General features: G+C 63.9%; 56 protein-coding genes (2 of these 56 cut by a window edge). 26 read left to right on the plus strand and 30 right to left on the minus strand.

Annotated features, from left to right (window positions below; all coding sequences use genetic code 11):
* The 6 genes in view from CV102_RS15140 to CV102_RS15165 are tightly spaced (at most 4 nt apart) and all read left to right on the plus strand, a layout consistent with a single transcriptional unit that may run on beyond the window.
* Positions 1-619, plus strand: the final stretch of a protein-coding gene (locus tag CV102_RS15140; protein ID WP_148858852.1) for a type II secretion system F family protein. It extends 1439 nt beyond the left edge of the window; only the last 619 of its 2058 coding nucleotides appear in the window; the start codon falls outside the window, past its left edge; the stop codon is at positions 617-619.
* A 1-nt stretch (position 620) separates the two neighbouring features.
* On the plus strand, positions 621-1193 hold the full coding sequence (locus CV102_RS15145) for a DUF7287 family protein (RefSeq protein ID WP_148858853.1): 573 nt from the start codon (positions 621-623) through the stop codon (positions 1191-1193).
* A gap of 4 nt (positions 1194-1197) precedes the next feature.
* Positions 1198-1869: a DUF7288 family protein gene (locus CV102_RS15150; RefSeq protein ID WP_148858854.1), complete on the plus strand. Its 672-nt coding sequence runs from the start codon at positions 1198-1200 to the stop codon at positions 1867-1869.
* Positions 1863-2771, plus strand: a complete 909-nt coding sequence (locus CV102_RS15155; RefSeq protein ID WP_148858855.1) for a hypothetical protein — start codon at positions 1863-1865, stop codon at positions 2769-2771. The genes CV102_RS15150 and CV102_RS15155 overlap by 7 nt, the downstream gene beginning before the upstream one ends.
* Complete coding sequence (locus CV102_RS15160) at positions 2768-3256, plus strand: DUF7266 family protein (protein WP_148858856.1); 489 nt, start codon at positions 2768-2770, stop codon at positions 3254-3256. The genes CV102_RS15155 and CV102_RS15160 overlap by 4 nt, the downstream gene beginning before the upstream one ends.
* Entirely contained in the window at positions 3256-3987 is a 732-nt protein-coding gene (locus CV102_RS15165; protein ID WP_148858857.1) for a DUF7289 family protein, read from the plus strand. Before CV102_RS15160 ends, CV102_RS15165 begins: the two co-directional genes overlap by 1 nt.
* A 23-nt stretch (positions 3988-4010) precedes the next feature.
* On the opposite strand, the gene CV102_RS15170 is transcribed toward CV102_RS15165, so the two are convergent.
* Complete coding sequence (locus CV102_RS15170) at positions 4011-5174, minus strand: hypothetical protein (protein ID WP_148858858.1); 1164 nt, start codon at positions 5172-5174, stop codon at positions 4011-4013.
* Positions 5175-5303: 129 nt separating this feature from the next.
* On the opposite strand from CV102_RS15170, the gene CV102_RS15175 reads away from it, so the two are divergent.
* Positions 5304-7811: a methyl-accepting chemotaxis protein gene (locus tag CV102_RS15175; protein WP_148858859.1), complete on the plus strand. Its 2508-nt coding sequence runs from the start codon at positions 5304-5306 to the stop codon at positions 7809-7811.
* An 84-nt stretch (positions 7812-7895) separates the two neighbouring features.
* On the opposite strand, the gene CV102_RS15180 is transcribed toward CV102_RS15175, so the two are convergent.
* The 8 genes from CV102_RS15180 to CV102_RS15215 form a co-directional block, all read right to left on the minus strand.
* Positions 7896-8753, minus strand: coding sequence for a CheR family methyltransferase (locus tag CV102_RS15180; RefSeq protein ID WP_148858860.1), 858 nt, complete (start codon positions 8751-8753; stop codon positions 7896-7898).
* Positions 8750-9268, minus strand: coding sequence for a chemotaxis protein CheD (locus CV102_RS15185; RefSeq protein WP_148858861.1), 519 nt, complete (start codon positions 9266-9268; stop codon positions 8750-8752). Before CV102_RS15185 ends, CV102_RS15180 begins: the two co-directional genes overlap by 4 nt.
* Complete coding sequence (locus CV102_RS15190; protein ID WP_148858862.1) at positions 9265-10500, minus strand: chemotaxis protein CheC; 1236 nt, start codon at positions 10498-10500, stop codon at positions 9265-9267. The genes CV102_RS15185 and CV102_RS15190 overlap by 4 nt, the downstream gene beginning before the upstream one ends.
* Positions 10497-11102, minus strand: coding sequence for a chemotaxis protein CheC (locus tag CV102_RS15195; protein WP_148858863.1), 606 nt, complete (start codon positions 11100-11102; stop codon positions 10497-10499). Before CV102_RS15195 ends, CV102_RS15190 begins: the two co-directional genes overlap by 4 nt.
* 28 nt (positions 11103-11130) lie before the next feature.
* A complete protein-coding gene (locus tag CV102_RS15200) occupies positions 11131-14967 on the minus strand; it encodes a chemotaxis protein CheA (protein WP_148858864.1) in 3837 nt (1278 codons plus the stop codon).
* Positions 14960-16186, minus strand: a complete 1227-nt coding sequence (gene cheB, locus CV102_RS15205) for a chemotaxis-specific protein-glutamate methyltransferase CheB (protein ID WP_148858865.1) — start codon at positions 16184-16186, stop codon at positions 14960-14962. Before cheB ends, CV102_RS15200 begins: the two co-directional genes overlap by 8 nt.
* A complete protein-coding gene (locus tag CV102_RS15210; RefSeq protein ID WP_148858866.1) occupies positions 16183-16545 on the minus strand; it encodes a response regulator in 363 nt (120 codons plus the stop codon). The genes cheB and CV102_RS15210 overlap by 4 nt, the downstream gene beginning before the upstream one ends.
* Positions 16546-16679: 134 nt before the next feature.
* Positions 16680-17414: a chemotaxis protein CheW gene (locus CV102_RS15215; protein WP_148858867.1), complete on the minus strand. Its 735-nt coding sequence runs from the start codon at positions 17412-17414 to the stop codon at positions 16680-16682.
* 152 nt (positions 17415-17566) lie between these two features.
* Here CV102_RS15215 and CV102_RS15220 point away from each other — a divergent pair, with 152 nt between their 5' ends.
* A complete protein-coding gene (locus tag CV102_RS15220; RefSeq protein WP_148858868.1) occupies positions 17567-18031 on the plus strand; it encodes a chemotaxis protein CheW in 465 nt (154 codons plus the stop codon).
* A gap of 24 nt (positions 18032-18055) precedes the next feature.
* Here CV102_RS15220 and CV102_RS15225 read toward each other — a convergent pair whose 3' ends face one another.
* From CV102_RS15225 to CV102_RS15235, 3 genes are read right to left on the minus strand one after another with little or no spacing between them, the layout of a single operon-like run.
* Entirely contained in the window at positions 18056-18826 is a 771-nt protein-coding gene (locus CV102_RS15225; RefSeq protein ID WP_148858869.1) for a DUF5803 family protein, read from the minus strand.
* 1 nt (position 18827) lies between these two features.
* The gene (locus CV102_RS15230; protein ID WP_148858870.1) at positions 18828-19502 is read right to left on the minus strand and encodes a DUF2110 family protein; all 675 of its coding nucleotides are present in this window, start codon (positions 19500-19502) and stop codon (positions 18828-18830) included.
* The gene (locus tag CV102_RS15235; RefSeq protein WP_148858871.1) at positions 19502-20026 is read right to left on the minus strand and encodes a transcription factor; all 525 of its coding nucleotides are present in this window, start codon (positions 20024-20026) and stop codon (positions 19502-19504) included. Before CV102_RS15235 ends, CV102_RS15230 begins: the two co-directional genes overlap by 1 nt.
* A 120-nt stretch (positions 20027-20146) precedes the next feature.
* Between CV102_RS15235 and CV102_RS15240 the strand changes: the two genes are divergently transcribed.
* On the plus strand, positions 20147-20374 hold the full coding sequence (locus tag CV102_RS15240; RefSeq protein WP_148858872.1) for a hypothetical protein: 228 nt from the start codon (positions 20147-20149) through the stop codon (positions 20372-20374).
* Here the strand turns inward: CV102_RS15240 and CV102_RS15245 are convergent.
* Together CV102_RS15245 and CV102_RS15250 are read right to left on the minus strand one after the other, a co-directional pair.
* The gene (locus tag CV102_RS15245; protein WP_148858873.1) at positions 20362-21849 is read right to left on the minus strand and encodes a geranylgeranyl reductase family protein; all 1488 of its coding nucleotides are present in this window, start codon (positions 21847-21849) and stop codon (positions 20362-20364) included. The two genes, CV102_RS15240 and CV102_RS15245, sit on opposite strands and share 13 nt — an antisense overlap.
* Positions 21850-22022: 173 nt before the next feature.
* Positions 22023-23669, minus strand: a complete 1647-nt coding sequence (locus CV102_RS15250) for a class I adenylate-forming enzyme family protein (protein WP_148858874.1) — start codon at positions 23667-23669, stop codon at positions 22023-22025.
* Between the two features lie 433 nt (positions 23670-24102).
* On the opposite strand from CV102_RS15250, the gene CV102_RS15255 reads away from it, so the two are divergent.
* Genes CV102_RS15255 through CV102_RS15265 form a run of 3 tightly spaced genes read left to right on the plus strand, consistent with a single transcriptional unit; the run spans position 24103 to position 26923 of the window.
* Positions 24103-25053 (plus strand): extracellular solute-binding protein, encoded by a 951-nt coding sequence (locus CV102_RS15255; protein ID WP_148858875.1) that lies wholly within the window; start codon positions 24103-24105, stop codon positions 25051-25053.
* The gene (locus tag CV102_RS15260) at positions 25050-25868 is read left to right on the plus strand and encodes an ABC transporter permease (RefSeq protein WP_148858876.1); all 819 of its coding nucleotides are present in this window, start codon (positions 25050-25052) and stop codon (positions 25866-25868) included. Before CV102_RS15255 ends, CV102_RS15260 begins: the two co-directional genes overlap by 4 nt.
* On the plus strand, positions 25865-26923 hold the full coding sequence (locus CV102_RS15265; RefSeq protein WP_148858877.1) for an ABC transporter ATP-binding protein: 1059 nt from the start codon (positions 25865-25867) through the stop codon (positions 26921-26923). The genes CV102_RS15260 and CV102_RS15265 overlap by 4 nt, the downstream gene beginning before the upstream one ends.
* A gap of 196 nt (positions 26924-27119) precedes the next feature.
* On the opposite strand, the gene CV102_RS15270 is transcribed toward CV102_RS15265, so the two are convergent.
* Positions 27120-27662 carry a tRNA (cytidine(56)-2'-O)-methyltransferase gene (locus CV102_RS15270; protein ID WP_148858878.1) on the minus strand — a complete coding sequence of 181 codons (543 nt, stop codon included), beginning with the start codon at positions 27660-27662 and terminating at the stop codon, positions 27120-27122.
* 133 nt (positions 27663-27795) lie between these two features.
* Here CV102_RS15270 and CV102_RS15275 point away from each other — a divergent pair, with 133 nt between their 5' ends.
* Together CV102_RS15275 and CV102_RS15280 are read left to right on the plus strand one after the other, a co-directional pair.
* Entirely contained in the window at positions 27796-28272 is a 477-nt protein-coding gene (locus tag CV102_RS15275; protein ID WP_148858879.1) for a cupin domain-containing protein, read from the plus strand.
* A 110-nt stretch (positions 28273-28382) separates the two neighbouring features.
* Entirely contained in the window at positions 28383-28598 is a 216-nt protein-coding gene (locus tag CV102_RS15280) for a hypothetical protein (RefSeq protein WP_148858880.1), read from the plus strand.
* 78 nt (positions 28599-28676) lie between these two features.
* Here the strand turns inward: CV102_RS15280 and CV102_RS15285 are convergent, their stop codons facing one another.
* The 8 genes from CV102_RS15285 to CV102_RS15320 form a co-directional block, all read right to left on the minus strand.
* Positions 28677-29132 carry a universal stress protein gene (locus tag CV102_RS15285; RefSeq protein WP_148858881.1) on the minus strand — a complete coding sequence of 152 codons (456 nt, stop codon included), beginning with the start codon at positions 29130-29132 and terminating at the stop codon, positions 28677-28679.
* A gap of 2 nt (positions 29133-29134) precedes the next feature.
* The gene (locus CV102_RS15290; RefSeq protein WP_148858882.1) at positions 29135-30796 is read right to left on the minus strand and encodes a solute symporter family protein; all 1662 of its coding nucleotides are present in this window, start codon (positions 30794-30796) and stop codon (positions 29135-29137) included.
* Positions 30793-31206: a DUF4212 domain-containing protein gene (locus tag CV102_RS15295; protein ID WP_148858883.1), complete on the minus strand. Its 414-nt coding sequence runs from the start codon at positions 31204-31206 to the stop codon at positions 30793-30795. The genes CV102_RS15290 and CV102_RS15295 overlap by 4 nt, the downstream gene beginning before the upstream one ends.
* A 55-nt stretch (positions 31207-31261) precedes the next feature.
* Complete coding sequence (gene acs / locus CV102_RS15300; RefSeq protein ID WP_148858884.1) at positions 31262-33235, minus strand: acetate--CoA ligase; 1974 nt, start codon at positions 33233-33235, stop codon at positions 31262-31264.
* Between the two features lie 299 nt (positions 33236-33534).
* Positions 33535-35826: a bacterio-opsin activator domain-containing protein gene (locus CV102_RS15305; protein ID WP_233710709.1), complete on the minus strand. Its 2292-nt coding sequence runs from the start codon at positions 35824-35826 to the stop codon at positions 33535-33537.
* A 128-nt stretch (positions 35827-35954) separates the two neighbouring features.
* Positions 35955-37931 carry an acetate--CoA ligase gene (gene acs / locus CV102_RS15310; protein WP_148858886.1) on the minus strand — a complete coding sequence of 659 codons (1977 nt, stop codon included), beginning with the start codon at positions 37929-37931 and terminating at the stop codon, positions 35955-35957.
* 199 nt (positions 37932-38130) lie between these two features.
* On the minus strand, positions 38131-38619 hold the full coding sequence (locus tag CV102_RS15315; RefSeq protein WP_148858887.1) for a universal stress protein: 489 nt from the start codon (positions 38617-38619) through the stop codon (positions 38131-38133).
* 452 nt (positions 38620-39071) lie between these two features.
* The gene (locus CV102_RS15320; protein WP_148858888.1) at positions 39072-39836 is read right to left on the minus strand and encodes an enoyl-CoA hydratase/isomerase family protein; all 765 of its coding nucleotides are present in this window, start codon (positions 39834-39836) and stop codon (positions 39072-39074) included.
* Positions 39837-40048: 212 nt separating this feature from the next.
* Here CV102_RS15320 and CV102_RS15325 point away from each other — a divergent pair, with 212 nt between their 5' ends.
* Positions 40049-40381 carry a 2Fe-2S iron-sulfur cluster-binding protein gene (locus CV102_RS15325; protein WP_148858889.1) on the plus strand — a complete coding sequence of 111 codons (333 nt, stop codon included), beginning with the start codon at positions 40049-40051 and terminating at the stop codon, positions 40379-40381.
* 3 nt (positions 40382-40384) lie between these two features.
* On the opposite strand, the gene CV102_RS15330 is transcribed toward CV102_RS15325, so the two are convergent.
* The 4 genes from CV102_RS15330 to CV102_RS15345 all read right to left on the minus strand — a co-directional run bounded on the left by CV102_RS15330 (position 40385) and on the right by CV102_RS15345 (position 43566).
* On the minus strand, positions 40385-40846 hold the full coding sequence (locus tag CV102_RS15330; protein WP_148858890.1) for a MaoC family dehydratase: 462 nt from the start codon (positions 40844-40846) through the stop codon (positions 40385-40387).
* 174 nt (positions 40847-41020) lie between these two features.
* On the minus strand, positions 41021-42307 hold the full coding sequence (gene paaK, locus CV102_RS15335) for a phenylacetate--CoA ligase PaaK (protein ID WP_148858891.1): 1287 nt from the start codon (positions 42305-42307) through the stop codon (positions 41021-41023).
* 159 nt (positions 42308-42466) lie between these two features.
* Positions 42467-43063 (minus strand): GNAT family N-acetyltransferase, encoded by a 597-nt coding sequence (locus tag CV102_RS15340; RefSeq protein WP_148858892.1) that lies wholly within the window; start codon positions 43061-43063, stop codon positions 42467-42469.
* Between the two features lie 107 nt (positions 43064-43170).
* Positions 43171-43566, minus strand: a complete 396-nt coding sequence (locus tag CV102_RS15345) for a universal stress protein (RefSeq protein WP_148858893.1) — start codon at positions 43564-43566, stop codon at positions 43171-43173.
* Positions 43567-43841: 275 nt separating this feature from the next.
* Here CV102_RS15345 and CV102_RS15350 point away from each other — a divergent pair, with 275 nt between their 5' ends.
* Genes CV102_RS15350 through CV102_RS15365 form a run of 4 tightly spaced genes read left to right on the plus strand, consistent with a single transcriptional unit; the run spans position 43842 to position 48656 of the window.
* Entirely contained in the window at positions 43842-45098 is a 1257-nt protein-coding gene (locus CV102_RS15350) for an ABC transporter substrate-binding protein (protein WP_187432990.1), read from the plus strand.
* A 50-nt stretch (positions 45099-45148) separates the two neighbouring features.
* Positions 45149-47137, plus strand: coding sequence for an ABC transporter permease (locus CV102_RS15355; protein ID WP_148858894.1), 1989 nt, complete (start codon positions 45149-45151; stop codon positions 47135-47137).
* The gene (locus CV102_RS15360; protein WP_148858895.1) at positions 47137-47937 is read left to right on the plus strand and encodes an ABC transporter ATP-binding protein; all 801 of its coding nucleotides are present in this window, start codon (positions 47137-47139) and stop codon (positions 47935-47937) included. Before CV102_RS15355 ends, CV102_RS15360 begins: the two co-directional genes overlap by 1 nt.
* Positions 47934-48656 carry an ABC transporter ATP-binding protein gene (locus CV102_RS15365; RefSeq protein ID WP_148858896.1) on the plus strand — a complete coding sequence of 241 codons (723 nt, stop codon included), beginning with the start codon at positions 47934-47936 and terminating at the stop codon, positions 48654-48656. Before CV102_RS15360 ends, CV102_RS15365 begins: the two co-directional genes overlap by 4 nt.
* 27 nt (positions 48657-48683) lie before the next feature.
* On the opposite strand, the gene paaI is transcribed toward CV102_RS15365, so the two are convergent.
* Positions 48684-49070, minus strand: coding sequence for a hydroxyphenylacetyl-CoA thioesterase PaaI (paaI, locus tag CV102_RS15370; RefSeq protein ID WP_148858897.1), 387 nt, complete (start codon positions 49068-49070; stop codon positions 48684-48686).
* A gap of 32 nt (positions 49071-49102) precedes the next feature.
* Positions 49103-49741 (minus strand): helix-turn-helix domain-containing protein, encoded by a 639-nt coding sequence (locus CV102_RS15375; RefSeq protein WP_148858898.1) that lies wholly within the window; start codon positions 49739-49741, stop codon positions 49103-49105.
* A gap of 96 nt (positions 49742-49837) precedes the next feature.
* Here CV102_RS15375 and paaA point away from each other — a divergent pair, with 96 nt between their 5' ends.
* From paaA to CV102_RS15405, 7 genes are all read left to right on the plus strand, one after another.
* Positions 49838-50779: a 1,2-phenylacetyl-CoA epoxidase subunit PaaA gene (paaA, locus tag CV102_RS15380; RefSeq protein WP_148858899.1), complete on the plus strand. Its 942-nt coding sequence runs from the start codon at positions 49838-49840 to the stop codon at positions 50777-50779.
* Positions 50780-50781: 2 nt separating this feature from the next.
* Positions 50782-51099: a 1,2-phenylacetyl-CoA epoxidase subunit PaaB gene (paaB, locus tag CV102_RS15385; protein WP_148858900.1), complete on the plus strand. Its 318-nt coding sequence runs from the start codon at positions 50782-50784 to the stop codon at positions 51097-51099.
* Complete coding sequence (paaC, locus tag CV102_RS15390; RefSeq protein WP_148858901.1) at positions 51099-51965, plus strand: 1,2-phenylacetyl-CoA epoxidase subunit PaaC; 867 nt, start codon at positions 51099-51101, stop codon at positions 51963-51965. The genes paaB and paaC overlap by 1 nt, the downstream gene beginning before the upstream one ends.
* Positions 51962-52381, plus strand: coding sequence for a 1,2-phenylacetyl-CoA epoxidase subunit PaaD (gene paaD, locus CV102_RS15395; protein ID WP_148858902.1), 420 nt, complete (start codon positions 51962-51964; stop codon positions 52379-52381). Before paaC ends, paaD begins: the two co-directional genes overlap by 4 nt.
* Entirely contained in the window at positions 52378-52545 is a 168-nt protein-coding gene (paaE, locus tag CV102_RS26045) for a 1,2-phenylacetyl-CoA epoxidase subunit PaaE (RefSeq protein WP_187432991.1), read from the plus strand. The genes paaD and paaE overlap by 4 nt, the downstream gene beginning before the upstream one ends.
* 87 nt (positions 52546-52632) lie before the next feature.
* Positions 52633-53916 carry a phenylacetate--CoA ligase PaaK gene (paaK, locus tag CV102_RS15400; RefSeq protein WP_148858903.1) on the plus strand — a complete coding sequence of 428 codons (1284 nt, stop codon included), beginning with the start codon at positions 52633-52635 and terminating at the stop codon, positions 53914-53916.
* Between the two features lie 68 nt (positions 53917-53984).
* On the plus strand, positions 53985-54371 hold the full coding sequence (locus CV102_RS15405; protein WP_148858904.1) for a PaaI family thioesterase: 387 nt from the start codon (positions 53985-53987) through the stop codon (positions 54369-54371).
* Positions 54372-54398: 27 nt separating this feature from the next.
* Here the strand turns inward: CV102_RS15405 and CV102_RS15410 are convergent, their stop codons facing one another.
* Positions 54399-55136 carry the 3' portion of an LLM class flavin-dependent oxidoreductase gene (locus tag CV102_RS15410; RefSeq protein WP_148858905.1) on the minus strand. Its footprint extends 270 nt past the window's final position, so only the last 738 of its 1008 coding nucleotides appear in the window; the start codon falls outside the window, past its right edge; its stop codon occupies positions 54399-54401.

The following is a 55136-nucleotide window of genomic DNA, read 5'->3' on the forward strand; positions in this document are numbered from 1 at the left end:
CGATACCGGACTGACGCTGCTCGAGTCGCTCAAGTCGGTTTCCGATACGACGAGCGGCAAACTCGCTCGCGAGTTCGAGATGATGCACACGAAGGTCAACTACGGAATGAGTCTCAAGGAGGCGCTCATCGAATTCAACAACAAGTACCACATTCCGCGCCTCGCCCGTACGACGCGACTGATTAGCGAGGCCCAGGAGGCGTCGAACCAGATCTCGGCGGTTCTCCGAACCGCCGCCCAGGCCAGCGAGAACCACGACGATATCGAACGCGAGCGCAAGTCTCGGACGATGATGCAGGTCGTGATCATCATCATGACGTTCCTGACGGTGCTCGCCGTGATCGCGATCCTCAAGACGCAGTTCATCGACACGATGGCCGGACTCGAGACCGGCAGCGACGGCGGCGGTGGTGGCGACAGCGAACTCGCCGATGCCGACCTCAGCGAGAACATCAACGTCGACATGCTCTCCGTGTTGTTCTTCCACGCGGTGACCCTGCAGGCGATCATGTCGGGGTTCATCTGTGGCTACATGCGCGACGCCGACGTGCTGAGCGGGCTCAAGTACGCAGTGGGTCTGTCGACGATAGCACTCGTCGGCTGGGTGATGGTGGCCTAGCATGAGGCGCAAAAATCGATCCCCCGACCGAGGCCGAAAACGAACCTGCGGGCAGCGGCCGCGAACGATTTCGGTCTCGCTGTCGGACCGGGGCCAGACGACCCAGGACTTCGCCATCGGCATCGGCGTCTTTCTGCTGTCGATCGCATTCGTCTTCTCGTACATCCCGTCGCTGACGACGCCGTTCGACTCGCCGGCCGGCGGCGCAGAGACGGCTCAGGCGGACCGCATCGCGGACCGACTCGTCCACAGCCTCTCCGACTCAGCGGATCGGAACGAGATCGACGGCGAGCGGTTCGTCGCCACGTACGCGAACGACGACGAGGACGAGAATGTGACCGCGCTCGGACTCCGAGCGACTGACGACGCCGTCTTCGACCACGTGAGCGTGCGCCTCGAAACGCTCGACGGGAACGAAACCGAGCACGATGGAACTGCGATGGCCGCAGAAACGACGGCGTACGACGACCAGTCCGCGGCGAGTTCGGCCCGGATCGTCACGCTCGACGACGAGTTCGACCTCGACGACTACGACGACGAGCCAGCCTATCGGCTCGTCGTGAGGGTCTGGTGATACCATGCTCGGAAGTTCATCCACGGAGGGAACGGATCGCGGGCAAGCCTATACGCTCGAGGGGTTCATTGGTGCGATGGTCGTACTGATGGCGGTCCTCCTCGCGCTCCAGTCCGTCGTCATCATGCCGACGACCAGCGGGACGGCGGACCGGGCGGTACAGAACCAGCTTCAGCAGGAAACGAAGGACGCACTCGTCGTTGCCGCGCAGGACGGTGGTCTCTCGGAGACGATTCGGAGCTGGGACGAGGATGCGAACGACGGAGAGGGAGGGTTCCACAACGCGAGTCAGCCGGGTCCTGATGGAGAACGGACGTACGATGTCGGCTCCTTCGCGAACCAGTCGACGCTCGGCGAGATCCTCGAGTCGAGATTCGCCGAGAAGGGCCACAGTTATAACGTCGAACTCGTCGCCAACGATGGTGAGGAGTTCAACGCGACCAGAATGGTGTACCAGGGATCGGCACCACCGGACGCGTTCACCGCGAGTTACACCGTGACGCTGTTCGAAGACGACATTCTGACGGCACCAGAGAACAGGGATCAGCAGATCGAACTGAAGGATGAGGATGGGAACGTTCACGACGACGAAGAGTACGAGTATCCGATTGCGCCGGCTGAAGGCAGTGATGGACCCGTCTACACCGTCGTGGAGGTGCGCGTAACAGTATGGTAGGGACCGAGACGAACTCCCGCGACCGAGGACAGATCATCCTCATCGGCGCGATCACGCTGGCGTTCATCATCCTCGGGATCGTCGTCGTGTTCAACGGGATTCTTTACACGGAAGCGCTCTCTTCGGGCTCCTCGAGCCAGATCGCGACGGACGTCAGTACGGTCGAGTACGAACTGGCGGACGGCGTCGGTGGAATTGCTCACTACGAGAACGTTGAAGGAAACGGTAAAAGTCTGGACGATTACGAAGTCAATTTGACGAGATATATCGATGATCCTGGAGGATTCGACGATCAGTATCGGAACTCGACGGCGAACAGTCGGCCAGTAGCTACGAACGTTTCGTTCAACGAGACAGTCAAGGATGCGACGGTCGTCACCGAAGACGTCGAAGACGGAGAGATTGAGGACATAAATAGCTCTATTGGACACTTCGAGCTCAACCTCACACCGACCACGGACAAGGAACTAGCGATTAGCGCGATGCCTGAAGATGGAGACACTACGACCGTTACGATCACCAGCGACGAAGATACGTTCTCGGTCGACGGCAGCAACTGTGATATCAATGGCGACCAGGCCAGGTTCGATCTCGTCGCTGGAGACGTTGATCTGCGAGTGGAAGACAACTGTGACGCCGAGGAAGTCGAGTATCTCGAGGATAACCTCTCGATAATCGATCGCGACAAATCGTACGAAACAATCGAAATATCCGACGAAGAAGATCCCACCGAAGGCACATTCGAATTGGTCGTAAAGGGGGACGAGGAACTTGATCCACAGGGGCTCATCGAAGAGACCTACTACGGCGCCTGGTCAGTCACCGTCGACGTCGCCTACGACTCGCACGACGCCTCCTACGAGCGAACGCAGAGGATCTCCGTCTACGGAGGTGACGAATGACGGGACGCGAACGGTTCGCGGCCGACGACCGCGCGGTCTCCATTACCGTCACGCACGTCCTGACTATCGGGATCACGACGATCCTCATCGCGATGTTGCTGATCGCCGGGAGTTCGGTACTCGAGGCCCAGACCGACCGCTCGGTCGACTCGTCGCTCGAAACCGTCGGCGAGCGACTTGCCAACGAGATCGACAACGCCGATCGAATGGGGGACAACGGCGCGGATAATGTGAGAGTCACCGCAGAACATCCGCGGACGGTCTCGAACACGGGATACACCGTAGAGTTACGGGAGGAGTGCGACGGGCCGTTGCTCGACGGTGAGACTGATTGCGTTCGGCTGTCGGCTACCGACGTCGATGTCGTGGTCTACGTCCCGCTCGCCGAAGATGTCGAGATCGACGGCGAGAGTTCGGTCTCGGGTGGCACGATCGAGATCGTCTACGACGATAGCGACGGGATCAGACTCGAGGAGGCGGACTGATGCGACGAAACCGAACACCAGGACCGGACGACGAGGATCGTGCGGTCTCGGAGGTGCTCTCGTTCGTGCTCGTCTTCGCGATCATCATGACGTCGGTCGCGGTGCTGTCGATGACCGGTTTCCAGGCGATGGAGGACTATCAGGAGGGTGAACAGCTCCGAAACGGCGAGCGCGCGATGGAGGCCCTCGCGGACAACTTCAACGACGTGATGCGGTATGACGGTATCGACAAACGTCACGGCGAACTATCGCTTCGCGAGGGCACAGTGACGACGGGTGATGAGGGAACAGAGGTAACGATCGAGGTTAACGATGAGACAATCAAAGACGACGAGGACTGGTTCGATCGAGAAGACGAATCGTTCAATCTCGGTGAGTTCGCATACCACTACGACGACGAGACGATCGCCTACGAAGGTGGCGGTTTGATCCGGGAGAGTACAAACGGCGGCGTCGTTTACGAAGAGCCCTGGTTTGATTGTCGAAGTGATACGGCCATCATTTCGCTCGTGGAAGTCGATGCTGACGATCGCTCGATACAGAGCAGTGACGGAGTCGGATTTACGCTGAGCGTCGAGAACCGGACGACCGAGACGAAAACGCCCGGTGACGCCGACGTCACCGTTTCGGTAGAGAACCCGGAATACGACGCCTGGGAAAACGACGACTGGGAATGTGACGGTGTTGAACGCATTCATGTGACGATCGTCACTGTCGATATCGAATACTGACCGCGTTCTTGCGATCTGGGGTTTCAACTTTCCCAGTCACCGGTCAGCATCGCACGCAACCCCGCTCGAGACGCCAGTGCTTCTACCCTATCCGCCTGGTCATCGACGCTCCCGGCGGTCTCGAGGTAGTAGCCGTTCGAGAGCTGCTGTGGCGACTCCATCGACGAGCCGTCGGCGCGAACCGGTTCGTCGTTCAGGACCGTCTCGCCGTCCTCCTCCGATGGACTCCAGGGAACCGAGACCCCGGCGAGCCCGCGCTCGAGGCAGTACTCGGTTGCCTGGACGAGGGCCTGCGTAGCCGAAGAGTGACCGATCGCACCGATCGACCCGCGGTCGGTGAAGAAGCGAACGACGTACTCGCCGTCGTCGTCGCGATCAGATGCTGGCCGGTCGCCGTCGGCCAGTTCCGAATTCACGTCGGGAGTCGAGTCCGATTCGGTCTGTCGTGGCTCTACAGTGCTGGTTTCGGTTCGGTCGCCGTCGTCGAGGCCGAGTTCGTCGGTCGAGAGTGACGGCCCTGTGTACTCGAGTGAGATGCCCTCCCGGTCGACCGCCGCGTCACGGTCCTCGTCGGTAAACGAGACGACGAACTGGTCGAGCAATCGCTCGACGCCGGCTTCGAACTCGTCCGCGTAGCGTTCGGTCCCGGTCGCGGCCGTCAACTGGTCGACGATCCCATCGCGGATCGCCATCCGATCGACGGCAAGCTGGCGGCTGACGGCCTCGCGAGAGCCGTGCTCGAGTCGATCCCGGGCGGTTGCACGCGAGTAGTGTTGCAGCGACGATTCGTGGTCCGGGAGCGACGGGAGTCGACAGGCCAGTTGCTCGGCGTCGGTCGTCCCGGCCAGCAGGAGGTACTCGCGACCGTTCGTGTAGATCGCGCGGTCGACGCCCGTCCACGTCATCGCCTCGAGCAGCCCCGGGACGCGGGATTCGTCCAACGCGTCCGGACAGGGTTCGACGGCGACGAGTACGGCCGGGATCGAATCGACGGCCAGAACGTACTCGAGTCGCGCATCCTCGAGCGTTCGATCGGTCCTGCACCCTTCGTCGCGGAGCGACCATCCGAGCGCCTCGAGAAACGGCTCGACGAGCCAGGTTCGGGTCTCGCGGGCCGTCGTCGGTGGCGACGACCCGACCAGCGCGAGCGCGCGAGTGACGAACGAACGGGTGTCGAGATCGGTCATCGTTCGTGAGGAGTCGATCGCCGCGTATGTAAGGATTAGTAACGCATCGAGAACTGTTGTATTAGAACACAGACTCGTGCTGTGATAATATCTAGCAAAAACTATTATTCTGTGTGATAGGTTAGAGATATGTCCGGTCTGGGGAAACGGATGATACCGCGGGTTATCAGGCGAAGCTACGCACTCAAGTTCGTGCTCGTGTTGCTCCTGTTGGGGCTGTCGATCGGGGCGATCGGATACGCGGGGACGGAACTGGTTGCCGGAGAGGTACAGAGCCAGGTCCACGACGACCAGAAGCAACTGGCAGCACAGGAAGCGAACAATATCGACCAGTGGAACGAGCGGAATCAGTTTTTCGCGGGTGACGTCGCGACGGGTATCGCAGGAAGTAGTGAGGAGGGGGCGTATCTCGAGCAGCGAAAAGACGGGGAGGACGGGGTTCACGACATCCACCACGTCGATCTCTCCACGGGTGCGATCGCACACAGTACGAACGAGGACCTCGCCGGCGAACCGATTACGGACGCCGACGAAACGTGGGCCGCAGTCGACATGGAGGCCGTCGAGCGGGCGGACGCCGACATCTCCGAAGATCCGCTGATCGGGACGGTACAGGACGGCACGCCGGTGCTGTTCTACGTCGAGTCCGTCGACGAAGACGGGACGGAACTCACCGTGCTCGCCATCGACGTCTACGACTACGTCGACGAGATGATTACCAGCGACGGCACGGCGACGTACGCGGTCTACACTGGGGATCCCGGTCCCGTGATCGACGACGACCGCACCGAGAGCGACGAACCGATGGTGAAAGACGAACCCGTGATCAACATGGATACCTCGGGCGAAGCGTTCTACGACGTCTACGAGACCGATATCGACTTCGACGAGGTCGACCAGACGCCGTCGATTTACGATGCCGGGACGCCACGGGCAGCGCTCGAGCAGTCGGTCGACGAGGCGTATCACGACGAAGAGTTCCTCGCGACGACGGCCCAGATCACCGAGGACAGCAACTTCTACGTCGTCGTCCACACTCCCGAGAGCGAAGCCTACGGAATCGTTGACGACGTGAGCGCGTGGGGAATCTACGCGTCGATCGGCGGTATCGTACTCGTGATGGCCGTCGGAGGCGTAATGGGGCGGAACACCTCCCGGTCGATCGATCGACTGACCTCGAAGGCCGAGCGTATGGAAAGCGGCGAGCTCGATGTCGACTTCGAAACGGACCGGATCGACAGTATCGGCCGGCTCTACGACGGTTTCGGAAGCATGCGCGACTCACTCGAACAACAGATCCGGACGGCACACGAGGCTCGTGAGGACGCCGAACGGGCACGAAAAGAAACCGAGCAAATTAACGAGCACCTCGAGTCGACAGTCGAAGACTACCGCGAGGTCATGCGCGGCTGTGCCGACGGCGATCTCACCGCTCGCATGGATCCCGAAAGCGAGAACGAGGCGCTGACAGAACTTGCGACCGAGTTCAACGAGATGATCGCGGAGATCGAGGCAGCGACGAGCCAGGCGACGGCGTTCGCCAACGAGGTGGCGACGGCCTCGGAAGAGGTGACGGCCTCGAGCGAGGAGGTCCGGGCCGCATCCGAGCAGGTGACCGAATCGGTCCAGGAGATCGCCGACGGCGCCGACCGGCAGCACGAACGGTTCCAGGCGGTTACACACGAGATGGACGGCCTCTCGACGACGACCGAACAGATCGCCGCCTCCTCGAGTCAGGTCGCGACCTACGCCCAGCGGACGGTCGAGACGAGCCGGCGTGGCCAGCAGGCGGCCCAGGAAGCGATCGAGGGGATGAACGAGATCGAGGCCGAATCCGACCAGGCCGTCACGGAGATCGAACGGCTCGAGGCGGAGATGGGCCAGATCGACGAACTACTCGAGTTCATTTCCGAGGTGGCAGAGCAGACGAACATGCTCGCGTTGAACGCCAACATCGAGGCCTCGCGGTCGTCGAGCGCCGACGACGGGTTCGCCGTCGTCGCGGACGAGGTCAAAGAGCTCGCCAACGAGACGAAACTGGCGGCGGAACGCATCGAGGAACGACTCGATCGGATTCAGGACCAGACCGAACGGACGGCGGCGGAGGTCCAGCGGACGAGTTCGCGCGTCGCCGAACACACCGATTCGATCGAGGACGCCGCGGACGCGCTCGACGAGATCACCGACTACGCCGAAGAGACCAACGAGGGCGTCCAGGAGATCTCCGCGGCGACCGAAGAGCAGGCCGCCTCGACCCAGGAGGTCGTCGCGATGGTCGACGAGGCGGCTTCGATTTCGGCGACGACGACCGCCGAAACCGACACCGCAGCGGCCGCCGCGGAGGAACAGACGGCCGCGATCACCGACGTGTCCACGAGCGCAAACGACCTCGCAGGCCAGGCGACGCAGCTCTCCGTGATGCTGGATCGCTTCCAGACGGCGCCCGACGCCGAGAGCGACTCACCCGCCAACGAGTCGCCCCTCTCGAGCGAGCCCCACGAGGAGACGGCCGGGAGCAACGACTACACGCCTGAGGGCGATGATTACACGCTCGACGGCGGTGATCACACGCCCGACGAGACGGAGACGGGGGCGGACACGGACGCTGGCGACGTCTTCACCTTCACGGACGAGTAACGCAGCCGATCTCGACCGGTTCTCGCGATAGCGAGACCGCGTTCTCGTCGAGACGTACTGATCTCTCGAACCGGTGGGGCGGCGTTACGACTGCGAACTCGAGTTTGCGGTTCGACCGCTCGCTCGGCCGTCCCCGCTCGTCGCCCGCTGGTAAATTCTGAGTCGGGCGTTCTGGACGGAAAACGTGGATTTGAGCGCGGGCGGGATCGTTTCTGCCTTGCCGATGACGAGATACGCGTCGGAGTGGAGCGAGCGCGAAATCGTCTGGAGCATCGGCCGCTTGTAGTCGTTGTCGATGTAGATAAACAGGTTCCGACAGACGACGAGGTCGAAGCCGGCCTTGGGATCGTCGTTGATCAGGTCGTGGCGCTCGAACCGAACGTTGCGTCGCACGTCGTCGTCGACCCGATATCGGCGTCCGTCGACGTCGACGTACTGTGCGTACTCGTCGAGAAACGAGAGCTGGTCGTCCAGATCGACGGTTCTGGACTCCTCGTAAACGCCGGATCTGGCCGTCTCGAGTGCCGGCTCGCTGATGTCCGTTCCCAGCACGTGGATGCGCGATTCGTCGATTTCGGGATCGTCGTGGGCGAGCATCGACACGGAGTACGGCTCGCGACCGTCCGCACACGCGGCACTCCAGACGCGGATCGTCCCCGATCGGTCCGAAAGCCTCCGAAGCACCGCACGGATTCCCGACCAGACGTCGGGGTTTCGAAAGAAGCCCGTGACGTTGATGCTCATCGCGTCGAGCAACGCGACCTGCTCCTCGGAGTCGCGGCGAAGGAGGTCGAAGTACTCACGGTACGTCTCCGTGCGGGTCCGGCGCATCCGGGAGGAAATCCGCCGGTCGAGGTAGCTGTCGTTGTAGTGACTCGTCGCGAACCCGAGTTCGCGCTCGACGAACTCGAGGATGTCGACGAACGCCTCGTCAGTGCTCACAGTTCGGTCACTTCGTTCTCCTCGCTACTCGCCGTCTTGACGAGCAGCGTTCCCGATTCCGGTGTGAACTCGACGGTGCGGCCGTAGTCGCCGCCGACGTCCTCCGCGACGATCGGAACGCCGAGTTTCTCGAGTTCGGCTCGTGCAGCGGCGACGTTTCGTTCGCCGACGCCGTCGCCGAAGCTCTCGAACTCGAACATGTCGCTGCCCCCGGCGAGCTTCGCCTCGACGGTCGTGTAGCTGGCGCCCCGTTCGACCATCCGTCGAAGCAAGGCCCTGATCGCGGTGTCGGCGTACTTGCCCGGTTTGACGTCGCTGTTGTCCGCGCTGTCGCCGTCGGGAAGCATCGTGTGGGCGAGCCCGCCGATCTCGGACTCGAGATCGTAGAGGGCGATCGCGAGACACGAGCCCAGCCCGTACGATCGGAGGGTGTCGTTCCCGTCGCTGACGGCCAGTTCGGAGATGCCAACCTGGACCGATTGCGGTGCGCCGGGTTCGCTTCCGTACGTCTTCATACGTTGTCGAGCTCCTGGAACTCGGCCGTCGTCGGTGCGTCCTCGATCCGATCGACGTCGAGGTCGTTCAGTGCGCGCTCTAAGTCGTCCTCGTCGGGGATCGCGTACACCTCGCAGTCGAACTCCTTCCCGTCGGCCATCACGACGGTGTCGAAGACGAACGCGAAGTCCTGGCTCTCGCCGAGTTGGATGATGACGGGATCGACGGCAGCGGCCCCGATGTCGTGGATAAACTCGGGCGGCGAGTGATCGATCGTCGTATCCAGGACGTTCGCCCAGCCGTCTAAGAAGCCACTCGCCATGATGTTCCCGAGTTCCGTGATCGCGCTCGTGCGCATCTCGCCGAAGCCGTCCTCGTCGACCGCCGTCGGCAACATCGCGTCGGCGATCTCGTAGGCCGACTCCTCGTCGAACAGGAACAGCAGGTAGCCACTCGGCAGCCCGTCGAACTCGAAGGCGACGCCGACGAGCATCTCCTCTGCGATCTGTTCGGGGATCGCCTCGAGCGAGACGAAGTTCAGCCGCCGGATCTCGACGCTGGTATCGATTCCGGTCAGCGTCGTCGCCGTCTCGGCGACCTCTTCGGCGCCGCGTTCGGCCATCCGGTCGAAGCCGTCGAGTTTGTCATAGTCGATACCCTCGCTCGTCCGGAGCCGCTCCAAGAGCCGCGCCATCGACTCCCGCTTCGGGAAGAGGTAGTGGCTAAAGCCGATCTCGGTGCCGACGGTCTCGATCTGGCTCTGGAAGAGCAAGGCGAGGTCGTCTTCAGCGGGCGTCTCGTCGATGTCGCCGAAGAACGGCTCGGCGGATGCCCCCTCGACGAACTCGGGGGTCGAGACGTCGATGACGGCCTCTAAGACGTCGGCCCAGCCGTCGATGAAACCGCTGTTCATGATGTGGCCGACTTCGGTCGTCGCGCTCCGGGCCATCCCGTCGAACTCGTCGGAGTCGGCCTCGTCGAGCAGGGTGTCGACGATCCGGAGGGCGTTCTCGCGGTCGAAGACGACGACCGAGTAGCCCTCGATGGCCCCGGTGAGTTTGACGCGGACGCCGACGTTCTGCGTCGAATCGGCGAACTCCCGGCGGATCTCCCGGCCGCGCATGAAGTTGAGTTTCGTCACGCCGACCCGGGTCTCGACGCCCGTCATGTGGGTCAGTCGACCGGCGGCCAGCCCGGCACCTTCCCGAGCCATCCGATAGAACGTTCCGAGTACGCTGACGTCGAGTTTCATGCTGAGGTGAGTTCGATGTCGTTGACCATCTCGACGAACTCCTCGAGTTCGGGGAAGGCGTAGATCTCGGCCTCGATCTGGTAGCTCGGCACCGTCAGATCGGAGTCGAAGAACAGCGCGAGATCGTCGCCGCCGAGTCCGGCCGTCCGAACGGCGATGTCGCTGGCGGACGCGTAGACGAGTTGCGGCGCGGCGGTGTCGATCCCTCGACCGAGCACGTCGGCCCAGCCGTCGATGAAGCCACTCGCCATCATGTTCCCCATCTCCTCGACGGCGCTTCTGGCCATCTTCCCCGAGACGCCGGACATGTCGTCGACGACGTCCTGAAGCATGATCGCCGTGATCTTCTTCGCGCTCGCCTCTGGAAACAGAACGAGGATGTGTCCGTGTGGGGGGTCGAGCAGTCGAACGCGAACGCCGACGCGTTTGCCGGGTTCGAGTTGGGACTCGAGGTCGTCGACGTCGATGAAGTTCGTCTTCGTCACCTCCATCTTCGCGTCCTCGCCGGTCAGTTTACTCATGTTGTCGGCGACGCCGTTCGTCCCGACTTTTGCCAGTTCGTTTATGAAACTCAGTTTCCGAATGTCTACCTTCATCGTCATAGATTGCTCGGTGGGGGTGTGTGTTCGTTCATAGCGTCGTTACGTCCAGAATGGTGACCACTTCGCCGCGCCCGCGGACCGTCGCACCGCTGACCCCGGGAACGCCGTTCATGAAGCCCTCGAAGGGCGTGACGACGACCTCTTGCTGGCCGTGAACGTGATCACAGCCGAGCGCGACCGACCGAACCTCGTCGCGGATCCGGACGATCATCCCGTCTTCGTCCGCGTTCGGTTCCGGTGTCTCGAGTGCCTCGTCGAGGGAGACGAACGGACAGTCGTCGTCGGCCGTCTCGACGGTTTCGGCGGCCTGGATGTCGTCGACGGCCTTGAGCGGGATGCCGAACTCCTCCCCACCACTCTCGAGGAAGAGCACGTCGTCGATGGCGATCGAAACCGGCAGCGTCATCGTGACGGTCGTCCCCTCGCCGGGGTCGCTGTCGACCGTGACGGTGCCGTCGAGATCCTCGATCGTCCGCTCGACGACGTCCATCCCGACACCGCGTCCGCTGACGTCGGTTACCTCGTCGGCCGTCGAGAGGCCGGGATGGAAGACGAGGTCGTAGGCCGCGTCGTCCGAGAGGTCGCTCGCCTCGGATTCGGTGAGGATATCCGCCTCGACGGCCTCGGACCGGAGCCGGTCGGGATCGAGGCCGCTCCCGTCGTCCGCGACCGTAATGGTCACGCGATCACGGGCCCGCTCGGCGGTAACCGTCACGGATCCTTCCCGTGGCTTGTCCGCGGCCTCTCGCTGTTCGGGCGGCTCGACACCGTGGTCGACGGCGTTTCGAACCAGGTGGATCAGCGGATCGCCGATCCGATCGAGGATACTCCGGTCGAGCTCGACGTCCTCACCGGTCATCTCGAAAGCGACCTCCTTGTCCTGCTCGCGGGCGATGTCGCGAACGACCCGCGGGAGGCGGTTCGTGACCGTGTTCAGCGGAACGAGTCGAACGTTCGTCACCGTCTCCTGGAGTTCCGTCGTCAGGTCCTCCAGGTCGTCGAGTTCCGCTGCGATCGCTCGCAGTTCCTCCCCCTCGTCGATCGCGTGCCGAAGCCGAACGCGGCTCGTGACGAGCCCCTCGACCAGGGTGAGCAGAGTGTCGATCTGCTCGACGTCGACGCGAACCGACTGGGTGTCGTCCGCTCCCTCGCCGGGTTTGCGCGTCAGATCCGATCGATCCGGGACGGTAACGTCCGGAATCTCGAGATCGGGTTCGTCGACGATCGGTCCCTCCGTCCCGTCGTCGGTTGCGTCCGTATCGAGGCCGTCCGCGGACGCGTCCGGCTCCGGGGCGAACGCGGTGTCGTCCGTCTGGACGTCGTCCGCGAACGCGTCGTCGAAGCCCGTTTCGGACCCTGCGTCGTCGGCGAACGGATCGCCGAACGTTTCCTCGAAGTTGTCGGCCGAGTCGCCCTCGAACTCGAGCGAATCCGGCGCCTCGTTCTCGGAGCCGTCGTCGAGCGCCGAGAACTCCGTCTCGAACGCCGCTGGGTCGCTCTCCTCGAGCGATTCGGAGCCGAACGTCGTTTCGAAGGCGTCGTCCTCGGCTCCAATGTCGAAGGGGTCGGATTCGTCCGGTTCGTCCTCGCCGAACCCGGAGGGCTCGAGCGTGTCGGTCCCGTCGTCGTTCTCACTGAACCCGTTCGTGTCGTCGCTCTCGTCGAATCCGCTCGTGTCGTCGCTCGCACCGGAACGACTCTCGTCGTCGATCGGATCGAAACCGTCCGCACCGGGGACCGTCTCGGCATCGTCGGTCCTCTCGCCGTCTTCTTCGCCGGCGACGCTCGTCGGCTGGTCGGCAATCGAGTCGTCCGCGTTGTCGACCGCGTCGTCCGCCTCGACCGTATCCTCGGCGTTCGCGACTACCGCGTCGCCAGTCTCTGAGTCGGCCGGCGATACCGCGGTGCTCGACTCGCTCTCCTCGGTCGCGAAGGGGTCGGACTCGGAGTCGTCTGGCACGGCCGCCGTGGCCGACTCCGTCTCGAGATCGCCCGCCGACGTTCGATCTGCTGTGTCCGGGTCGATCCCGCTCACATCGGCTTCGTCAGCGTCCGCTTCGTCACCGTCGGATTCGTCCGGTCGTTCGTCGGCTGTCGACGCCGGTTCGATCGCGTCCTCGGCGTCCTCGGCGTCCTCCGCTGCGTCGACCACCTCAGTCGCCTCGACCTCGGTTCGAGCGCTCCGTTCCTCGAGTGCGGTATCGTCCTCGCCCTCGAGTTCCGTGTCGGAGTCGCCGTCGGCCTCCACTTCGTCGTCCTCATCGGCGACGGCATCCGTCACCGACTCTGTCGGGACCGCTGCGTCGGCTTTCGACGGCTCGACATCGGTGTTGGCGGCCGTTTCGTCGTCGGCCGTGGCGTCCGAATCCGCGTCGGCGGATACCGTTTCGGCTTCGGCGTCCGCCGCTTCGGTAGGGGCCCCCTCGTCGACAGCGGGGTCCTCGTCCGGTGCTGGTCTCTCTGTCTCGCTCGCGTCCGGAGACGGCACCTCGTCCGGTTCCGGCGATTCGTCTTCGTCGAGTTCGTCGCCGGACCGGGCGACCTGCTGGTCGTCGCGCTGTTCGGGGGCTGGCGCATCGTCCTCGAGACCCGGCTCGTCGGCGTCAGGCGTCGACTCGTCTTCCGCAGAGCCCGCCTCGTCGTCCTCGAGATCACCGTCGAGGAAGGGATCGTCTTCGACCTCCTCGCCGTCCTCGCCGAGGAGTTCCGACATGCTGACCTCCTCGTCGTCGTCGAACTCGTCGAACTCGAGTTCGGCGAGTTCGTCCTGGAGTTCGTCGAAGCCGACCATCTCGACTTCGTCTTTCAGTTCGTCGAAGACCGCACCGGCGTCGTCGACGGATTCGTCCGTGTCCGAAGTATCGCCGTCGTCTGCTTCTGTAGGATCGTCCGCCGCTGCCGTCGACCCGGTCTCGGAGTCGGCCGTCGGCTCGCTCTTCGGCTCGAGGTCGTCGACCTCGTCCCCGAGCAGATCGTCGAACGAGCCGGCGTCGCCCATGTCGTCGAACGGGTCGAGGTCGTCGTCTTCGAACTCCTCGACTCGCTCATCCAGGTTGTCGAACTCGTCGAACTCGTCGAGCAGGTCGTCGACCTCGAGCTCCTGGGCATCGTCCGTGGAGAGGTCGTCTTCGACCTCCTCCGCGGCGGTGAGGCGATCGGTTACCGCGACGATCTCGAACTCGTCGACCTCCTCGACCGGTTCGAGTCCCGACGCGATCGCGGTCTCGCCGACAGGGGTGCCGAAGACGGCATCGAAAGAATCGCCGTACTCGTCGGCTTCGATCGCGCTGCGCGGGGGCTCGGTGCCGATGAGATCGAAGGCGTCGATCAATGCCTCGACGACCAGTTCGCCGTAGTTGATCTCCTCGTGGGGGGTGATCACGAGTCGAGCGAGGTAGGCGTCGTGGTCGGGATCGGCCGGCGGCTCGAACCGTGCGAGCACGTCGTCGAGTTCGGCCGGCGACGGCGATTCGAGCGTCGCCGCGTTCGCCTCCGCCTCGAGTTGCGCCCGCAGCGACTCGATCGTCGCCGAGGGATCGGTCTCGATCTCGCCGCCGTCGGCGACCTCGTCGATCATCGTCTCGAGTTCGTCGACGGCGTCGAAGATGCCGTCCATCGTCTCAGCCGACACCTCGAGATCGCCGGAGCGGACGGCGTCGAGCAGGTCTTCGATCGCGTGTGCGAGGTCACTTGCGGGTTCGAGACCCATCGCACCGCAGTTCCCCTTGAGGGTGTGTGCGATCCGGAAGATCCGTTCCATCGCCTCGTCGTCGTCCGGCGACCGCTCGAGTGCCAGCAGCGCGTTGTTCAACTCCGTGATTTGCTCTTCGCTCTCCTGAACGAAGTCTGTCACATAATCAGTCATCGGTCTCACCTTCTACACTGAAGACGTCGACGAGGGCGTCGGCGATCCCGTCGGCGGGCACGACGTCGTCGACGTGACCCGTTCGAATTGCCTGACCGGGGATACCGAAAACAGGACTCGTCGCCTCGTCCTGTGCCACGGTGTGGCCGCCGGCGGCACTGATGGCCTCGATACCGGCCGCGCCGTCGCGACCCATTCCGGTCAGCACGACGCCACAGAGCGGATCGTCGACCCGCTCGGCCGCGCTCTCCATCGTCACGTCGATCGCCGGCCGGACGCCGTGGCGCGGCTCCCCGTCGTCGAGGCAGAGACGAAGCCGTCCGCCGACGGTGGCCGCGACCTCGAGGTGGTGGTCGCCGGGTGCGATCACTGCCTCACCGGGTCGAAGACGGTCGCCGTCTCCGGCCTCCCGGACGTCGTACTCGCTTCGCGAGTCGAGACGGGCCGCGAACCGGTCGGTGAATCCCGCCGGCATGTGCTGGACGACGACCAGTTTCGCGCCGAGTTCGATCGGTAACCGCTCGAACGTTCGTTCGATGATCTTTGGACCACCGGTCGACGCCCCGAGAACGATCGTCGGGTTCGGCACGAACTCCCGCGTCGCCGCGTCGTTCGTCGCCAGCTCGGCATCGGAATCGGCCTCGGCCTCGTTTCCGGGGACACCGAATCGCGTTCCGGAACGTCGTTCCGGCTCTGGCTGCGACTCGGTGATCGTCTCCGTCGAACCCGTCGCCGAAACCGTCGTCGCCGCAGTCACCTGTCGACTCGATCGTTCGGACCGGGTCGCGTGAGCGGTCGCCGAGACGCGTGCGAGCGCGAGCGACGAGACGTTTGCGTCCGCGAGTTCGTCGACTCGCTCGACCACCTCGTCGGCGAGGTGGGCGACGTTTCTGGAGTCTGAGCCGTCGGGTTTGTGGACGAATCCGGCGGCACCGCGCTCGAGTGCGTCCAGCGTCGCCTCGGCGCCGCGTTCCGTGTAGGCACTGAGCATGAGAACGACGGTTGGATTCGTCGTCATAATCCGTTCGACCGCCTCGATGCCGTCGACGCCGGGCATCTGAACGTCCATCGTCACGACGTCCGGATCGTACTCCGCGACGGCGTCGACGGCGTCCGCGCCGTTCGTCGCCGTCTGGACCTCGTAGCCGGCCTCCGTGAGCGCGTTGTCGATGACCGTGCGTATAAACTGGGAGTCGTCGACAACGAGTACACGCGTCATGCCGCGATGACGTCCGAAAGCGCTTTTCTGACGCTTGGTTCCTCGAACGGTTTCGTCACGTATCCGTCCGCCCCCGCCTTTACGGCGAGTTTCATCTTTTCACGCTGACCGACGCTCGTACACATGATGACGCGGGCGTCCGGGTCGATCTTTTTGATCGCCGCGGTCGCCTTGATGCCGTTACACTTCGGCATCACGATGTCCATCATGACGATGTCGGGTTCGTACTCCTTGTACAGTTTGACGGCTTCGGCACCGTTGGACGCCTCCGCGAGGATGTGGTAGTCCCCTTCGAGTATCTGCTGGAGGAGATTGCGCATAAAATGAGAGTCGTCCACGATGAGCACCCCTGTCGACATTCAGTAGTACACCATCCCCCTGGTTGCGATACGACTACCATAAATGCTGTCTCTCGGTTATCAGTTGTGATAAACGTCGGGGAACAGTGAGAACTCCAGAGCTGAGTCCCAGAGACGGAATATACAGAACCTGCTTATCTGATGTGACCGGACGCTAACAGCAGTTTTTCGACGTCGAGTAGCGGTGTCGCCTCGATGACAGTCACGTCGTTCTCGGCGGGGAACTCGTCGCCGTCCGATTCACCGTCGGTACTGTCCCGTCCCTCGGGCGCCCCAGATACCGACTCGCCTTCCGTCTCGACGCTGGCGTCGACAGTGGTGTCGACCAGCTCCGTTGCAGGACTGTCACGTCGGGTGCCGAACTCCGGTTCGCGTTCGCGCTCGAGAATCGCATCGACCAGCGGGTGCTCGAGCGCGTCGCCGGAGACGGGTCGATCCTCGACCGCATCCGCGTCGAGAACGTTCGATTTTGGAACGGGGTCGACGCCGCGGACGTCGTCGGCGCGGACCGCCGCCGCCTGCTCGTCCGACGGCCGATCGAAGACCAGTAGTCGTTCCCGCCCACGACCATCTTCGGTAGTGGGGAACTGCACCCGGGGATCGATTACCGCAGTGATCTCCCCCCGGAGATCGGTCAGTCCCTCGATCGCTTCCGGCGCCCGCGGAACCCGCGTCATCTCGTCCGGTACCGCCGTGATCGTCTTCACCTCGTCGACGGGGCACGCGAGTCGGTGTTCGCCGACGTGAAAGAACAGGAAGCGGTCGAGTTCGACGGTTTCGTCCGTTGTGTCGTCCGGTTTCCCGGTCCGCCGATCGTCCGCGTCGTCGATGTCGATTCCGAGGAGCTTTTCAGGGAGTTCCGGGGCCATGTTCCTGGTTTCAACTCACAGTCCAGCGGTAAAACGTTGACTCTCGTGTCTTTCACTAAACTATACATTTTGTCCCGAACTGATCGACGTACTCTCTGAAATAATTCGCTTCGGAATCTTTATTTTTCTCCGTTGACGCGTGTTCGTAGTACATGACTGCGGCGCAGAACCGTGACGACGGGGCCGACGACGAAACGACGACGCTTCTCACCTTCACGCTCGCGGAGAACCAGTACGCCGTTGCCGTCGACGCCGTCGCTTCCGTCCTCGGGGTGACGAACGACCGCTCTCTCGAGGAGTCGTCTGATCCGTGGAACGCCGGCACAGTGACCGCCGCCGGAGAGCGTGTTCGCGTCGTCGACCTCGCGCGAATCCTCACCTCGGCGCTTCGGACTACCGCTCGAGTCGACGAGCCACAGCTACTCGTCTTCGCCGAGACCGACGAGGACGGAACACGTCGCGGCTGGCTCGTCGACGACGTCGACGCCGCGAGAACCGTCCGGACGAGCGCGCTCGAACGGCCGCGGACCGCGACGACGACCCGGTTCGTCGAGGGTCGTCTCGAGCTTGCAGGCGAGGAGGTCGTCTGGCTCGACGAGCGCGCGATCAACGGGTAAGCGGCGGGAGAAGAGCTGCGTGAGTTAGTTGAATCCCGGTGGGCCGTCGTCCGAATCGTCCTCGATATCGACGTCGAGTCCCAGTTCCTCGCGTTGCTCCCGGAGCTGTTTGACCTTCCGGTAGTAGTAGGCGATCCCAACTCCGCCGAGCGCGACGACGGTGCCGACGAGGCCGGCGAAGATCGGGATGTCTCTGGCGACGTAGTACCGCAGCGAGATCGTGCTGTCGACGTTGTCCCACACCAGCCGTTCCTGGTCGTCGACGATCTCTCGCTCGTAGCCACCCGGGTTGACGTCGCCGAACAGGAAGTTCGAGGTCCGATAGCCCTCGGGCGTCGTCAGTTCGTAGGAGCCATGGACGTACGCCGGGAGCTGGAACGTCCTGCTTCCGGCGTCGCCCGAGAACGCGAGCGTGCCGTTTCCGTCCGGAACGCGGACCTCGGTGCTCGAGCGGCCCTGATCGACGTCGAGATCGGAGCCCGTCACTTCGGTTCCGTTGGGGTACCAGTACCGGACGCTGTGGATGTCGAGCGCCTGTTCACGGTAGAAGTTCGAGCGGTACAGCGACAGCTCCTCGGTTTCGTTGAGATCGTAGACCGCGCGGAACTCGCTACCGCTGAGTAGGCCGCCATCCTCGATGTCGACGGCGACGTCGGCGTCGCTCTCCTGAAGGTCTTCGTACTCCTGCTCGCGGTCGAGTTCCTCGTCGGAGATGCCGCCGAAGATCATCGAGCAGCCGGCTAACGACGCGAGCAGCGCGACCGCGATCGCCGCGAGAACGAGCCGTCGGTTCATGTTACGGAACGACACACCGCAGTTCTGCGGGGAGATACTCGCCGACGCTCGCCAGCAGCCCCGGTGGATCGGTTCCTTCGGTGCAGATCACGCTCTGCTCGAGCAGGCCGAGTCGCTCGACGGTGACGTAGTCCTGGGCGTGGCCGGCCCGGTTGAGCGTCGCTCGCACCTCGGCGCGCGTCGCGCTGTTGACGTTGAGTCGGCCGTCGCCGCGAGTCCAGTCGTAGAGTCGATCCTGCTCCTCGTCGGCGAGCCGAGAGGGGTCGTCCTCGCTCTCGTAGACGAACTGCAGCGGCAGGTGCTGGACGAGCCCGTACCGCTCGCGGATCTGCGTGGGCGAACCGGGACCGAGTCCGAGTTCGTCCACGGGAATCCGCACGGGCTGTCCGGCGTCGAGGACGAACCCGTCCTCGTCCCAAGAGTCGAGCGTCCCGACGTAGCTCTCGCCGGCCTCGAGTTCGGGAACGATTTCACCGAACTCCTCGCGGAGGACGTTCCCCGCGACGATGGCGTCTTCGCCCTCGAGGGTGACTTCGGGAAAGTCGTCGTCGCGCACGTCGAGGTCGAACTCGACGTCGAGTTCGCCGATCTCGTTGCCGACGAGCGAGCGCAGCGAGTCGAGCGAGCGCTGGCGAGCGTCTCCCTCGACGTAGAGTTTGGTTGCGAGGACTACCATCAGGCGTCCGCGTCGATGTTGAGTTCGTCCTCGAGCGCGTCGAGGCGGTCGTCCATCGAGTTGACGAGTCGGTCGTTGTCCATCGATTCGACGGGCGAGCCACACTCCGGACATTCGAAGCCGAAGTCCATCGCCTCGCCGAACTCGAAGCGGATCGAGCAGATCTCACAGAGGTAGAACTCGTGGTTGCGCTCGTACTCCCGCCGGTCCTCGAGCGCGTCGTGGAGTCGGTACATCTCCTCCTCTAAGTTCTCCGGGATGTTGTCGTACTCGAAGGTCCAGAGATACGTCAACCAGCCCGAGTCCTCGTCGCGCAGCCGCCGGTAGCCGGCGAGATCGTTCTCGTAAAGAATGAACAGCGCGCGCCGCACGTCGTTCAGCTCGAGATCCAGTTCCTCCGCGAGCTCCTCGTCGGTCACTTCCCCGTCCGGCGGTGCCGCCGCGACAGGCATCCCCGTGGGACCGACTAGCTCGTGCAAATACTTCTGGATGACCGGATCCTCGAGCAGGTCCTCAAAAGCCATTGCCTACACGTAGCGCAATGCAGCCATTAAGTCTTTTGAGCGCGACGCGTCCGTTCCCCGATGTGATATCGTTCCATCGAACACAAAGATACGTGGACTGACACGGCATCAATCGAAGCGATGGAGCCGTTCCGAGCCGCGTTTCGCGACGAACTCGACGTCGGGACCGTCGTCGGTGTGACTGCTGTCCTTCTCGCGTTCTACGCCGTCGCGAATCTCTCCACGCTCGCGGTGGTCGGGGCGCCGGCGGTCCTCGTCGGCGTCGGTGCGCTCGACGCCTGTTGTCCGTCACGGGGGTATTCGGACGCCGTTACCGGCGACGAAAAAAGGACGTTTCAGTACTTGTAGTCGCTGGGGGGCAGGCCGAGGTCGTCGTAGAACGCTCGATCGATGCGGTTGCGCTCGGAGCGCCATCGTTCGAACGACGAACGGTCTGCCGGATAGGCTTCGTACTGTCGTTCGTACTCCGAGACGTAGTTGCGCGTCTTCCTGACCCCGAGAATGGCCTCGTACAGTTCTCCCCTGCTGACGTCGAGAGTTTCGAAGGTGCCCTTGCGATACTCCGTAACGAGGTTCCTGAGGACGCCGGTACCCACGAGCGCCTTGCTTTTCAGACCGTCGACCTTCGTCGAGGTGCCGACGATCTCCTGGAGTTCCGTCTCGGGAAGTAAGGCGGTGACGGCCCGAAGGACGTTCACATCGATGGAGCTCGCAGCGACGTTGTACGCGTCCCACGAGGCGAGTTTCGCGGCTTCGCCGTGCTCGCGGTACAGCCAGCGGTTGTGCTCCCAGAGTCCGTCCTCGGAGACGTCTCCGTCCTCGATAGCCTGTACCGCGGCGCGACCGGCGGAGTAGCCGGAGTAGGCCGCTCCGCGGATACCCTTGCCGGTGATCGGGTGGGTCGTCCCTGCCGCGCCGCCCGCAGCGAGGTAACCGGGGGCGACCATCGAGTCCAGCGGCCGACGGAGGGCGATCGACGAACCGAGTTTGTCTTTTCTGTCGAACTTCTCGGCGACCGTCGCACCCCGGAACTCGGGTCGGTTCTCGACGTCGCGGCGCAACCGGTCGGTGAGCGGGATCGGTTCCTTGTTCATCTGGAAGCCCAGGCCGACGTTGATGACGGTCGGCGTGCGCGGGAAGTACCAGATGTAGCCCATCTCCTCTAAGGGTTTCCCGACGATGGCGTTGTGGTACTCCACCGGTTCCTCGGTCTCGATGATCTCGCGGTAGGCCGACCCGAAGTGGGTGTAGTGTGGGACTTCGAACGTCGGCTCGGTGGGCGTGTCGAGGCCCTCGAAATCGATCATGTCCTGCAGGATCGACTGTGCGCCTGCGGCGTCGATCAGCACGTCACACTCGTAGGTAACCGGCTCACCGTCGCGGATCGCTTTGACGCCGGTGACGCGATCGTTCTGTGTCACCTCGTGGACCACCGTATCGTAGTGTTGTTCTACTCCCCGGTCGGCGGCCTGTTCGAGCAGGCGCTGGCCGAACTCGTAGCGGTCGACGACGTTGCTGCCCTCCTCGTAGGGCAACACCTTCCGCACGTCGAGTTGCTCGTCCCACCACTCGATCTGTTCGATGTTGTTGTCGACGAGGACGGCCTCGTCGTCGGCGATCGCGTCCATGTCGATCGGGCCCGGATAGTTTCGGGGATTTCGAGGACTCTTTATCGCGTCGCCGCAGGCGATGAACCCCCCCTCTTCTCGAGGTTTGCGCTCGAGTTGAACCACGTCTATCCCCTCGGCCGCCGCTGTCGCCGCCGCGAAACAGCCCGCGATCCCGCCCCCGACAACGATTACGTCGTATTGGCTGCGCACCATTGCGTCTGGTCCAGTTTAGGAAATGGGTGACCTAACTCTTGCTCTTGCGGTAGTGCGGCGGACGCTCGACCGAACGTCTCGTCTTTCGAACGTGTCGAAGGGGACGGGGGACGTCTACGCCGCGCTGCGGAGCGAGATGGACGCCGAGATCGGAACGAGCCATCGCGGTACGACTACCGGGACGATTCGGATTCCTCGTCGAGCAGCTTGTACTTCTGGATCTTCCCGCTGGTCGTCCGCGGGAGGTCGTCGACGAACGTGATCTCGCGCGGATGTTTGTACTCGGCGAGGTTCTCGAGACAGAACTCTGTGAGTTCCTCGGCGGTGACGTCCGTCCCGCGCTCGGCGTCCGACTCGGTACCGCCGTCGGACTCGCTTCGCTCGCCCGACGAACTCCCGCTCGCTTCGCTCGCGGGAACGACGAACGCCTTCGGGATTTCGTTGCGCCGCTCGTCCGGGACCCCGATGACGGCGGCGTCCGCGACGGCGTCGTGTTCGAGCAACAGATTCTCGAGTTCGCTGGGGTAGATGTTGTAGCCGCCGCTGACGATGACGTGTTTCTTCCGGTCGACGATCTCGTAGTAGTTGCGCTCGTCCCGGCGAGCGATGTCGCCGGTTCGGAAATAGCCGTGTTCAGTGAACGCCGCGTCGGTCGCCTCGGGCAGGCCGTGATAGCCCGCCATGACCTGTGGCCCCCGGACGAGGAGTTCTCCTTCCTCACCGGGCAGAACCTCCTGGCCCTGTTCGTCGACGAGTTTACAGTCGACGGTTCGCAGCGGCTGGCCGACCGTGCCGTGGCGCAGTCCGTACGTCGCGCCCGTCTGAGTGTGGGTCGCCCCGGTGGTCTCCGTGAGGCCGTACCCCTCCTCGATGTCGACGCCTGCGGTTTCCTCGAAGCGCTCCTGGACCGCAGCCGAAAGCTTCGCGCCGCCCTCTGCGGCCATCTCGAGGCTCGAGAGGTCGTACTCCGAAAAGTCGTCGACCTCGACCATGTCGGCGTACATCGTCGTGACGCCGATGAAGTGGGTGATCTCCTCGCGTTCGACGAGCGCGAGACACTCCTCGGGATTCCATTCGAGAGCGCTGCGGAAGAAGAGCCCGCCGCCGCGAACCAGCGGCTGGAGGGCCGTGTGGGTGAAACCGGTGATGTGATACAGCGGCAGCCAGGTCAGGCTTCGGACCTCGGTCGGCTCGAGTCCGTCGTCGGGTGCAGCGAGGATCCAGGAGAGTTGCGCCCGAAGGTTCCGGTGGGTGAGCTTCACGCCCTTCGGCTCGCCGGTCGTTCCGGAGGTGTACGGAAGCAAGGCGACGTCGTCGGCCGCTCTCTCGACCAGCGTCGGCTCGCCCTGGACGTCTTCGAACGCGCGGTCGTCCGAATTGCGCTCCACGTGTTCACTCGAGACGGTGAGTACCGCAGGATCGTTGCCGGTCTCTTCTATCGCCTCGTCGACGATCCACCGGAGCGCCGGGTGCGTGACGATCAGCGACGCGTCCGTATCCTCGAGCTGGTGGGAAACCTCTCGGCGCTTGTACTGTGGATTCACCGGAGAGAAGACGACACCAGCCCTGAGCGCGCCGAGGGCCGCCACGAGGAACTGCGGGCAGTTCGGCAGGAAGACCAGCATCCGATCGCCGGGCTCGAGGCCGAGGTCGTGAAGTCCACCCGCGAACGCCGCCGTCTGCTCCCGTAACTCGGCGTGAGTCGTCCGTTCGTCGTGGTGTTCCATCGCCAGTGCGTTCCCGTGGTGGGCTGCGGTTTCCTCGAACAGTCGCGCGACGTTTCCTTCGCGTGCCGCCGGATCGGTGTCAGCCAGTTCCATGAGTAGTGATACCTAGAGCCACGTATATAATTTCCCGTCGGTAACAGTATTACGTTTAGTCAAGTTTGTTGGACTCAAACCGCCATAGATGAAACGGGTTCGGGTGTTTGGGGAGAATTATAATTTGATCGTCTTTCTAATCGGGGAATTAGTGCCCAGACTATCTGAATCTCTACGGAGTTTATCGCGAGCGGAGCGCAACTGGGGAACGTAGTATCAGATGTTGATGGAAAATCTGTCGAAGTTCAGTATCTGCTCAGTTCAGCAGGGACGTACGGGTCGTACACCCCGGTAAACGAGAGTCGATTACGCTCGCTCTGGAATAGCTGAGTAACCCGTTACGTCGACAGTCGACGAAACCACCATCGGTTAAATTCCAACTCGATGGGAACTGCAAGTGGTTATATGTTTGCTCGAGAGTGAACAGCAACCAATGAACGCTATCGGCGACTGCGTCGAGAAACGTGTGAGCCGCCGCACGTTGCTCGCAACGTCTGCCACTCTCGTCGGTGTCGGCGCTGCTGGCTGTCTCGGAAGCAACACCGAGTCGGTGAGTGTACTCGCCGCCGGAAGCCTCGCTCACACCTTCGAAGACCACGTCGGCCCGGCGTTCGAGAACGAGACGGGAATCGAGGTTCACGGTGAGTACTACGGCGCGAACGCGGTGATGCGGATGGTCGAAGACCGAACCAAACACCCCGACGTCGTCGTGAGCGCCGATGCGACGCTTCTCCGCGATCGATTGTACGGCGAGTTCACCGACTGGGACGTCGAATTTGCGGCGAACAGCGTCGGAATCGGATACAACGACGAGACGACGTTCGGCCGGCGCCTCGAGGACGGCGAGCCGTGGTACGAACTGGCTCGCGAGACGGACGAGGGTGATCTCGCGATCGGCGATCCGAATCTCGATCCACTCGGCTATCGCGCCGTCCAGGCGTTCGAACTCGCCGAAAAGGAGTACGATCTCGACGGGTTTCGCGACGAGATGATGGACGTGGTCTACGAAGAGCCCGACGAGCCCCAGATCGTGGCCGGTGTCGAAAGCGGCTCACGCGCGGGTGCGGTCGTCTACCGGAATATGGCAGTCGACCACGAGAGCCCGTTCCTCGAGTTCCCCGACGCGTACAACTTCGCCGACCCCGACCGAGCCGACCACTACGCGACGGTCGAGTTTACGACGGACGAGGAAGGATACACGGCCGAAGGACGGCCAGTGCTGTACAACGCGACGGTGAACGACGAAGCGGACGAACCGGAGGCGGGCCACCAGCTCGTTCAGTTCCTCGTCGAGAATCCCGACCTGCTCGACGACGCAGGGTTGACCGTCGGAGACGGGATTCCACGCGCAAAAGGCGCCGTTCCGGAGGAGATCGACGTATGAGTCTCACCGAAGTATTCCACGGACGCCGGACGAGCCGAACGCCGGAGTTGCTCGTCCCGGCAGTACTCGGCGGCCTCATTCTCCTGTACTTTGCCCTCCCGTTCGTCGCGTTTCTCTCGCGAACCGGAACCGCGAACGTCGTCGCCGGACTCTCGACCCCGGAGTCACAGACGGCGATTCGCAATTCGCTGCTTACCGCGCCGATCTCGACGGCGATTTCGACGGTCCTCGGCGTCCCGCTGGCGTACATCCTCGCCCGCAGGTCGTTTCCCGGGAAGCGCCTCGTCGAGGCAGTGGTAATCCTCCCGCTCATCGTTCCACCCGTCGTCGGTGGCGCAATGATCATCACTGCCGTCGGGCGGTTTACGCCGATCGGAGCTGCTGCAACGGCCGCGGGGATTCCGCTCACCGATAGCCTCGTCGGGGTGATCCTCGCGCAGACGTTCGTCGCTGCACCGTTCGTCATCATCACCGCTCGAGCGGGGTTCGGCGCCGTCGACGAACGCCTAGAACAGGCATCGCGGTCGCTCGGGTACGGGCCGCTCTCGACGTTCTGGAACGTTTCACTGCCGTTAGCTCGCGGAGCGATTCTCGCGGGAGTCATCTTGACGTTCGCACGCGCGATCGGCGAGTTCGGTGCGACGATGATGGTCGCATACAACCCGCGAACGATGCCGACTCGAATCTGGGTTGACTTCATCACTGGCGGAATTGATGCGATCGTACCGCTGGCGCTCGCCTTGCTCGGTATTACGCTCGCCGTCCTCGCCGCTGTACAACGGTTCGGGCGGGTTCCGACGGTGATCGAGCGATGAGACTCGAACTCGACTCTCTCACCCACCGATACGGGAACGAACCGGCCGTCGATGACGTCTCGTTCGGTCTCGAGTCGGGCGAATTAGTCGCACTCCTCGGCCCGAGCGGCTGCGGAAAGACGACGCTCGTACAGGCGATCGCTGGCCACATCCACCCGACGGCGGGACGGGTGCTTCTCCGTGGCGCAGACGTCACCGACGTCCCGGCCGAATCTCGGCAGGTGAGCGTCGTCTTCCAGCAGTCGACGCTGTTCCCCCACATGACCGTCAGCGAGAACGTTGCGTACGGGCTCGCAGCACGGGATACCGGATCTGAACGACGGGACGAGGTCGTAAGCGAGTATCTCGAACTGGTCGATCTGCGAGACCAGCGAGGTGCGTATCCCTCGGAGTTGAGCGGCGGACAACGACGCAGGGTCGAACTCGCTCGAGCGTTAGCGCCGCAGCCGGATCTCCTCGTGCTCGACGAACCGTTATCGGCCCTCGATCGGACGCTTCGCGAACAGTTACGGGACGAGATCGCCCGTATCCAGCGAGAAACTGGTGTGACGACGCTCTTCGTCACGCACGATCAAGAAGAGGCGATGACGCTCGCCGATCGCCTCGTCGTGATGAACGACGGTACCGTTTCCGGTATCGGTGAGCCGCGTACGCTGTACGAATCGCCACCGACGCCGTTTATCGCGTCGTTTCTCGGCCGATCGAACACGTTCTCGGCTACCGTTATCGATCAGCAACCGCTGACAATTGCGGTTGGAGAAACGGAGATCACGCTGAACGGGTCGCAGAAAGACGTGTCGACGGGGAGTACCGTCACCTGCCACGTTCGGCCAAGAGATATTTCGTTTCGGGATTCTGCCAACGATGGGGCGAATCTCTCGCTGGCGGCTGAAATAACGCGCGTCGTCGATATCGGAACGCACTACGACGTAACCGTCCGGATCGACACTGGCGACGAACTCGTCGTGGAGTGTGCAGGGAATCCACCAGCGGTCGGCGAATCGCTCTCGCTCGCGCTATCGGAGCGGCAGATGACGGTATTCGGCCCCGGGTAGACGAACGGCTCCAGGAGATTCCGAACGAATCGCAATCTGCACCGTTAGCGCATAATTCTGCCACTATCCACCGGTAGAACTCGAGCGTCCCTGCCAGAATCGCCCCGATCGACTCCCGTTCGACGGCTCGAGAGAATCCGTCCGAGCGCTGCGAGCGGTCGACTGCGGTCTGCGTTTCGTTCGGCGAAGCCGTCGCTCACTCCTCGTCGGCCGGTTCGACGCGCTTGCCGGTCTCCATCGGGATCACCTCCCGGTCGGCGTCTTCCCACTCCCGCTCGAGTTCGCGGCCCTCGAACAGCCGGTCGAGGAAGACGGCCAGACCGGCCACCTCGGAGTGGGGCTGGTTAGTGACGCCGACGTTCCAGTCCGCGGCCTCGTAGACGTCGAACGGGACTTTCTCGGAGCCGACGACGATCAGCAGCGGTTCGCTCTCGTGGGCCTCGCGGATTTCGGCCTCGACGTCCTGGACCCGCTCGCCGTACATCGTGAGGTGGACGATCCGACCCTCCCAGTCGCGAATGAGCGCCTTCGGCGACGCCGTCAGGTCGACGTCGAACGGACCGCCGAACCGATTCGTGATGTCTTCGACCGTCTCGAGCGACTGGCTGGCGTTGTCGGGAAACCAGACGCGGTCGGCGCCGAGCGCTCGAGCGGTCAGCCCGACGTGGGTCGTCATCCGCTCGTCTCGGCCCGGCCGGTGGCCGAGTCGAAGGACGGCGACCTCGGCTGTATCGTTCATGAGACTAGCCAGTTCCGGCCGCGGTTAGGCGGTTTCGTTTTCGGACCGTTCCCACGCGCTCGCGGCCGTCGAGCGATCACGGCTCGAGCCCGGGAGGATTTATCGGGGTGGCGGGAAGACGGCATATCGAAGCATGCACAAGGTTAACGAATCGGCGGTCGACTGGAAGGAATACGACCGCGAGCAGGCGCGGTTCCGCCGGAAGGAGCTCTCGAACGCCGTCGGCGCCGCCGACCTCGGCTGCAGCCTCTACGAGTTGCCGCCGGGGGAACGGTCGTGGCCGTATCATTATCACACGGCGAACGAGGAGGCGCTGTACGTCCTGTCGGGAACGGGGCTGCTCCGAACTGCGGACGGGGAGCGAGAACTCGAGGCGGGGGACTTCGCGACCTTTCCGGCGGACGAGCGCGGCGGTCACCGGATCGTCAACGATAGCGAGGAGCCGCTGCGATATCTGCTCGTGTCGACGATGAACGAACCCGACGTCACTGTCTACCCCGAAATGAACAAGTTCGGCGTCTTCGTCGGCGCACCACCGGGCGGCCGTGACGAGCGATCGTTGCACGGCTACTACCGTCTCGACGACGGGGTCGGCTACTGGGAGGAATGAGGCGATATCGCCGCTGACGCGCCGACAGGCTTTTTCGATCCTCGGTGAAACCTTCACACAATGGCCGAACGCGAGTACGGGCGGGACCGTCGAACGGAGGTCGCCGATCGATGACGGCGCTTCGGGAGTGGCTCGAGAACGCCCGTGAGGAACGGTGGGGGATATTCGTCGACCTGGTGTTCGCCGTCGGCTGGGTGACGATGGTCGACCTCCTCTTTCGCGTGCTCGAGGGGCCCACCTGGGCGTACTACATGTTCATGCTCGCGGGGATCGTCGCCTACTTCGGCTTCGTCACGAGTCTCGAGTTCGCGACTACCGAGGAATAACGCCAGCAAGAATCGAGGCCCCGTCGAGGGCGTGTTACGTGCCGAAACTGCGGTGAGTGACGAGTTCGTCGCCGGCGGTCAGTCCTCCCTGTCGACCACCAGCACCGGGAGTTTGGTCGATCGGAGAGTTCGTTCTGCGACGCTTCCGAGCAGGGCTCGACGGACGCCGCTTCGGCCGGCAGATCCCATGACGATCAGGTCGACGTCGTTGTTCGACGCGTAGTTGCCGATCTGTTTGTGCGGCTGTCCGGCGACGACCGACTCGGTCACCTCGATGTCGTAGGCCTGGGCCTTCGACGCGACGACGCCGGTCGCCTCGTTGGCGCGCTGCTCGAGTTCGGGCATGTCGCCGAAGTGACCCTGCTGGATACGATCCACTTGTTCGGTGCCGAGACTGACGTCGATCGCGCTCGTGTCGACGACGTACAGCGCGTGAACGTCCGCATCGTACTTCGTTGCGAGATCGATCGCGTGATCGACCGCGTGTTCGGCGACGTCGCTTCCGTCAGTTGGGACGAGTATCGTATCGTACATGGTTAGTCGTCTGCAGGGGTACCGCCGTCAGCGGCGGCGTCTTCGGCCGATTGCATCTTGCTCATCGGTTCGGGGCTGTGACACTGCCGAACGAGTCGCTTGACGTGCTGTGGCGGGTCGTCGGTGACCACCGAGACGACGATGATCACGGCGAAGACGACCGGCACGCCGATCAGCGCCGAGGAGGTCCCCGGCAACCACGTCGCGAGCGCCGCGTTCGCGGCCTCGTCGACACCCGTGTACATCGGGATGACGGTGTCGTTGATGATCGCGCCGAACGAGAGCCCGATACCGACGAGCATACCGGAGAGCGCTCCCTCGCGGGTCGTGTTCTCCCACCAGAGGCCGAGGAAGAACACGGGGAAGAAGACGGTGCCGGCGATCGCGAACGACATCGCGACGAGTTCGCCGATGAGCGCCGGCGGGTTGAGTCCGATGAGCGTCACGAGGATCCCGATTCCCAGGATCGTCGAGCGGCCGACGATCATCTGCTCGCGCTGGGTCGCGTCCTCCTTGTAGAGGTTCGTGTAGATGTCGTGTGCGGCCGCCGAGGACGCGGAGATGAACAGACCTGCGGTCGTCGCCAGTGCCGCTGCGACGGCACCGGCAGCGACGAGGCCGACCAGCCACGTCGGTAAGCCGGCGAGCTGGGTCGTCAGCACGACGAGCGCGTCGGCTTCCACGCCGGCCATGTCGGTGAAGGTGCCGCCACCGGGACCATCCGCGTACAGCAATCCGCCCCATGCGGCGTAGATGGCCGTGCCCCAGTAGAGCAGGCAGATGAAGAACAGGCCCCAGACGGTCGACCAGCGGGCGGTTCGCTCGTTGTCGACCGTGTAGAAGCGCACGAGGACGTGCGGGAGTCCGCAGGTCCCGACGATCAGGCTGAACGCCAGCGCGATCCAGCCGTAGTAGCCCACGTTCGCGAACGGCTCGACGAACTGGGCCTCGAGGCTCGCCGCCTCGGCGACTTCCGGTCCGGCCTCGAGGTACGGCAGGGCCATCGACCAGCCCTGCGTCCAGCCGGTCGCGTACAGACCGAGCGTGAACGCGATGATGAGGATGACGTACTGGATGGCCATGTTCTTGGTCGTTCCGAGCATCCCGGAGAGAGCGACGTAGCCGATGGTGACGGCCATCAGCAGGATGACGCCCAGCTCGTAGGAGATGCCGAAGATGTACTGGGCCATCAGCCCCATCCCGCTGGCCTGTCCGATCGCGTAGGTAAAGGCGATCGCGAGCGTCGTGAACGCCGCGATGCCGCGCGCCCAGTCCGAGTAGAACCGGTCGCCGACGAAGTCGGGCGCCGTGTACTTCCCGAACCGGCGGAACTGCGCGGCCATGAAGATGAGCAGGATGAAGTAGCCCGTCGTCCAGCCGACGACGTAGGCTAGCCCGAAGTAGCCGAGCGTCGCGACGAGCGCTGCGACGCCGAGGTAGGAGGCGGCGCTCATCCAGTTGGCGCCGATCGCCATCCCGTTCTCGATCGAACCGATCGAGCGGCCGGCGACCCACAGTTCGTCGACCGCAGCGACGCGGAAGAAGTAACCGACGCCGAGGAACAGCGCCAGCATCGCGGCGACGGTTAGCGCCGGGATCAGTTTGAACTCACCGACGTCGAGTGCGGTCTCCTGGAGGACGATCGGATCTATCACTTCGATCATTGGTCACCTCCGTCGGTGGCGACGGTACCGGAGTCGCCCTCGGCCTCCGTCTCGACCTCGTGGGAAATGTCGTACCGGGTGTCGAGACGGTCACGCTGCATGGCGTAGGCGACCGACAGCAACAGGGCGGCCAGCGGCGTGAAGATCGCCGTCAGGAAGAAGTGTAGCGGGAAGCCGCCGAGGACCGTCGTCCCGGTCATGAGATCCGGCGCGAAGAGGATGGCCGTCGTCGGTCCGAAGACGACGACGATCCACGCGACGAACGAGATCCAGATCACCTTCAGGTGATCCCGCATGAACGGCGTCGCCGGCTTGAAAATGTTTATCTCCTTATCGAGGTACGTCTCGGTCTTGACGCCGCCGTCGGTTTCGACGGCGCCGTCAGAGTCTTGGTTGGTATTCTCTGTCATGTTATCGGCTCATGTGTGATGCTTGGCAGTCGGTTCTGGAAAGGATGGATCCGGGCTAGTCGCCCTGAACCTGCTCTGCGATATCGTCGACGACCTCCGGATTCCGGAGCGTCGAGGTGTTTCCGAGTTCGTTTCCGCTCGCGATGTCCTCGAGCAGACGACGCATGATCTTCCCCGAGCGCGTCTTCGGCAGTTCGGGCGTGAAGACCACCTCTTCGGGTTTCGCGATCGGGCCGATGGCGTCGACGACGCCCTCGACGATCTTTTCAGACAGTTCCTCGTCGCCCTCGTAGCCGTCTTCGGTGATGACGTAGGCGTACACTGCCTCGCCTTTCACCTCGTGATCACCGCCGACCACGGCGGCTTCGGCGACGCCCTCGACGCCGACGATCGCGCTCTCGATCTCCATCGTTCCGAGACGATGCCCGGAGACGTTGAGCACGTCGTCGACCCGGCCGAGCACGGTGATGTAGTCGTCCTCGTCGATCTTCGCCCCGTCTTCGGGGAAGTAGACCCACTCGTCGGCGTCGGGATCGGAGTACTCCCGCCAGTACTCGTCGATGAACCGGTCGTCGTTCTGGTAGAGCGTTCGCAGCATACCGGGCCACGGCTTCTGGACCGTCAGGTAGCCGGCCTCGCCGGCTTCGACCTCTTCGCCCTGTGCGTCGACGATGCGCGCGTCGACTCCGGGCAGCGCCGGGCCGGCCGAACCGGGTTTCATAGCGTTGACGCCGGGAAGCGTGGTGATCATGTGACCACCGGTTTCGGTCTGCCACCAGGTGTCGACGATCGGACACTCCTCGCCGCCGATGTGTTTGTAGTACCACTTCCAGGCGCGTGGGTTGATTGGTTCGCCGACGGTCCCCAGCAGGCGCAACGAGGAGAGGTCGTGCCGTTCGGGGTACTCTTTCCCCCACTTCATGAACGCGCGAATCGCCGTCGGCGCCGTGTAGAAGACGTCGACCTCGTTCTTTTCGGCGATCTCCCAGAACCTGTCCTTGTCCGGGTAGTCCGGCGTCCCTTCGTACATGACCGTCGTCGTCCCGAGCGCCAGCGGCCCGTAGATGATGTAGGAGTGACCCGTGATCCAGCCGATGTCGGCCGAACACCAGTAGGTGTCGCCGGGTTCCAGGTCGAGAACCGTCTGGGACGTCCAGGCCGTATACGCGAGGTAGCCGGCGGTCGTGTGTTTGACCCCCTTGGGCTGGCCCGTCGTTCCCGAGGTGTACATCAGGAACAGCATGTCCTCGGCGTCTCGGGTCACGGGCTCGACGCTCTCGCCGCGGTTGTCGTCGACGAGTTCCTCGTAGTCGTGCTGGCCGTCCTCGAGCGTGTGGTCGAGGTCGTCGCCGAGTCGGTCGACGACGATCGTCGTCGTCTCGTGGTCGACGTCCTCGAGTCCCTCGTTGGTCTTCGAGATGTGATCGAGGGCGTCGCCGCGGCGGTAGTAGCCGTCGGCGGTGACCAGGTACTCGCTGCTCGCCGAGTTCATCCGCGTCGCGAGCGCGTCCGCGGAGAAGCCGGCGAAGACGACCGAGTGGGGCGCGCCGATGCGGGCGCACGCCAGCATCGCGATCGGGAGCTCCGGAACCATCGGCATGTAGAGCGTGACGACGTCGTCCTCCTCGACGCCGAGATCCCGAAGTGTCGCGGCGAACGCTTCGACCTCCTCGAGCAGTTCACCGTACGTGTAGGTGCGAGTCTCGCCCGGTTCGCCCTCCCACTCGATCGCCGTTCGATCCTCGGCGCCATCCTCTACGTGCCGGTCAAGGCAGTTGTAGGAGGCGTTGAGCGTTCCGCCGGTGAACCACTCGTAGAAGGGTGCGTTTCCGTCCTCGAGTACGGTGTCGTACTCCTGATCCCAGGAGAGCAGGTCGGCTGCCTGCTCCCAGCACTCGGGCCAGTTCTCCTCGAACTCCTCGTAGATCCCCTCGTCGGTTACGTTCGCCTGCTCGACGAACGACTCGGGGGGCTCGAACGTGTCCTGCTCCTCGAGCCGTGCCTCGAGATTGACGTCGTCCTCTGTCATGGTACAACCACTCAATGAACAACCGTCATAGTAAAGCCCGCCTCTAGTTGTACAAAACGGCAGTCATCTCCCGGGGTGTCGTCGACACCGGGTTGACACGTTCTCCTGGAACCGACCGTTCTATCGCCGATTTCCGGACTGTCTCGTGGCACCGACGGTACTGAAACGAGACCGATCGCACTGTCGACGACCGGCCGACTGCTGGAGGAGGGAATGGGGCTAGAGGGCTAGCCTCTCGTCGTCCTGAGCTGCGTCGATCGTCGAACTCGAGCGAGTCGGGCGCAAGAAAAACTGGCTCCTTATTCGTCAGTCGACGGGTCGTCGAAGAACGTCCGGAGCAACTCGTGTTGTCCCTTCCGAAGGTGGCTGTGTAGCGTTGGCGATGAGATGCCCATCGCGTCTGCGACCTCCTCGGCTGTACTCTCGCGGGGCCAGTCGTAGTACCCTCCGGAGTAGGCCGCCATGAGCGCGGCCTCCTGGCGGTCGGTGAGTCGTTCCTCGAGTCCCTCCCGGAACTCTCGACCGGTCTGTACGGCCCGCTCGGCCTCGCGTTTTCCGACGAGTTCGGAGTCGGGGAAGGCCGACCGCAGCCCGGAGACGATCGTCCGGAGGTCAGCGTTCGCCGCACATTCGGCCGTGATCGCCGCGGAACCGTCCTCGAAGACCGCCTCGCAGACGGTAACGCCGTACTCGGTCAGCGTTAGCGTCGGCGAGGAGCCCTCGACGACGAACTCGATCCGATAGGCGTCCTCGTAGGTCTCGATCAACCGACAGTCGCCGATCCCCGGCTCCGCGTCGGCGAGTTCGAAGACGTCGGCCGGCGACGCACCCTCGAGACGGACGTAGTACAGCTGCGTCGACTCCGAGAGCGGGACGAGCGAGTCGAGTTCGAACCGGCACTCGAGCCGGCGGGTCGCGTCGACGAAGAACGATCCCTCGTCGCGACAGACGAACTCGAGTTCGACCACACGGTCGGACAGCAGGAGGTTGCGCCGGCGGATCGCCCCGATGGCGTAGCCGACCTGACTGCCGATCGTCTCGAGCCACGCGCGCTCGGCCTCGTCGAACGCGTTCGATCGTTCGGTCGCGACCGAGAGCGTTCCGTAGACGGTGTCGCCGTAACAAAGCGGCACCGTCGCGACGTGTCCCTCGAAAGCCCCGTCTCCCCCGTCGAACGCCGCTCGAACGTCGCTCGCAACCGTCACCGACTGCGATTCCGTCACGGTCGCGTCGTCCGCGGCGGAATCGACGGAGGCCGGGCCAGTCGCGCCTCCCTCGTCGGTCGTCGGGCCGGATCCGAGAGACGGTTGGGACTGCGGATCGGGCCACTCGTCGGGAAGGAGTCGGTCGATCTGGTCGTGCTCGAGTCCGCTCGCGGTCCGCCACTCCTGGCGGTGGTCGGAGAGGGCCGTTCGATCGATCCAGGCGGCGTCGTACGTCGATCCGTCGGTCAGTTCGGTACAGGTCGCCGTCTCGACCTCACCGTGACCTGTCGCCTCGAGCAACGCGTCCGTCACCGCCCGATGGCGCTCGGCGACGCCGTAGAGCCGGTCGAGGGCGTCGCGAGCCGAACGGAGCGCCTCGAGTCGCTCGTAGTGGGTCGAGACGTCCCGAACGAGGAGGGCGAAGCCGCGGATCTCGCGCGCGTCGTCGCGCAGCGGCGTGACGACCTCCGTCGCGCGGAACTGCGAGCCGTCCCTGCGGAGCCGCCAGCCGCTGTCTTCGTACCCCGACTCCTCGAGCGCTCGCGACAGCGTTCGTTCGGGAACGCCGCGCTCGACCGCGTCGTCGTCGTAGAACGCGGAGACGTGCGTGCCGACGATCTCACCGGCCCGGTAGCCGAAGACCGACTCGGCGCTCCGGTTCCAGCGTTCGACGTAGCCGTCCGGATCGAGTCGAACCAGCGCACACCGATCGCTCGCGGCGAGCAACGACCGAACGACGCTCTCGTCGCTCACGCCTCGCTCCGTCGGTGACCGGCTCCTGGAGCCCGTCTCGATCGTGGCGAAGGCGTCGACTATCTCGGCGTCGGTCGGCTCGGAAAGGTAGGGCTCGAGGGCCTCGAAACTCTGCCAGCCCCCGACGGTCTTGACGACTCGCGGGTTGACGTCGTGCTCGACGAGCGCGGTCCGAGCGAAGTACCGCCGAAGGTCGCTCGTCGAGACGCCTTCGAGAGCCGGATCGTCGAACAGGTCGCTGGCCCGCTCGGCGACGTCGGCGACGAGCATCTGGAGGCGCCGCGGTGTCACGGAAACGATCGGCTCGTCGCTCGACAACCCATTGCTTCGTGCGTACCGCCGCAGCTCTCGCTCGACGGTCGTCGGAAGGTACGCAGTTCGACGAGTGCCGTCCTCACCGGCGGGAAGCCGGAGAAGATATCGAGGGGGATTGGTCTGCACCTGGTCGATAGCGTCGGTACTGAGTCGCGTGAGTTCGCTCGGACGCAGTCCGACGTCGCCACAGCACCGAACGACGAGCGCCTCGCGGTACGTTTCGGCGGCGTCGAGGAGCGACTCGTACTGCTGGCGGGACAACACCGACGGCTCGGACGGTTCGGACGGCTCCGACGGCTCGGACTCCTCGAGACTCACGTTTCGCCTATTTTGAGTTCGCGAAAATAACTGTACCGACATTGGCTGGAAATTTGAGGAAAAGCTCGTACCAACGGACAGCTATCTGATCTTCTTGATTTCGATCTGTTTGAAGACTCGAAGCGAGATTACTCCTGCCGAATTTCGGCCTGGATCTCGCCGACGATCTCCGGGTTCCGGAGCGCGCTCGTGTCGCCCAGTTGGTTGTCGTTCGCGACGTCCTCGAGCAGTCGACGCATGATCTTCCCCGAACGGGTCTTGGGGAGTTCCGGTGTGAAGATCACTACTTCGGGTCTGGCGATCGATCCGATCGCCGCCTCGATGCTCTCGGTGATCGACTCGCGAACGGTCTCGTCCGGTTCGCAGTCTCCTTCGGTGCTCACGTAGGCGTAGATCTCGGTGTCCTCGATGTCGCTCGAGCGGCCGACGACGGCGGCCTCCACGACGCCGTCGACGTCGGCGATCACGCTCTCGATCTCCATCGTACTCAGGCGCCGGCCGGAGACGTTGATCACGTCGTCGACCCGACCGAGGACGGTGATGTACCCATCTTCGTCGACGGTAGCGGCGTCGCCGCTGAAGTACCACCAGCGGTCGTGGTCCGGATCGGAGAACTGGTCCCAGTACTCGGTTCGGTACTGATCGTCGCCGTCGTATAGCGTCCGCGCCATCCCCGGCCAGGGTTGGGCGATGGTGAGATAGCCGGTCTCGCCGGGGTCGACGTCCGCCCCCTCGGCGTCGACGACGCGTGCATCGATACCTGGCAGGGGCGGTCCGGCCGAACCGGGTTTCATCTCGTCGATGCCGGGAAGCGTCGAGATGGTTATCGCACCCGTCTCGGTCTGCCACCAGGTGTCGACGATCGGGCACCCGCCGCCGCCGATGTGCTCGCGATACCAGTTCCAGGGGCGCGAACTGATCGCCTCGCCGACGGTCCCGAGCAGGCGCAGCGAGGAGAGGTCGTGTTGGGCGGGGTACTCTTCGCCCCACTTCATGAACGCGCGAATCGCCGTCGGCGCCGTGTAGAAGACGTCGACTGCGTTCCGATCGACGATCTCCCAGAGGCGGTCTCGGTCGGGATAGTCGGGGGTCCCCTCGTACATGACCGTCGTCGTTCCGAGCGCGAGCGGCCCGTAGACGATGTAGGAGTGACCCGTGATCCAGCCGATGTCGGCCGCACACCAGTACGTATCCTCGGGTTTGACGTCGAGCACCGAACGGGTGGTCCAGGCGACGTGTGCGAGATAGCCGCCCGTCGTGTGGACGACCCCCTTCGGTTCGCCCGTCGTCCCCGACGTGTACATCAGGAACAGCATATCCTCGGCGTCCCGGGACACCGGCTCGACGGTCTCGCCGGCGTGTCGTTCGACCAGGTCGTCGTAATCGTACTCTCCGTCGCCGAGAACGTGGGGCAGATCCTCACCGAGTCGATCGACGACGACGGTCTCGACGTCCTGCTCGAGCGTAATCCGCGCGTTGTCGACCTTGCTCTTCTGGTTGAACGCGTCACCGCGGCGGTAGTAGCCGTCGCAGGTGACCAGATACTCGCTGTCGGCGGCCTCCATCCGCGTCGCGAGCGCGTCCGCCGAGAGGCCGGCGAAGACGACCGAGTGGGGGGCGCCGATACGGGCACACGCGAGCATCGCGATCGGCAACTCGGGAATCATCGGCAGGTAGAGGGTGACGACGTCGTCTTCCTCGACGCCGAGTTCCCGCAGGGCCGCCGCGAACTCGTTGACCGCGGTCGCGAGATCCTGGTAGGTGTAGGTCTCGCGCTCGCCGCGCTTTCCCTCCCATCTGATGGCCGCGTGGGTCTTTCGGCCCGCCTCGAGGTGGCGATCCAGGCAGTTGTAAGAGGCGTTGAGTTCGCCGCCGGTGAACCACTCGTAGAACGGGGCGTTCCCGTCCTCGAGAACGGTCTCGTACGGCCGATCCCAGGAGAGCAGGTCGGCTGCCCGCTCCCAGCAGTCGGGCCAACGCTCCTCGAACTCCTCGTAGATGGCCTCGTTCGTGACGTTCGCCTGTTCGACGAACGAGGCGGGCGGGCTGTGTGGCGACCCCGTCGGCACGGACGCGTCTTCTTCCCACCCGTTGCGGTCGACCATGTCGTATCCGACTCGAGGGTGTTCAGCGGAATAAACGTTCCTCCGAATACGGGTCGTCCGGCTCTCCCCCGAGGAGCAGTACCGCGGTTCGAGCCCGACGGGCGGTACCGGGGTTCGAGCAGAGACGGCAATCGGTCACGCGGCAGTGCGAATCGGCAGCTGACGCCGATTCGTCCGTCGCCGTGGGAGAGCGGTGGCGCTACGACGACATCGAGTCGAAGTCGGTGACCTCGCCGGACTCGCGCTCGGACTCGCGGACGACGTACACGTCGTATCGCTGGTCGTTCGCGACGGGACTACCGACGCTCGACTGCGGGGAGATCACCGATCCCGCGTTTTCCGAGCCGATGAAGACGACGCTGGCCCCGACCTCGCCCGCCACGCGGCGGATCTCGCGGACGACGTTTATCGTCGCCGTCGCGGTCGGTTCGTCGGAACTGACGCGTTCGACCCGGAACGTCGCCTCCGGATCGACGTCTTCGACGCGAGATTGCATACCCTCGGCGATCGCTTCGGGGTCGAACGGTTCGCCCTCGCTGATCCAGCCCCGGTCGCGGGCGTACTCGTCGTCGTCCGGAACGACCGTCAGTACGACGACCTCCTCCTCGAGGAAGTCGCCGAACGTCGAGGCGCGCTCGAGGGCCTTCACCGCGAGGGATGATCCGTCGAAGGGAACGAGCAGTGACATACCAGATAGCAACATCGGGCGTGGAAGTAAATGTTCGGCTCCCCCTCCACGCGGGCCGGTTCGAACGGAACGGGCGCCGGTTTCGAGCCGGGCCGCTGGCGAACTCCGGTGAGTAGCGTACGATCTGGAAATACCACTTATAAATACAATCTTTCCGTATGGTAGTCGGATATCGTCCATCTCACCGGCCGATCCGGATATACGAGTAAACTGGCCTCTGAATGGCAATTTCTCGCAGTATTTGGTATTCACACCTCTATTCGCTCCAGTTACTCTCGTTCTCTCGAATACACGTTGAGTGGCCAGTATAGCGCGTAAAAGGCACAAGTTGACGAAAGGAAGCGTTCACTCCTCATAGTGTAGGACTTCTTAAAGTAGTGGATAGCACTCGAGTTACTATCACTAAATCCGCGTCTCGAACCGACCCGTCTCGAGAGCGCGCAATCCGGACGTCAGTCGAACTCCGGCGACCGCCCTTCCAGGAAGGCCGCGACACCTTCCGCGTGGGCCGGCGTTCCGTACGCCAGCGACTGGAAGTGGGCCTCTCGCTCGAGGCCGTCGCGCCACGACCGGCCGAGGTTCTCGTGGATCGCCTGCTTCGCCAGGCCGACGTTTGCGGTCGGTTTGGAGGCGAGCGTCTCCAGGAGGTCGGCGACTCGAGCCTCGAGTTCCTCGTCCGGGACGGTCTCGTTGACGAGGTCGAGCGCCTCGGCTTCCGCGGCGTCGACGAGTCGGCCGGTGATCACCAGTTCCTTCGCCGTCCGCAGGCCGACGAGACGAGGCAGCGTCACCGTCCCGCCCAGATCGGGCACGAGTCCGACGTTGACGAACGACGCGCCGAACCGGGCGGAGTCCGCGGCGTAGGCGAAGTCCGCGGCGGCGACCACCGAGAGCCCGGCGCCGACCGCGTCGCCGTTGACTTTCGCGACGACCGGAACCGGTGCGGTCAGGATCCGTTCGGCGACTCGGCCGAGCGTCGCGCGGACGCGGTCGTAGGCCTCCGCCGCCGTCTCGTCGCGTTCGGCCATCGCCTCGATGTCGCCGCCGGCGCTGAACGCGTCGCCCTCCCCGGTCAGGACCACCGCGTCGAGCGCGGCCGGATCGAGGTCCTCGAGTTCGCCCGCGAGGTTGCGAGCGACGTCCTCGGTAAACGCGTTGCGAACGTCGGGTCTGTCGAACGTGAGGTACAGGACGGAATCCTCGGTACGGGTCTGCATGCCGGTAACGTGGACGGCGTTTCTACTTAGAACTACGTTCGCTGGCAGCATCGTTTCGATCCGGGCGCCCTGTCGAGCAGTTCGACGCCGAGTGCGGCCGCAGCCCCAGGACCCTCGTCCGGTTCCACGTCGGCGGAGACCCTCGTTCGGTTCCACACCGGTGGTCCCGAGTCGGTCGTACGTATTTGTGCGTCGGCGTGCTATAGTCACACATGCCGACGATCGAGTTCGAGGGTGAAACGATCGACGCCGACGTCGGCGACAACCTGCGCCGAGCGCTCGTGGATGCCGGCTTCCCTCCACACAACGGTAGCGCACAGTACACGAACTGTCGCGGCAATGGGTTCTGTGGGACCTGTGCCGTGGAAATCGTCGAGGGAGACGTGGACGAGCCGGCGCGCAAGGAGCGCCGGCGTCTCGGGTTGCCGCCTCACAGTCCCGACTCCGGGCTCCGGCTGTCGTGTCAACTGACGGTCGAAGACGACCTCGTCGTCGTGAAACACCCGGGCTACTGGGGACAGAACGTAGAACGCGGCGACGACTGAGCGCTACTCTTTCGTCTTGATGAGGAACTTCATGTCGCCCTGAAAGACCACCGTGTCCTCCTGGTTGGTCATCTCGGTGTCGAGCACGACCAGGCCCGCGTCGTCGCGGCTCCCCACGTCCTTCGTCTCGGTGACTTCGATATCGAGCGAGAGCGTATCGCCGATATGAACGGGGTTTGGCAGGTCCATGTAGTTCATCCCGAGGAACGCGAACGCGGTCCGTTCGACGATCCCGGTGCGGTAGACGAACCCCGTCGCCTGGACGAACGTCATCGGTCCGTGGGCGATCCGCTCGCCGAAGGGACCGTCCTCGGCATACTCCTTGTTCGTGTGCAGTTCCGTCCAGTCGCCGGCGAGCGCGGAGTGCATGACGAAGTCGGCCTCCGTCACCGTCCGGCCGACGCTCTCGAAGGTCTGGCCCTCCTCGAAGTCCTCGAAGTAGTGTGGCTCGTAACTGTATGCCATGGGGTAGTCATCAAAATCGCAGCATAAATAATTTACTTCGGAAATCGGGAGCGGGCACGGGGAACGACGGCACCTGGATCCGGCGAGTCGTAGCTGTCGCTGATCGGCTCACAGTCAGCCGTTTTGCCGCCTGTGGATCGAACTCCTGTTTCCACCTCGAGTGATGATCGCCCGCTACCGGTGATCGTAGACCCGCTTGACCTTCCCGACCTCAGTTCGCTCGATGCCGCCGGGATCGGCGATCGTCAACTCGTCCGGCGTGAACGAGAGCACGTTCGAGAGCCGAGTGAGAACGCGATCGCGCAGGGCCTCGAGGTCGCCGTCGAACCCCTCCTCGCGCTCGATCGTGAGCTCCATCCGATCCAGTTCGTCCTCCCGGGTGAGATCGATGCGGTAGTAGGGGGCAACCTCGTCGAACTCGAGGACGACGTCCTCGATCTCGCTGGGGTACAGATTCACGCCGCGGACGATCAGCAGATCGTCTGCACGGCCGGTCACGTTGTCCATTCGGACCATCGTTCGGCCACACTCGCACTCCTCGGTGGTGAGCGACGTGAGGTCGCCCGTCCGGTAGCGCAGGACGGGCAGCGCCTCCTTCGTTAGCGTCGTCAGGACGAGTTCGCCCTCCTCGCCCTCGGGGAGGGGCTCGCCCGTCTTCGGATCGACGATCTCGGGGTAGAAGTGGTCCTCCCAGATGTGTAGCCCCTCCTGGGCCTCGTGGCACTCGTTCGAGACGCCAGGGCCGATGATCTCGGAGAGTCCGTAAATGTCGATTCCGGTCACGCCGAGTCGCTCTTCGATCTCCTCGCGCATCGGGTCCGTACAGGGTTCCGCGCCGAAGATGACCGTCGACACGGGGAGATCGCGCGGGTCGACGCCCATTTCCTCGGCCGTCTCCGCGAGGTACAGCGAGTACGAGGGCGTACAGCTCAGGGCATCGCTCTCTAAGTCCTCGAGGAGTTCGACCTGTCGCTGGGTCTGGCCGCCGCCGATCGGGATCACCGTCGCGCCGAGTTCCTCGATCCCGTAGTGGAGGCCGAGACCGCCGGTAAAGAGGCCGTAGCCGTAGCCGTTCTGGACGGTGTCGCCGGGCTCGACGCCGGCGGCGACCAGCGAGCGGGCGACCACCTCGCTCCACACGTCGACGTCCCCCTGCGTGTAGGAGACGATCTTGGGTTTGCCTGTGGTGCCGGAGGAGGCGTGGATGCGGACGATTTCGTCGTCGTCGACGGCGAAGAGACCGTCGGGATACTCGTCGCGGAAGTCCTCCTTCGTCGTGAACGGCAGCTTCTCGACGTCCTCGATCGATCGGATGTCGTCCGGAGAGACCCCCGCCTCGTCGAGTTCGTCCCGATAGTACTCGACGTTCTCGTAGGCCCTTTGCACCGTTTCTCGGAGTCGCTCGGTCTGGATTTCTCGGAGTTCGTCTCGAGGGGCTTCCTCGATCTGATTGTAACTCATCCTCATCCCTCACTCTGGAGTTATACACCAAAAATAATGGGGTACCCGACATCCCTCGAGGGCAGAGCCGTTCGAACACGGTCGTGACTCCCTGGCCGAACCCGACGCACATTGTCACGAGACCGTCCGTCCCACCACGGCGCTCGGTGTACCGATCGATTACGCGTTCACCGGTCGCTCAGCCGGCGGTAACTGGACCGTCTCGACGATCGGCTCGTCGAACGGGAGTCGCATCCGGACGTCACTACCGCTCCGATCGACCGTCTCGAACCCCATCCGCCGGTAGACGTGGATGGCGCGTTCGTTCTCGGCGTCGACATCCAGAACGAGCGCCTCGTGGCCGGCGTCGGCGGCGTAGGCGATCACGTGCCGACAGCACTCGCTTCCGATCCCGCGGTCGTGGTACGCCGGGTCCACGAAGACGACGAACTGCGGCTCGGTGCTCGAGCGCGGCGCGTACGCCGCGTGGCCGACGACCCGGCCGTCGTGGACGGCGACGATCGTGAATCCTCGGTCGAGCAGCCGCTCGAGCCAGTCCTCGATTCGGTCGCGTCCGACCGGCGGCAGCCCCATCGATCGGTGGGCGTCGGGGTACCCCTCGTACATCGAGACGAGGGCGTCGAATCGCGGCCGGGAGAACGGCTCGACCAGGATCGGCTCGCCGCGCTTATCGACGAATCGCGGACACCGAGGCGGACACTCGTTCGTCCCTTCGCAGTTCTCGGGATTCCATACGGCGCAGGTGTCGGATCTCATCGGCGTTCACGTATGCGAGTAGGTGCCACGGACTCATCGCTTCTGACCCGTGCATGTGCGGGGTTTTTAGGTGCGATCAGAAACGCTTCGAACCGGTGACCGGGCGACTACCGGTCTGGGCTGACGGTGACGACCGGTCTGTCGGTGCCGAGGATGACCGACTGCGTCACGCTGCCGAAGATAACCTTGCCCGTCGGGGTTCGTTTGCGGCCCGACAGGCAGATCAGGTCGACGTCGTGTTCGTCCGCGGCTGCGATGAGTTCGCTCGCCGGCTCGCCGCTCGTTTCGTAGTACTCGTAGTCGACACCGCTCTCGTCGAACGCGTCCGCGACGTGGCGGACGCCGTCGAGTTGCGGTATCGATTGTCCCTCCGGATTGTCCTGGAACACGTGTGCGAGAATGGCCGACACCTCCTCGGTCGCGGCCGGAAGGGACTCGATCATCGATGCCTGTGCCAGTGCCCGGTCCTTGTCGGTGTCGAGCGCAACCAGTACTCGATACATGCTGTGGTAATCGTATCCAACACGCATAATTTCTCTGGCAGTCGGGACGGTTGCTCGAGTCCCGAAAGGAAGCGACAGCGGCGAACGCCGAGGACGATCGTCGAGTGTTCCTCGATCGTTTTTATCTGTCACCCCGTAACGCCAAGAAAGAGGTATATTGGGTCAGACACTATCGATTTCGGTGGCAGACGAGCGCGGGTCTTCGACAAATTATAACATAAAACCCCCATAAATAGGGGTAGATTTTTATAACCTATTGTAATCAACAGGAGGTCATGGGTCGAGATGGCACATACCAAGGGAGTAGACGGCAGCTTCTCAGGGCCGTCAGCGCGGGTGGTGCTGCTGGTCTGGTCGGGTTGGCCGGTTGCGTCGGGGACCCGGAGGAAGCAACGAACGGGGACGAGGAGTTCGATACGATCGAGCTTGCAGTTCTCGAGCCGTACACGGGGCCGTTCAGCGATCTAGGGGAGGAACGAACGCAAGGAACGGAGCTCGCGATCGAGCAGATCAACGACAGCGACGAGTTCGAGTTCGAGATCGAGTACGACACGTACGACACGCAGTCGGACCCGGAGGACGCGCTCTCGGAGGCTCGCGAAGCCGTCCAGTCCCAGGGGGCACAGTTTCTCACGGGCTGTATCTCGAGCGACGTGGCGCTGTCGATGAACGACTTCGCGCTCGACAACGAGGTGTTGTACACCCCGGGAGCGGCGGACGTCGCGATCACGGGCGAACGGTGCAACGAGTACGTCTTTCGCTTCGAAACCAGTACTGCCCAGATCGCGGAGGCGATGGCTCAGTGGACCTACGAAGAACAGGGCGATCAGATCTTCTATCACCTCGCCGATTACGCCTACGGCGAGTCCGTGATGAACGAGTTCGAGGCCCGGATGGAGGACTTGAGTGACGACTACGAGAGGATCGGTGAAACCCGCGCCGAGTTCGGCGCAACCGACTTCGAGGCCTACATCACGCAGATCGAGAGCGCGGCCGACGAGGCTGACGCGGTCGTGATCGGGAGCACCGGTGGCGACCTCGTGGCGTTCCTGTCACAGGCCGCCGATCGCGGCCTGATCGACGAGATTCCGATCGTCACGACCACCGCCTCGTTCACTCCGATCCGGGCCGGCGCTGGGGATGCAGCAACTGGCGTCTTTAGCGGCGTTCGGTACTATCCCGAACTCGAGACGGGCGACAACCAGGAGTTCGTCGAGGCCTACGAAGCCGAGTACGACGAACTTCCGGACAACTTCTCGCGAGTCGGTTACGACTCGATCCGCATGATGGCACGCGGGATCCAGGAGGCTGGATCGAACAATCCGAGCGAGGTCGCAGACGTGCTCGGCGGTCTCGAGCAGGAGACGATCTTCGGGCCGAACGAGTTCCGGGAGTGTGACGGTCAAGCGGTGAACCCGGTCTGGATGGGTGAACTCACAGAAGGAGACGATCTACCCGAGGTCGAGATCCTGACCGAACTCGACGGAGAGGGCGCGATCCCGGCCTGTGAGGATACCGGTTGTGACCGATAACCACAGTAACCCGATTCGACAATGAACCGCGTTACGCTCCGGACGAAGCCATGCTAGGAACGATCTTTCAACAGCTACTGGACGGGATAACCGTCGGCATCGTGTACGTGTTACTGGCCGCCGGCCTATCGGTAATCTTCGGCGTGATGAACGTCATCAACTTCGCTCACGGCGAACTGGCCGTCCTGGGCGCATACTTCGCGGTCGCGATCACGATCCAGACTGGAATCGGCGGCAACGCGTTCGTTGTAGCGCTGGTGATCGCTCCCCTGCTGGTCGGGGTCCTCGGCGTCGCACTCGAGCGCTACACCGTCCAGCCGCTGTACGGACGGAATCCCCTCTATCACATCCTGCTGACGTTCGGACTCGTGCTGGTGATCAACGACCTCATTTACCTCGTCTGGGGAACGGGATCGTTCAGGCTCCCGCGGCCGGGCGTTCTCACCGGCACGGTCGGCGCCTTCGGGTTCGGCGTCAGCGCCTACAACCTCTTCATGATCGTCAGCGGTGGCCTGATGGCGCTCGCCGTCTGGGCGCTGCTCGAGTACACCAGGTACGGACTGATCATCCGGGCCGGTTCGCAGGATAGACAGATGGTCCGAAACCTCGGGATCGAGATCGACCGCTACTACTCGCTGGTCTTCGGCGTCGGCGCCGGCCTCGCCGCCTTCGCCGGCATCATTCTCGCCGGGAACCAGCAGGCCCACCCCGATCTGGGAATGTCGATCATCATCCCCGCGTTCGTCATCGTTGTGCTGGGCGGCCTCGGGAGCTTCAAAGGCGCTGTCGTCGGCGGCCTGCTCGTGGGCATCCTCCAGGAATCGATCCTGCGGCCGTGGGTCCCCTGGCTCGAGGGGATGGTGATCTTCGTGCTGATGATCGGCATCCTCCTGATCCGCCCGCACGGACTGTTCGGAACCGAGCACGCCGAGGAGGGAGGAACCGAGCGTCTACTCGCCGGTCGAACCGGTAGTTTGCTCGAGAGAGAAACCCGGTTCAAGCTCGGGCTCGTGATGATTGGAGTGCTCGCGCTGGTGCCGATCGTCGCCGGCCTGCTCGGTAACCTGTTCTGGGTCACGTTCGGTTCCCGCGTGCTCATCTGGGCGCTGTTCGCGCTCTCTCTCGACTTCGTAATGGGGTACACTGGGCTGGTGTCTCTCGGCCACGCACTGTTCCTCGGTCTCGGCGCATACGCGGTCGTGCTCGGACTGATTCACGTCACGAGTTCCGTATTCGTCGCGCTCGCGCTCGCGATCGCCCTCTCGGCAGCCATCGCCTGGATCGTCGGCTTCCTCTCGATCCGCGTCGCCGGCGTCTACTTCGCGATGATCACGCTCGCGTTCGCCGAGCTCTACTACAACCTCCTCTATCGGCTCGAAATCACCGGCGGCTCCGAGGGGCTCGGACTGCTCGGCCAGGACTACTACTACGGTCTCGCTGGGATCGGTGCGTCGCTCGACGATATCGCGTTCTTCGTCGGTCCCGTCGTACTGACCGGTCACTCGTTGTTCTACTACGTCGTGCTGGGCGCCCTCGTGGCCTCGTACTTCGTCACTCGACGGATGCTCCAGTCGCCGTTTGGCTCGGTCCTGAAGTCGATCCGGGAGAACGAAGAGCGCGCGACGTTCCTCGGCTACAGGACGGTCGTCTACAAGCGTCGTGCGTTCGTCGTGAGCGGCGCGTTCGCGGGCCTCGCTGGCGGGCTGTTCGCGCTCAATAACGCGTTCGTCTCGCCCTCGGCCGCGGAGTGGCTGAAGTCCGGCGAGGTGATCGTAATGGTCATCCTCGGCGGGATGGGAACGCTCTACGGGCCGATCATCGGAGCAGGTGCGTTCTTCGGGCTGGAACAACTGCTCACCCACTACACCGGCCGGTGGCGACTGGTCCTCGGGACGATCTTCGTCCTGTTCGTGATCTTCCTCCCGCGAGGACTGGTCTCGGTGCCGACCCTGCTCGCACCGTACCTGCCCGGCGGACCTGGTCCCACGTCGGCTACCGAACAGTTGCCGGAGGACTCGAGTACCGAAGGTGGTGACTGATGGCTACTGAAACACAGATCGATGACCGACGAACCAATGGTGAAACGGTACTGGAACTGGACGGACTGGTCAAGACATTCGGCGCGTTCGCGGCGATCGACGATGTCTCGATGACGGTCGAACGCGGGGAGTTCCGCAGCATCATCGGCCCGAACGGTGCCGGAAAGACCACGCTGTTCAACCTTATCTCCGGCGCGTTGCCGGTCACCGACGGCACCGTCTACTTCGACGGTGAGGAGATTACGAAGCTGTCGCCGCCCGAACGCGTCGCCCGTGGGATCGGACGCTCGTTCCAGATATCCAACGTCTTCGGCGGTCTCTCCGTCCGCGAAAACGTCAGACTCGCGGCTCAGGCTGATCGGCGCGACGGATACAATCTGGTCGAATCGTTCTTCAAGCCAACAGGTCGGTACGGAGATATCAACCAGGAGACCGATCGAATCCTCGAGCGCATCGATCTCGACCACGTCGCCGACGAAGAGGCTGACGCGCTCGCATACGGCGATCGCCGGCGCCTCGAGATCGGCGTCGTCCTCGCGACCGACCCCGAACTCGTGCTGTTCGACGAACCGACCGCTGGCATGAGCGTCGAGGAGACCCAGGAGACGATCGAACTGATCGAGGAGGTCCTGGTCGACCAGACGTTGTTGCTCATCGAACACGACATCGAACTCGTTATGGAACTCTCAGATCGCATCACCGTGTTGAATCAGGGCGAAATCCTGGCCGAGGGAACGCCAGCCCAGATCTCCGGAAATCAGAGCGTCCAGGACGCCTACCTCGGAGGGATGGTCGAATGAGTACCGATCCGCTACTCGACCTCGAGAACGTCGACGCAGGGTACGGCGAGACGCAGGTGCTTCGCGACCTGTCGCTGTCGGTCGGCGAGGGCGAGGTCGTCTCGCTGGTCGGCCGCAACGGGGCCGGGAAGACGACGACGTTGCGGTCCATCGTCGGCATCCTCACCCCGACGAGCGGGACCGTCACGTATCGCGGGACGGACGTCACGAACCTCGACGCCACGGAGACCGTCCAGCACGGACTCGCACTCGTTCCGGAGGAGCGCCAGATCTTTCCGGAGCTTACGGTGAAGGAGAACCTCGAACTCGCCGACTACGGCGGGTCGCCGGACGTCGACTCGCTCTCGGTCGGGGAGGCCCTCGAAATGTTCGAAAACCTCAAGCAGCGGGCGCCGAACCCCGGCTCGTCGCTCTCGGGGGGCGAACAGCAGATGCTCGCCATCGCGCGCGCACTCGTCGGCGGCGCCGACCTCATCCTGCTCGACGAGCCGACGGAGGGGCTCGCCCCCTACATCGTCCGGGACGTGATGGACATCGTCGAGGACCTCAACGATCGGGGCATCACCGTGTTGCTGGTCGAACAGAACGTTCACGTTTGCCTCGAACTCGCCGACCGGAACTACCTCCTCAATCAGGGCGAGATCGTTTACGAGGGAACCTCCGCCGACCTCGAGGAGGACAAGGAGATCCTCGACAGGTACCTCGGCGTTACTACCTGATCGACCGCAGTCACGGTCACTCGCCGCTCAGGGTTTGTAGACGCGCCCGCGGAACGTCGCGACCCGCTCTTCGTCCTCGTCGGTGACGACGACCTCGTACTCGGCGGTCCGGCCCGAGGCGTGGGTCTCCGTCGCCGTCGCGGTGAGTTCGGTTCCGACGTCGACCGCCTCGAGGTACGAGATGTTCGTCTCGAGCGCGACCGCCGTCTCACCGCGGGAGTTCGAGGCAGCGGCGAACGCCGCGTCGGCCAGCGAGTAGATCGCCCCGCCGTGAGGGGTGCCGTGGAAGTTCGTCAGATCCTCGGTGACCTCGAGTTGCATCCGCGCCAGGCCCGGCTCGAGGGAGCGAAGTTCGATTCCGAGCGTCTCACAGTAGGCGTCGCCCTCGATATGCTGTCGAATCTGGTCCGTCATACCGTGGCACACCGATCCCCGAGCAAAAGTATCTAGCGGAACATCTGGCGGAATAGCGACGCCTCGGCGCGGCGGAGTCGCTCGAGGAACGCCGACTTGCTGATCCCCAGTTCGTGGGCGACCGCCTCGGAACTGGCCTGTCGTGGGATCGCGAAGTATCCCATCTCGAGGGCCGTCCGGAGGCACTCCTCCTGGGCCGGCGTGAGATCCCACCGCTGGCCGGGCGACTCCGTCGCCTCCGACTCGAGGGGGTAGACCCGCTCGAGTTTGACGCCGACGGTCTCGCCGGCGGCTTCCATGACCCCCTTGAGGACGTCGCGGCCGACGACCGCGCCGAAGATCGTCGCCGCGCCGTCGCGGTAGCGCAGCGTCTCGACGATGAGGCCGCCGTCGGTCAACCTGCGGACCACGCACGGGTGTTTCGACAGACACCGATATCGCGAGCGGCCGTCGGTTCTCGAGACGTGGAGGTAGGAGATCCGGTCGTCTTCGTCGAGGACGTTCGTAAGCCGGTCGGAGGTCGGTGAACTGAACTGCAGGAGGTCGTAGCCGTCGCTGCGCCGCTGTGGCGCCCGGGCGTCGATTTCGACGTCGACCTCCCGTGTCGCCTCCGAGAGCGGACAGTCGTCGTTTCGGACCCTGAACTCCACGGCGAGACACTCGTCGATCATGTGGAACTGTGCGTCGTTCTACGTGACACCGGTATTTAAAACCCGTTCATATGGCGGTTAACTGCTAAGGGCGCAACTATCGTGGTTTATAATGATATGGAGCTGGACACAGTCAAAGAACGCGCGGGGCCGCGGGAGTTTAGCCCCGCGGACGACCTCCCGGAGGAGTACCGGAAGGCGGCGACTCGAATGATCGAGTTCCACGCGAACAGCGAGATCATGGGTGCGTATCTGGAGCGCCCGTTCATTCGGCAGGCACCGAGTATCGACCGGAAGCTGGCCTGTTCCGCCAAAGTTCAGGACGAGATCGGTCACGGCCAGTTACTCTACCGCGCAGCGGAGTCGCTCGGGATCAAGAGCCGCGAGGAGATGTTAGACGACCTCGCCAACGGCGACGGCAAGTTCCTCAACTGCTTCCACTACCCGATGGAGGACTGGGTCGAGACGCCGATGATCGCCTTCTTCGTCGACGGGGCCGCGATGCGCCGGCAGGCGACGCTCCGCCGGACCAGCTGGGAGCCCTACGCCCACGCGATGGACAAGGTGTGCTTCGAAGAGGGGTTCCACGTCAAGCACGGCGAGGACATCCTCAGGGAGCTCATGACCGGCTCGCGCAAGGAACAGCAGATGACCCAGGAGGCCTTCGAGGAGTGGTGGCCGCGCATCATCCAGTTCTTCGGACCGACCGACGACAAGAGCACCCACCACGACTTCGCGGCCTCCGTGGGGCTGAAACAGCAGTCCAACGACGCGCTTCGCAACGCCTTCCTCGACCAGTACATCCCGAAGGCGCGGAAGTACGGCCTCGAGATCCCCGACGAACCGCGCATTCGCGAACTCGACGACGGCACCTACGAAGTCGAGGAGGGGGACCTCGACTGGGACGAGTTCTTCACCATCGCGAAGAACGACTACGAACCCGGTCTCGGCCAGATCAACGGCCGGAAGGCTGCACAGGAGGCCGTCCAGTGGGTTCGTGACACGATCGAAGGAGACGCCACAGCCGCCGGCGGCCACGCGCCGCAGGCGGCCGACTGATCATGATCTGGGAAGTGTTCCGCCAGGAGAAAGCGGGCAACTACCACACTCACTGTGGGAACGTCCACGCGCCGGACCGGGAGATGGCCAAGCAGTTCGCAGCCATCCAGCACGGCCGCCGAAAACCCACCAACAGCCTCTGGGTCGTCCCCAGCGAGGAGATCGGTGAGATCGACGCCGAGGACGTCGCCTTCGGCGGGACGACGGACAAGGCCTACCGGTGGGCGACGGCGTACAACACGACCGGCGAGGACGCGGTCGAGGTCGTCGAGTCCGAAGACGAGCAAGCCACTGCCGAGCGACAGCGGGGTGACGACTGATGACAGCGAGCCTCGAGAATCCGGACGACCTCGACGCCCGCGAGCGTGACGCCCTCGAGACGCTACTGAAGCGACTGGCCGACGACGAGTTCGTGTTGGCCGAACGCTACACCGAGTGGCAGGTCCGCGCACCGAGCCTCGAGTCGGACCTCGCGCTGTCGAACAACGCCCAGGACGAACTCGGCCACGCCCGCCTGTGGTACGACGTCCTGGAAGATCTCGGCTACGAGGAACAGGACCTCGTCTACGAGCGCGATCCGGCGGACTTCCGGCACGCCACGTTAGTCGAACTGCCCTTCGAGGAGGGCGACTGGGCCGATCCGATCCTCCGGTCGTACCTCTACGACGTCGCCGAGAAGCTCCGCCTCGAGGCGCTCGAGGAGTCGACGTACCCGAAGATCGCCGACCGAGTCGGCAAGATCCAGAGCGAGGAGGAGTACCACTTAGAGCACGCCCAGAGCTGGCTCGAACGGCTCGCCGACGGTGACGAGGGCCACGAGCGCCTGCAGGACGCGCTCGACCGGCTGTTCCCGCACGCACTGACGATCTTCGAACCAGTCAATCGAGACGTGGAAAGCGACATCGTCGACCTCGGGCTTCGCGATGCGACCCTCGAGGAGATGGGCGAGGAGTGGCTCTCGAACGTGGTCCCGTACCTCGAGTCGCTCGACCTCGACGTTCCCGAGAGCGGCCAGATGGACGACGACGAGTTCGAGTTCGAGGTCACCCAGGAGATGCTCCCCGAGGAGCGCGGCCGGGACGGGAGCCACACCGACGCGTGGGTCGACCTCTACGACGAGTTTACCCACACCTACCGCGAACTCGGGCGCAGCGAGACGACCAAAATCATGGAGAAACCAGAATGAGCAGCAACACTCCGGACCCCGAGACCGACGCGACGCCCTGTGCGTACACCGACTACCGCGAGGGTGAGGGCGACGACGACCTCCCCGCGACTGGCGAGGACGCGACCGGCCTCGAGGCCGACGTGTGGGACGCCCTCTACGAGATCGAGGACCCAGAGATGCCGATCAGCATCGTCGACCTGGGGCTGATCTACGGCGTCAGCGTCGAGGACGGCGTCGCGACCGTCGACATGACGCTGACCTACTCGGGCTGTCCGGCTCGAGACATGCTCACGGACCAGGTCGAGGAGGCGGCCGCCGCGGTCGAGGGCGTCGAGGACGCCGAACTGCGGCTCGTCTGGAGTCCGGAGTGGACGATCGAGATGGTCACCGAGCGAGGAAAGGACGACCTGCGCGAGTTCGGACTGAGCATATGAGAAAACCTGACCCCAGCGTGACGACCAGCGGCGAAGAGGCGGGCGCAGAGTGCCCCTACTGCGAGTCGACGAACACCGTCCGCGAACACCCGAAGGGGCCGTCGCTCTGCCGGTCGATGCACTACTGTAACGCCTGCGAGCAGCCGTTCGAGAAGTTCGAGTAGAGCGGCCGACGACCGACTATCTTCCGCGGGAGTGACGAACGGACCAAGAGCTTTGACACTCTGTTCCGTGTACACGAGTACGAGCCTATGGTTGAGAGTATCGAACGCGCACCTCGAGACGAACTGCGGGAGTTGCAGTCCGAGCGACTCCGCGATACCGTCGAGTACGCCTACGAGAACGTCGCGTTCTACCGGGAGCGTCTAGACGAGGCCGGCATTCTACCGGACGATATCGGCCGAATCGACGATGTCGAGCAGCTGCCGTTCACGACGAAGGAGGACTTCCGCGACGAGTACCCCGACGGCCTCTTCGCCGTCGACGACGACGAACTCCTGCGGATTCACGCGTCCTCCGGGACGACCGGCAAACCGAAGATCGTTGGCTACACTGAGGCCGACCTTGAGCTATGGAACGAAGTGATGGCCCGGTCGATGGTCGCTGCGGGGATCGACTCGAGCGACACCGTCCAGAACGCCTACGGCTACGGCCTCTTCACGGGCGGGCTGGGCTTTCACGACGGTGCCGAAGCACTCGGCGCGACGGTGATTCCGACGGGCAGCGGCAACACCCAGCGCCAGGTCGAACTCGCACGCGACCTCGAAAGCGACGCCATCGGCTGTACGCCCTCCTACGCGCTCTACTTCGCCGAGACGGCCGGGGAGATGGGGATCGATCCTCGAGAGCTTCCGCTCTCGACGGTGCTCTACGGCGCCGAACCCTGCACCGAGCCGATGCGCGAGGCGATCGAGGAGCGACTCGACGCGACCGGCATCGAGAACTACGGCCTCTCCGAACTGATCGGCCCTGGCGTCGCCGTCGAGTGCCGCGAGGCCCAGGACGGGATGCACATCTGGGAGGATCACTTCTACCCCGAAATTATCGACCCGCAGACGGGCGAACCCCTGCCGGAGGGCGAAGAGGGGGAACTCGTGTTGACCTCCCTGTCGAAGGAGGCGCTCCCCGTCCTGCGCTATCGGACGGGGGATCTCACGTCGCTCACGTACGAAGAGTGTGCCTGCGGCCGGACGATGGTTCGCATGGATAGTGTCACGGGCCGCGCCGACGACCTGCTGATCGTCCGCGGCGTGAATCTGTACCCCAGCCAGATCGAGGACGTCGTCCTCGAGTTCGACGACGTGGCGCCCCAGTACCGCATCGACCTCGATCGGGAGTCGAACCTCGATACGCTCGAGTTGACGGTCGAACTGGTCGAGGGGTTCGACGGTGATCGCGAGACGCTCCGCGAGGCGATCTACGAGCGGCTGCAGAACACGCTGTCGTTCCGGCCGGACGCCCTCGAGCTGGTCGAGTACGGAACGATCGAACGGACGGAGGTCGGGAAGGTCAAACGCGTCTACGATCACCGCTGACGCACGCTTGCAGCGGACGTTGTGAATTATCTACTACTTTTATTATGATTCGTGCGGCACCGTGTTGCATGGACACCGAAGCGTTCTTCGAGGGGATGCCCTTCGCGTCCCTGCTGGGAATCGAGGTCACCGAGTGCGCCGACGGCCACGCCGAGGGTCGCCTCGAGATGACCGAGGAACTCTCGTGGAACGAGGACGAGCTGATGGCCCACGGCGGCGTCACGTTCACGCTCGCGGACACCGTCGGCGGCGCGGCGCTGGTCTCGCTGGTCGATCAGCCGGTGCCGACGATCGACATGCGCATCGACTACCTGTCGGCCGGCACGGGCGACCTCTACGCGGAGGCCGACGTCGTGCGCTGTGGCAGCGACGTCGGGACCGTCGACGTCGACGTCTACGCTGCCGAAAGCGATACGCTGATCGCGGACGCGCGCGGCGTCTACAAAACCGGTTAGTTCTGTTCTCCCGCGATTCGACTCGAGTTACCGCAGTTCGGGTGCAACCTCGTCGCCGAGTCGATGGACGCAGTCGACCATCTCGTCGGTCTCGACGCCGGGATAGTAGGTCCGGAGGATGAAGTGCACGTCGTCGCCAAGTGCCTCGCGGTAGGTCTCGAGCTCGTCGACGACCTGCTCGGGCGTCCCGAAGATCGCCTGCTCTTTCAGCTCCCGCTTGCGCTCGTCGTCCAGTTCGTCCACCGATTCGCCGGAGAAGATCTCCGCATAGCGCCGCTGGAGGTAGAAGTAGCCGTCGCGCATCGCCTCCCAGGCCTCCTCGCGGGAGTCGCCCACCCAGCCGTGCTGGAGCACGTAGATCGTGAACTCTCCCTCGAGGCCTTCCTCCTCGCGGACCCGCCGGATGTCCTCGACGCGCTTCCGGACGCCCTCGAGCGACAGCGCCGATGGGGCGCACCAGCCGTCCGCAGTTCGCGCCGCGCGGCGAACGGCGGGTTTGGCCGCCCCGCCGAGCATGACCGGCACGTCGCCGCCGGTCGGCTTCGGGGTGATCGAGACGTCCGCCGGCACGTCGTGGAAGTCGGAGTCGTACTCGAGCGGCCCGTCGCCCCAAGCGCCCCGGAGGAACGGCAGCAGGTCCTCGAGGCGTTCGGCGCGCTCGTCCTGTGGCACGCCGAATGCGTCGAACTCCCGCGGGTTCGAGCCGATGGCGAGGCCGAGCGTGAGCCGCCCGTCCGAGAGCAGGTCGACCGTCGCCGAATCTTC

Source organism: Natronococcus pandeyae (assembly GCF_008122205.1).
Classification (GTDB): domain Archaea; phylum Halobacteriota; class Halobacteria; order Halobacteriales; family Natrialbaceae; genus Natronococcus; species Natronococcus pandeyae.

Bases quoted from the DNA above. Each gene is read 5' to 3' on its own strand.
- CV102_RS15145 (WP_148858853.1), top strand. From the start codon at position 621: ATGAGGCGCAAAAATCGATCCCCCGACCGAGGCCGAAAACGAACCTGC.
- CV102_RS15150 (WP_148858854.1), top strand. From the start codon at position 1,198: ATGCTCGGAAGTTCATCCACGGAGGGAACGGATCGCGGGCAAGCCTAT.
- CV102_RS15155 (WP_148858855.1), top strand. From the start codon at position 1,863: ATGGTAGGGACCGAGACGAACTCCCGCGACCGAGGACAGATCATCCTC.
- CV102_RS15160 (WP_148858856.1), top strand. From the start codon at position 2,768: ATGACGGGACGCGAACGGTTCGCGGCCGACGACCGCGCGGTCTCCATT.
- CV102_RS15165 (WP_148858857.1), top strand. From the start codon at position 3,256: ATGCGACGAAACCGAACACCAGGACCGGACGACGAGGATCGTGCGGTC.
- CV102_RS15170 (WP_148858858.1), bottom strand. From the start codon at position 5,174: ATGACCGATCTCGACACCCGTTCGTTCGTCACTCGCGCGCTCGCGCTG.
- CV102_RS15175 (WP_148858859.1), top strand. From the start codon at position 5,304: ATGTCCGGTCTGGGGAAACGGATGATACCGCGGGTTATCAGGCGAAGC.
- CV102_RS15185 (WP_148858861.1), bottom strand. From the start codon at position 9,268: ATGAAGACGTACGGAAGCGAACCCGGCGCACCGCAATCGGTCCAGGTT.
- CV102_RS15190 (WP_148858862.1), bottom strand. From the start codon at position 10,500: ATGAAACTCGACGTCAGCGTACTCGGAACGTTCTATCGGATGGCTCGG.
- CV102_RS15195 (WP_148858863.1), bottom strand. From the start codon at position 11,102: ATGACGATGAAGGTAGACATTCGGAAACTGAGTTTCATAAACGAACTG.
- CV102_RS15200 (WP_148858864.1), bottom strand. From the start codon at position 14,967: ATGACTGATTATGTGACAGACTTCGTTCAGGAGAGCGAAGAGCAAATC.
- cheB (WP_148858865.1), bottom strand. From the start codon at position 16,186: ATGACGCGTGTACTCGTTGTCGACGACTCCCAGTTTATACGCACGGTC.
- CV102_RS15210 (WP_148858866.1), bottom strand. From the start codon at position 16,545: ATGTCGACAGGGGTGCTCATCGTGGACGACTCTCATTTTATGCGCAAT.
- CV102_RS15215 (WP_148858867.1), bottom strand. From the start codon at position 17,414: ATGGCCCCGGAACTCCCTGAAAAGCTCCTCGGAATCGACATCGACGAC.
- CV102_RS15220 (WP_148858868.1), top strand. From the start codon at position 17,567: ATGACTGCGGCGCAGAACCGTGACGACGGGGCCGACGACGAAACGACG.
- CV102_RS15225 (WP_148858869.1), bottom strand. From the start codon at position 18,826: ATGAACCGACGGCTCGTTCTCGCGGCGATCGCGGTCGCGCTGCTCGCG.
- CV102_RS15230 (WP_148858870.1), bottom strand. From the start codon at position 19,502: ATGGTAGTCCTCGCAACCAAACTCTACGTCGAGGGAGACGCTCGCCAG.
- CV102_RS15235 (WP_148858871.1), bottom strand. From the start codon at position 20,026: ATGGCTTTTGAGGACCTGCTCGAGGATCCGGTCATCCAGAAGTATTTG.
- CV102_RS15240 (WP_148858872.1), top strand. From the start codon at position 20,147: ATGGAGCCGTTCCGAGCCGCGTTTCGCGACGAACTCGACGTCGGGACC.
- CV102_RS15245 (WP_148858873.1), bottom strand. From the start codon at position 21,849: ATGGTGCGCAGCCAATACGACGTAATCGTTGTCGGGGGCGGGATCGCG.
- CV102_RS15250 (WP_148858874.1), bottom strand. From the start codon at position 23,669: ATGGAACTGGCTGACACCGATCCGGCGGCACGCGAAGGAAACGTCGCG.
- CV102_RS15255 (WP_148858875.1), top strand. From the start codon at position 24,103: ATGAACGCTATCGGCGACTGCGTCGAGAAACGTGTGAGCCGCCGCACG.
- CV102_RS15260 (WP_148858876.1), top strand. From the start codon at position 25,050: ATGAGTCTCACCGAAGTATTCCACGGACGCCGGACGAGCCGAACGCCG.
- CV102_RS15265 (WP_148858877.1), top strand. From the start codon at position 25,865: ATGAGACTCGAACTCGACTCTCTCACCCACCGATACGGGAACGAACCG.
- CV102_RS15270 (WP_148858878.1), bottom strand. From the start codon at position 27,662: ATGAACGATACAGCCGAGGTCGCCGTCCTTCGACTCGGCCACCGGCCG.
- CV102_RS15275 (WP_148858879.1), top strand. From the start codon at position 27,796: ATGCACAAGGTTAACGAATCGGCGGTCGACTGGAAGGAATACGACCGC.
- CV102_RS15280 (WP_148858880.1), top strand. From the start codon at position 28,383: ATGACGGCGCTTCGGGAGTGGCTCGAGAACGCCCGTGAGGAACGGTGG.
- CV102_RS15285 (WP_148858881.1), bottom strand. From the start codon at position 29,132: ATGTACGATACGATACTCGTCCCAACTGACGGAAGCGACGTCGCCGAA.
- CV102_RS15290 (WP_148858882.1), bottom strand. From the start codon at position 30,796: ATGATCGAAGTGATAGATCCGATCGTCCTCCAGGAGACCGCACTCGAC.
- CV102_RS15295 (WP_148858883.1), bottom strand. From the start codon at position 31,206: ATGACAGAGAATACCAACCAAGACTCTGACGGCGCCGTCGAAACCGAC.
- acs (WP_148858884.1), bottom strand. From the start codon at position 33,235: ATGACAGAGGACGACGTCAATCTCGAGGCACGGCTCGAGGAGCAGGAC.
- acs (WP_148858886.1), bottom strand. From the start codon at position 37,931: ATGGTCGACCGCAACGGGTGGGAAGAAGACGCGTCCGTGCCGACGGGG.
- CV102_RS15315 (WP_148858887.1), bottom strand. From the start codon at position 38,619: ATGTCACTGCTCGTTCCCTTCGACGGATCATCCCTCGCGGTGAAGGCC.
- CV102_RS15320 (WP_148858888.1), bottom strand. From the start codon at position 39,836: ATGCAGACCCGTACCGAGGATTCCGTCCTGTACCTCACGTTCGACAGA.
- CV102_RS15325 (WP_148858889.1), top strand. From the start codon at position 40,049: ATGCCGACGATCGAGTTCGAGGGTGAAACGATCGACGCCGACGTCGGC.
- CV102_RS15330 (WP_148858890.1), bottom strand. From the start codon at position 40,846: ATGGCATACAGTTACGAGCCACACTACTTCGAGGACTTCGAGGAGGGC.
- paaK (WP_148858891.1), bottom strand. From the start codon at position 42,307: ATGAGTTACAATCAGATCGAGGAAGCCCCTCGAGACGAACTCCGAGAA.
- CV102_RS15340 (WP_148858892.1), bottom strand. From the start codon at position 43,063: ATGAGATCCGACACCTGCGCCGTATGGAATCCCGAGAACTGCGAAGGG.
- CV102_RS15345 (WP_148858893.1), bottom strand. From the start codon at position 43,566: ATGTATCGAGTACTGGTTGCGCTCGACACCGACAAGGACCGGGCACTG.
- CV102_RS15350 (WP_187432990.1), top strand. From the start codon at position 43,842: ATGGGTCGAGATGGCACATACCAAGGGAGTAGACGGCAGCTTCTCAGG.
- CV102_RS15355 (WP_148858894.1), top strand. From the start codon at position 45,149: ATGCTAGGAACGATCTTTCAACAGCTACTGGACGGGATAACCGTCGGC.
- CV102_RS15360 (WP_148858895.1), top strand. From the start codon at position 47,137: ATGGCTACTGAAACACAGATCGATGACCGACGAACCAATGGTGAAACG.
- CV102_RS15365 (WP_148858896.1), top strand. From the start codon at position 47,934: ATGAGTACCGATCCGCTACTCGACCTCGAGAACGTCGACGCAGGGTAC.
- paaI (WP_148858897.1), bottom strand. From the start codon at position 49,070: ATGACGGACCAGATTCGACAGCATATCGAGGGCGACGCCTACTGTGAG.
- CV102_RS15375 (WP_148858898.1), bottom strand. From the start codon at position 49,741: ATGATCGACGAGTGTCTCGCCGTGGAGTTCAGGGTCCGAAACGACGAC.
- paaA (WP_148858899.1), top strand. From the start codon at position 49,838: ATGGAGCTGGACACAGTCAAAGAACGCGCGGGGCCGCGGGAGTTTAGC.
- paaB (WP_148858900.1), top strand. From the start codon at position 50,782: ATGATCTGGGAAGTGTTCCGCCAGGAGAAAGCGGGCAACTACCACACT.
- paaC (WP_148858901.1), top strand. From the start codon at position 51,099: ATGACAGCGAGCCTCGAGAATCCGGACGACCTCGACGCCCGCGAGCGT.
- paaD (WP_148858902.1), top strand. From the start codon at position 51,962: ATGAGCAGCAACACTCCGGACCCCGAGACCGACGCGACGCCCTGTGCG.
- paaE (WP_187432991.1), top strand. From the start codon at position 52,378: ATGAGAAAACCTGACCCCAGCGTGACGACCAGCGGCGAAGAGGCGGGC.
- paaK (WP_148858903.1), top strand. From the start codon at position 52,633: ATGGTTGAGAGTATCGAACGCGCACCTCGAGACGAACTGCGGGAGTTG.
- CV102_RS15405 (WP_148858904.1), top strand. From the start codon at position 53,985: ATGGACACCGAAGCGTTCTTCGAGGGGATGCCCTTCGCGTCCCTGCTG.